This window comes from Salmonella sp. SSDFZ54 (assembly GCF_004010735.1).
Taxonomy (GTDB): Bacteria; Pseudomonadota; Gammaproteobacteria; order Enterobacterales; family Enterobacteriaceae; genus Salmonella; species Salmonella enterica.
This window is the reverse complement of the sequence record NZ_CP034819.1, coordinates 4657411-4714706: the sequence shown is the minus strand read 5'-3', so window position 1 is coordinate 4714706 and position 57296 is coordinate 4657411. Positions and strand designations below refer to the sequence as shown.

Genomic DNA, 57296 nt, shown 5'->3' with positions numbered 1-57296 from the left:
TGCGGAAACCGCATCATTATTCCACTGCTAACCTTGTTATAGCAAGATGACTTTTACCATTTATCACCCGCTTACTCACAGTTTTTTCACCAGCGTGAGCCAATCGCTTTAATAACCAGCAAAACCGCAGTGAAAAATGTTCATCCACTGGCGTAGACGTCTCTATAAGCATAGAAAAATGTGTGGCGCGAATCTCACAGGCTATTTAGAATCGCCCCCCATGAAAACAGAAACGCCATCCGTAAAAATTGTTGCTATCGCCGCTGACGAAGCGGGGCAACGCATTGATAACTTTTTGCGCACCCAACTGAAAGGGGTACCAAAAAGTATGATTTATCGCATCTTGCGTAAAGGCGAGGTGCGGGTGAACAAAAAACGCATTAAACCGGAATACAAACTGGAAGCGGGCGATGAAGTCCGCATTCCGCCGGTTCGCGTTGCTGAACGCGAAGAAGAGGCCGTGTCGCCGCATTTGCAAAAAGTGGCGGCGTTGGCGGACGTCATTTTGTATGAAGACGACCATATTCTGGTGCTGAATAAGCCTTCCGGCACCGCCGTACACGGCGGGAGCGGGTTAAGTTTTGGCGTCATCGAAGGGCTGCGGGCGTTGCGTCCGGAAGCGCGATTCCTGGAACTGGTGCATCGTCTTGACCGCGATACCTCCGGCGTGCTGTTGGTGGCGAAAAAACGCTCCGCGCTGCGTTCGCTGCATGAACAACTGCGCGAAAAGGGAATGCAGAAAGATTATCTGGCGCTGGTGCGCGGCCAGTGGCAATCGCACGTTAAAACCGTACAGGCGCCATTATTAAAGAACATTCTGCAAAGCGGCGAACGCATTGTTCGCGTGAGCCAGGAAGGCAAACCGTCAGAAACGCGCTTCAAGGTGGAAGAGCGCTATGCCTTCGCCACGCTGGTGCGCTGTAGCCCGGTCACGGGCCGTACGCATCAGATTCGCGTACATACCCAATATGCCGGTCACCCTATTGCGTTCGACGATCGCTACGGCGACCGTGAGTTTGATCAACAGCTTACCGAAGCGGGAACCGGTCTTAAACGTCTCTTTCTGCACGCCGCGGCGCTGAAGTTCACGCATCCGGGAACGGGCGATGTCATGCGCATTGAAGCGCCAATGGATAACGCCCTGAAGCGCAGTCTGCAGGTGCTGCGTAACGCAAAATAGTTCCTCTCTCGGGCAGGTTATCTGCCCGAATCTCACTTTTCTCATAATATTTTTGTTTTGCTGTATCCGACGCATTTTTACCGTTGTGCACTGTTTATTCTTGCGATCCGGATTTCGGCGCGTTTAAGGACGAACAGATGGCCAATACTAGCTGGATGCGCTCATTTACTCCGCGTTGGGGAAAATACGTTATCGTGCCGCTCGTGATCGCGATGTTGGCCGGTTGCGAAGGGAAGGGCGATAGTTCACGACGGGCTTTCGTTGAGTATTTGAATACGCAAATCATTACGTCTCCCGTGGTGGGCGTCTGTGAGTTGACGCCAGCCCAACGTCAGGCTTTTGGTCATTACGCCGATGACTACGATGTACTATTAGCTGCCTACGGGCAAATCTTTGCTGTGGTGTATGAGACCGGCCAGGAGGATAAGATCACCGGTGTTATTCAGTCTGAGCGTGATAATCTGGTTTTCCTGAACGAGCTACGTGTGGCTCGTGACGTAAACAATCGATTTATCCTTCGGTTGAAAAATGTGAGTAGTGAAAACAGAAAAAAATATTCTGCTTTAAAGCTCCCCTCTGATGTGAAGCCTGTTTTTGACGCTGCGTGGAATAAAACCGTAACACCGCTGGATGAGACGATGACTCGCTATTATTTTCTGCGCGGAAAGCGGCTCGACCAGCTGGTCGCAATGGGCGAGTTTCTGCAAAAACAGGGAAATAAAGTCCGCTTTGAAACGAATGGAAAAGCGGTTTTTGCCGACCTGGCAGCAAAAGAACACTTTCAGGATCAAAAATTTAATTTTTTCATTACGCAGAATGATATAAACCATCTTACTCAGCAGATGGTTGAATTTATAAATAGTCAACAAGATGCGGCGGATGCTGGCGGCGTTAATTAAAGGAATGTGTCGTGAGGTGAAGCAATGTTAGGGGGGGCGTAAACTCATCGCGAGATGGAATTTAACGAGTCGCAAAGGGAAGGTTTCAGGACAGTAAACGTCCTGAGAGTTGCTCGCGAGAATAAGTTTGTAAGCCGCTTTTGACGCCGTAGAGCGCGTCAGGCGAGTATTGAGAACATGTGTTTTTACAAAACTGAACTGAGGTGGGGAATTCATTAACGCGCACGTACACCGCTGTTGATACCCTATGGGATAAAACGCACCGTACATCGGTTCGTAATACCAATGCTTTTTTTCTGGTCGGTGAATGGATTGACCAGGAAACGGGCCCGCACGAAGAGAGTGAAGATCGGCAGGCGCTAAATTGTTCACAACAAGCGCTTTCCAGTTGGTTAGAACTGGAAGCGGTCGAAACTGCTCCCCAATAAACGGGAGATAACTACCAACACGTGCAGAAACGGCTTTTAGCGGTATTTGAAAAGCCTACAGAGTAAGCCGTTTACTGCTGTAGCGGGTTGAAGCCCTCCCGTCGCAGCATCTGGCACAGGGCAATAAGCGGCAAGCCGATCAGCGTGTTCGGATCACGACCCTCTAAGCGCTCAAATAATGCAATGCCTAAACCTTCGCTTTTAAAACTTCCCGCGCAGTGCAGCGGATGCTCTTTACGGACATAGTCGTCTATTTCCGCTTCGCTTAAATGGCGAAAATGAACGTCAAAAGGCTCCACTTCGGTTTGTAAGTGCCCGGAGGCGGAGTTATACAGTGCCAGTCCGGTATAAAACGTCACAATATTTCCGCTGGCTTTGGCTAATTGCTGACGCGCTTTTTCTTCCGTCAGCGGTTTGCCGGTGATTTCGCCGTCCAGAACACAAATTTGGTCGGAGCCAATAATCAAATGATTCGGGAAACGCGCGGCGAGCGATTGCGCCTTCGCCTGCGCCAGCCGCAGCACCAACTGACGCGGCGCTTCGCCCGGCATGGGGGTTTCATCAACATCCGGCGCGGCGCATTCGAAAGGAATCGTCAGCTTTTCCAGCAGCGCGCGACGCCAGGGAGAGGTAGACGCAAGGATGAGACGGGGCATATTTTTTCCCTCAGATATAGCGTAATGATGAGAGCCATCTTAAACTATGCTCTTCGGTCTTCAAGCCTGTCATACTGACTCGTCTTGAGCGAAAATAAGTCTGTAACCCGCAATGTGTGCGAATTATTGGCAAAAGGCAACCGCAGGCTGCCTTTTTCTTTGACTATATGACGTTACGAAGTTAATATGCGCGCCCTATGCAAAAGGTAAAATTACCCCTGACTCTTGATCCGGTTCGTACCGCTCAAAAACGCCTTGATTACCAGGGTATCTATACCCCCGATCAGGTTGAGCGCGTTGCCGAATCTGTAGTCAGTGTGGACAGTGATGTGGAATGCTCCATGTCGTTCGCTATCGATAACCAGCGTCTCGCCGTTTTAACCGGCGATGCGGTCGTTACGGTGTCGCTCGAATGCCAGCGTTGCGGGAAACCGTTTACCCATCAGGTTCACACAACGTATTGTTTTAGCCCTGTCCGTTCCGACGAGCAGGCTGAAGCACTGCCGGAAGCGTATGAGCCGATTGAGGTAAACGAATTCGGCGAAATCGATCTGCTGGCGACGGTTGAAGATGAAATCATCCTCGCCTTGCCGGTAGTTCCGGTGCATGATTCTGAACACTGTGAAGTGTCCGAGGCGGACATGGTCTTTGGCGAACTGCCTGATGAAGCGCAAAAGCCAAACCCATTTGCCGTATTAGCCAGCTTAAAGCGTAAGTAATAGGTCTTCCCCGCGGACGCAGGGATAAACCGTAATTGAGGAGTAAGGTCCATGGCCGTACAACAGAATAAACCAACCCGTTCCAAACGTGGCATGCGTCGTTCCCATGACGCTCTGACCGCAGTCACCAGCCTGTCTGTAGACAAAACTTCTGGTGAAAAACACCTGCGTCACCACATCACTGCCGACGGTTACTACCGCGGCCGTAAGGTCATCGCTAAGTAATCGCGCGATACTCGATGCCTTTTGCATCACAGGCGTGCCTGTGGTGTAAAAGCCGAGGAGTACAAGCGTGATAAAGCTTAGTGAGGATTTCTCCGCGTAAGCGGAGAACACCGAACCAGGCAGCGACGATACCTTGACACGTCTAACCCTGGCGTTAGATGTCATGGGGGGCGATTTTGGTCCTTCCGTGACGGTGCCTGCAGCATTGCAGGCACTGAACGCTAATTCGCAGCTCACTCTTCTTTTAGTCGGGAATCCCGATATTATCACGCCATTACTTGCCAAAGCTGACTTTGAACAACGTTCGCGTCTGCAGATTATCCCTGCACAGTCAGTTATTGCCAGTGATGCCCGGCCTTCGCAGGCGATCCGCGCCAGTCGCGGGACATCCATGCGTGTGGCCCTGGAGCTTGTGAAAGAAGGCCGAGCCGAAGCTTGCGTTAGCGCCGGTAATACCGGGGCGCTGATGGGGCTGGCGAAATTATTGCTCAAGCCTCTTGAGGGGATTGAGCGTCCGGCGTTGGTGACGGTATTACCGCACCAGCAAAAGGGCAAAACGGTAGTGCTTGATTTGGGTGCCAACGTCGACTGTGACAGTACCATGCTGGTGCAGTTTGCCGTGATGGGCGCCGTTTTGGCGGAAGAGGTCGTCGGGATCAAAAATCCCCGCGTGGCGCTACTCAATATCGGGGAAGAAGAAACCAAAGGCCTCGACAGTATTCGCGAAGCCTCTTTAATGTTAAAAACAGTCCCAACCATCAATTACATCGGCTACCTTGAGGCGAATGAGTTACTGACGGGAAAAACCGATGTACTGGTGTGTGACGGCTTTACAGGCAATGTCACACTTAAAACGATGGAGGGGGTTGTCAGAATGTTCCTTTCACTGCTGAAATCACAGGGCGAGGGGAAAAAACGGTCGTGGTGGCTGCTGTTATTAAAACGTTGGTTACAAAAAAGCCTGACGAGGCGATTCAGTCACCTCAACCCCGACCAGTATAATGGCGCCTGTCTGTTAGGATTGCGCGGCACGGTGATAAAAAGTCATGGTGCGGCCAATCAGCGAGCATTTGCAGTCGCGATTGAACAGGCAGTGCAGGCGGTGCAGCGACAAGTTCCTCAGCGAATTGCCGCTCGCCTGGAATCTGTATACCCAGCCGGATTTGAACCGCTGGACGATGGCAAAGGCGTAAACCTGCGGGCGCACAGATAATATCGCTGTCTCCCCGGCGCCGCCAGCGTGCCAGACGTTTACAGGTAACGGTATATAACCGAAAAGTGACTGAGCGTACATGTATACGAAGATTATTGGTACTGGCAGCTATCTGCCCGAACAAGTGCGGACTAACGCCGATCTGGAAAAAATGGTTGAGACCTCTGACGAGTGGATTGTCACTCGTACAGGTATTCGTGAACGCCATATCGCCGCGCCGAATGAAACTGTCGCGACGATGGGCTTTACCGCTGCGAATCGCGCGATTGAGATGGCGGGGATCGATAAAGACCAAATTGGCTTGATTGTGGTGGCTACCACATCAGCAACGCATGCATTTCCAAGCGCGGCATGTCAGATTCAAAGTATGCTCGGTATTAAAGGTTGCCCGGCGTTTGATGTCGCGGCAGCGTGCGCAGGTTTCACCTACGCGTTAAGCATCGCCGACCAGTACGTTAAATCCGGCGCGGTTAAACACGCGCTGGTGGTCGGTTCCGATGTATTAGCCCGCACTTGCGATCCTGGCGATCGCGGTACGATCATTATTTTCGGCGATGGCGCAGGCGCGGCCGTACTGAGCGCTTCTGAAGAACCGGGTATTATCTCCACTCATCTTCATGCCGATGGCCGTTACGGTGAATTACTGACCCTGCCGAATGCCGATCGCGTAAATCCGGATAACCCGATTTACCTGACAATGGCGGGCAATGAAGTCTTTAAAGTGGCGGTCACTGAACTGGCGCATATTGTCGATGAGACGCTGGCGGCTAATAACCTGGATCGCTCAGAACTCGATTGGCTGGTGCCGCATCAGGCTAACCTGCGTATCATTAGCGCGACAGCGAAAAAACTCGGCATGTCGATGGACAATGTCGTCGTCACGCTGGACAGGCACGGCAATACCTCCGCGGCTTCTGTGCCGTGCGCGCTGGATGAAGCCGTGCGTGACGGGCGAATTAAAGCCGGTCAGCTGGTATTGCTTGAAGCCTTCGGGGGTGGATTCACCTGGGGCTCCGCGCTGATTCGTTTCTAGTATAAGGATTTAAACATGACGCAATTTGCATTTGTGTTCCCCGGTCAGGGTTCTCAGAGCGTTGGGATGTTGGCCGAAATGGCGGCAAATTACCCTATCGTAGAAGAAACGTTTGCTGAAGCTTCTGCGGCTCTGGGATATGATCTGTGGGCGCTCACCCAGCAAGGTCCAGCGGAAGAACTGAATAAAACCTGGCAGACGCAGCCGGCGTTATTAACCGCTTCCGTCGCGCTTTGGCGCGTTTGGCAGCAGCAGGGCGGTAAAATGCCTGCGTTAATGGCAGGTCACAGCCTGGGCGAATATTCCGCGCTGGTTTGCGCTGGCGTCATCAACTTTGCTGATGCCGTTCGTCTGGTGGAAATGCGTGGTAAATTCATGCAGGAAGCGGTTCCGGAAGGTACTGGCGGCATGTCTGCGATCATCGGGCTGGATGATGCCTCTATTGCTAAAGCCTGTGAAGAATCTGCCGAAGGGCAGGTTGTTTCGCCGGTTAACTTTAACTCGCCGGGACAGGTGGTTATCGCCGGGCATAAAGAGGCGGTAGAACGCGCGGGCGCAGCCTGTAAAGCCGCTGGCGCGAAACGCGCGCTGCCGCTGCCGGTGAGCGTACCGTCGCACTGCGCGCTGATGAAACCAGCGGCAGATAAGCTGGCGGTTGAATTAGCCAAAATTACCTTTAGCGCGCCAACGGTGCCGGTAGTAAACAACGTTGACGTGAAATGTGAAACCGATGCCGCCGCTATCCGCGATGCGCTGGTTCGCCAGTTGTACAATCCGGTACAGTGGACGAAGAGCGTGGAATTTATCGCGGCGCAGGGCGTTGAACATCTTTATGAAGTGGGTCCAGGTAAAGTCCTCACTGGTCTGACGAAACGTATTGTCGACACCCTGACAGCGTCGGCGCTGAACGAGCCGGCGGCGCTGTCTGCGGCACTTACGCAATAAAAGAGGAAAACCATGAGCTTTGAAGGAAAGATTGCGCTGGTGACTGGTGCAAGCCGTGGCATAGGCCGCGCAATTGCAGAGACTCTCGTTGCCCACGGCGCGAAAGTTATCGGGACTGCGACCAGTGAAAATGGTGCGAAGAACATTAGCGACTATTTAGGTGCTAACGGGAAAGGTTTGATGTTGAATGTGACCGATCCTGCATCTATTGAATCTGTTCTGGAAAATATTCGCGCAGAATTTGGTGAAGTGGATATCCTGGTTAATAATGCCGGTATCACTCGTGATAATCTGTTGATGCGAATGAAAGATGATGAGTGGAACGATATTATCGAAACCAACTTATCATCCGTTTTCCGCCTGTCAAAAGCGGTAATGCGCGCTATGATGAAAAAGCGTTGTGGTCGCATTATCACTATTGGTTCTGTGGTTGGTACCATGGGAAATGCAGGTCAGGCAAACTACGCTGCGGCGAAAGCGGGCCTGATCGGTTTCAGTAAATCACTGGCGCGTGAAGTTGCGTCCCGTGGTATTACTGTCAATGTTGTGGCTCCGGGTTTTATTGAAACGGACATGACGCGTGCGCTGTCTGACGATCAGCGTGCGGGTATCCTGGCGCAGGTGCCTGCGGGTCGCCTCGGCGGCGCTCAGGAAATCGCCAGTGCGGTTGCATTTTTAGCCTCTGACGAAGCGAGTTACATCACTGGTGAGACTCTGCACGTCAACGGCGGAATGTACATGGTTTAATCACGATTGAAAAATATTTGCGTTATTAGGGCGAAAGGCCGCAAAATAACGTAAAATCGTGGTAAGACCTGCCGGGATTTAGTTGCAAATTTTTCAACATTTTATACACTACGAAAACCATCGCGAAAGCGAGTTTTGATAGGAAATTTAAGAGTATGAGCACTATCGAAGAACGCGTTAAGAAAATTATCGGCGAACAGCTGGGCGTTAAGCAGGAAGAAGTAACCAACAATGCTTCTTTCGTTGAAGACCTGGGCGCAGATTCTCTTGACACCGTTGAGCTGGTAATGGCTCTGGAAGAAGAGTTTGATACTGAGATTCCGGACGAAGAAGCTGAGAAAATCACCACCGTTCAGGCTGCCATTGATTACATCAACGGCCACCAGGCGTAAGTGAACATCTCCAGGCGGTCGTTCGACCGCCTGAGTTTTATCTTTTTGTCCCACTAGAATCATTTTCCCTCCCTGGAGGACAACCGTGTCTAAGCGTCGTGTAGTTGTGACCGGACTGGGCATGTTGTCTCCTGTCGGCAATACCGTAGAGTCTACCTGGAAAGCTCTCCTTGCCGGTCAGAGTGGCATCAGCCTGATCGACCATTTCGATACTAGCGCCTATGCAACGAAATTTGCTGGCTTAGTAAAGGATTTTAACTGTGATGACATTATCTCGCGCAAAGAACAGCGCAAGATGGATGCCTTCATTCAATATGGAATTGTCGCTGGCGTACAGGCCATGCAGGATTCTGGCCTTGAAGTGACGGAAGAGAACGCAAGCCGTATTGGCGCCGCTATCGGCTCCGGTATCGGTGGTCTCGGTCTGATCGAAGAAAACCACAGTTCGCTGGTAAAAGGCGGACCGCGTAAGATTAGCCCGTTCTTTGTCCCGTCGACGATTGTTAACATGGTAGCAGGCCATCTGACTATCATGTATGGCCTGCGTGGGCCAAGCATCTCTATTGCGACTGCCTGTACTTCAGGCGTGCATAACATCGGCCATGCCGCGCGTATCATCGCCTATGGCGATGCGGACGCGATGGTGGCAGGTGGCGCAGAAAAAGCCAGTACGCCGCTGGGCGTAGGCGGTTTTGGCGCAGCGCGCGCGCTGTCGACCCGCAACGATAACCCACAGGCGGCGAGCCGTCCGTGGGATAAAGAACGCGATGGTTTTGTACTGGGCGACGGTGCCGGTATGTTGGTGCTTGAAGAGTACGAACATGCAAAAGCGCGTGGTGCGAAAATCTATGCTGAAATCGTCGGCTTTGGTATGAGCAGCGATGCTTACCATATGACGTCGCCGCCGGAAAATGGCGCAGGCGCTGCGCTGGCGATGGTTAACGCGTTGCGTGATGCCGCGATTGAGCCTGCTCAGATTGGCTACGTCAACGCGCATGGCACGTCGACGCCTGCCGGCGACAAAGCTGAGACGCAGGCGGTTAAGTCAGTCTTTGGCGATGCCGCAAGCCGAGTGATGGTGAGCTCGACCAAATCGATGACCGGCCATCTGTTGGGCGCCGCAGGCGCAGTAGAGTCTATTTTCTCTATTCTGGCGCTACGCGATCAGGCCATTCCGCCAACCATTAATCTGGATAACCCGGATGAAGGTTGCGATCTGGACTTCGTGCCGCATGAAGCGCGCCAGGTCAGCGATCTGGAGTACGCTCTGTGTAACTCCTTTGGCTTTGGCGGAACTAACGGTTCCTTGATCTTTAAAAAGATCTAAGTTAAGCCAGAGACAGACATTAATAAAAAGGTCCGCTTGTCGGGCCTTTTTTATCAGGCATATCACCTCTTGTTCTGCGTTATTCATCCTGCCACACTAGCAGGCGACGGATAAGGAGCCACTATGTTTTTAATTAATGGCCATGCGCAGGATCAACTTGCTGTAAGCGACCGGGCGACGCAGTTCGGCGATGGCAGTTTTACGACCGCACGTATTGTTGATGGCAACATTTGCCATCTGGAAGCGCATCTTCAGCGCTTGCAGGTTGCCTGTGAAAAATTACGGATCGCTTTTAGCCATTGGGCGACCCTTCGGCAAGAGATGACAATGTTGGCCACAGGGCATGATTCAGGCGTGTTGAAAGTGATCATTAGCCGTGGCAGCGGCGGCCGGGGATACAGCGCCATGAATTGTCAGGCAGCTACCCGAATCCTCTCCGTTTCTGCTTATCCCGCTTATTATTCTCAGTGGCGTAAGCAAGGCATCACTCTTACCCTTAGTCCCATACCGCTTGGGCGCAATCCTTATCTTGCCGGATTAAAACATCTGAACCGCCTCGAACAGGTGTTGATTCGCTCTCATCTTGAGCAGACGGACGCCGATGAGGCGCTGGTTCTTGACAGCGAGGGATGGGTTACGGAATGCTGTGCGGCTAATTTGTTCTGGCGTACAGGCGACATTGTTTTTACGCCGCGTCTGGATCAGGCCGGGGTGAACGGCATTATGCGACAATTTTGTTTACGCCAACTGGCGCAATCTCCTTTCCAGGTTCTTGAAGTACAGGCGAGAGAGGAGGCAGTCAGGCAGGCGGATGAGATTATCATCTGCAACGCGCTAATGCCGATTATTCCCATACGCGCCTATCACGGGACGTCGTATTCTTCGCGAACACTGTTTCAATTTTTAGCCCCATTTTGTGAGCATCCGAATTAGTTATGAAAAAATTGTCAGGCGTTTTCCTTCTGCTGTTGGTTGTACTGGGTATTGCCGCGGGCGTGGGGATGTGGAAAGTTCGCCATCTGGCGAACAGCACGTTACTTATTAAAAACGAGACTATCTTTACGCTCAAGGCGGGAACGGGGCGGCTGGCGCTTGGCGACCAGCTTTATGATGAAAAAATCATTAATCGCCCCCGGGTATTTCAGTGGCTGCTGCGCGTGGAGCCTGAGTTATCGCACTTTAAAGCAGGAACTTACCGTTTTACGCCGGGGATGACCGTACGGGAGATGCTTGAGTTGCTGGAGAGCGGCAAAGAAGCGCAATTCCCGTTGCGGTTTGTGGAAGGGATGCGCCTTAGCGATTACCTGAAACAGTTACGAGAGGCGCCGTATATTCGCCATACATTGCCGGATGATGACTATGCCACTGTCGCTCAGGCATTAAAGCTTGCGCACCCGGAATGGGTAGAAGGGTGGTTCTGGCCTGATACCTGGATGTATACCGCCAACACCAGCGATGTCGCTATTCTCAAGCGAGCGCATCAAAAGATGGTGAAAGCTGTCGATACTGTCTGGAAAGGTCGGGCCGAGGGGCTGCCTTATAAAGATCAGAACCAACTGGTGACAATGGCCTCGATTATTGAAAAAGAGACGGCTGTCGCCAGCGAACGCGATCAGGTGGCCTCAGTCTTTATTAATCGCCTGAGAATCGGTATGCGCCTTCAGACCGATCCCACCGTGATTTACGGGATGGGGACGAGTTATAATGGTAACTTGTCGCGTGCGGATCTGGAAAAGCCGACGGCTTATAACACGTATACCATAACCGGGCTGCCGCCAGGACCGATTGCATCGCCCAGCGAAGCGTCATTGCAGGCGGCGGCGCATCCGGCGAAAACGCCGTATCTCTATTTTGTGGCCGACGGTAAAGGCGGTCACACATTTAACACCAATCTTGCCAGCCATAATCGGTCAGTGCAGGAGTACCTGAAAGTGCTTAAGGAAAAAAATGGGCAGTAATTATATCGTCATCGAGGGCCTGGAAGGCGCCGGAAAAACCACTGCGCGCGACGTGGTGGTGGAGACCCTTGAGCAACTGGGTATTCGTAATATGATTTTTACCCGTGAGCCGGGCGGTACGCAGCTTGCCGAAAAACTAAGAAGTCTGGTATTGGATATCCGATCGGTAGGCGACGAAGTGATTACCGATAAAGCGGAAGTGCTGATGTTTTATGCTGCTCGCGTACAGCTCGTCGAAACGGTAATCAAACCCGCGCTGGCGCAAGGCATATGGGTGATCGGCGATCGCCACGATCTCTCGACCCAGGCGTATCAGGGGGGAGGGCGCGGCATTGATCAAACCATGCTGGCGACACTACGCGATGCCGTGCTGGGCGATTTTCGCCCTGACCTGACGCTGTATCTGGATGTCACGCCGGAAGTCGGGCTAAAACGCGCCAGAGCGCGCGGCGATTTGGATCGCATTGAGCAGGAATCTTTTGATTTCTTTAACCGGACTCGCGCGCGCTATCTGGAACTGGCGGCGCAAGACTCGCGTATCCGCACCATTGACGCGACCCAGCCGCTGGATGCCGTCATGCGCGACATTCGCGCCACGGTGACGAAGTGGGTGCAGGAGCAAGCGGCATGAAATGGTATCCATGGTTACGGCCCGCCTATGAAAAACTGGTAGAAAGTTACCAGGCGGGACGTGGGCACCATGCGCTACTGATTCAGGCCTTACCTGGCATGGGCGACGAGGCGCTGTGCTATGCGCTGAGCCGTTATCTGTTATGCCAGCAGCCTGAGGGCCACAAAAGCTGTGGGCATTGCCGTGGCTGTCAGCTTATGCAGGCTGGCACGCATCCGGACTATTACACGCTGACGCCGGATAAAGGCAAAAGCAGCCTCGGCGTAGATGCGGTACGCGAGGTCAGCGAGAAATTGTACGAGCACTCCCGTCTGGGCGGCGCGAAGGTGGTGTGGATTGCGGATGCGGCGCTATTAACCGACGCCGCCGCCAATGCGTTGCTCAAAACGCTGGAAGAGCCGCCGGAGCAAACCTGGTTTTTCCTTGCCAGCCCGGAGCCTGCTCGTCTGTTGGCGACATTACGCAGCCGCTGCCGGCTGCATCATCTGGCGCCGCCGTCCGAATCGTATGCGATGTCATGGCTATCGCGAGAAGTGACGGCGTCACAAGAAGCATTGCTCACGGCGCTACGCCTGAACGCGGGGTCGCCCGGCGCCGCGCTGGCGCTGTTGCAGTCTGAACGTTGGGCGCAGCGTGAGGCGCTGTGTCAGGCGTTGATGGACAGTTTACATACGGGCGACTGGTATGCGGTATTAACGGCGCTCAATCATGAGCAAGCCCCGGCGCGCCTGCATTGGCTGGCGACGCTGCTGGTAGACGCGCTGAAACGTCAGCACGGCGCGTCGTACCTGACAAACGTTGATGCGGACGCGGTTGTTGCCGCGCTGGCGGGGCCGCTATCCCCGGCGCGTATTCAGGCAATCCTGAACGATGTTTGCCATTGTCGTGATCAATTACTTCATGTGACCGGATTAAACCGCGAACTGGTATTAACCGATCTCATTCTCCGCATCGAGCATTACCTGCAACCAGGCACCTTGTTGCCTGTTCCTCATCTTTGAGAGAGACATTATGTTTTTAGTCGACTCACACTGCCATCTTGATGGTCTGGATTATCAATCTTTGCATAAGGACGTGGACGATGTGCTGGCGAAAGCCGCCGCGCGCGATGTGAAGTTCTGTTTAGCGGTGGCGACGACGCTGCCGGGGTATCGCCATATGCGCAAGCTGGTGGGCAAGCGCGATAATGTGGTCTTTTCCTGCGGCGTGCATCCGTTAAATCAGGATGAAGCATATGACGTAGAAGAACTGCGCCTCCTTGCTGCAGAAGACGATGTGGTGGCGATGGGCGAGACCGGGCTTGATTACTTTTACACGCCTGAGACCAAAATCCGCCAGCAGGCGTCTTTTATTCATCATATCCAGATTGGCCGCGAATTGCATAAACCGGTGATTGTCCATACTCGCGACGCGCGTGCCGATACGCTGGCTATCCTGCGCGAAGAAAAAGTGACGGATTGCGGCGGCGTACTACACTGTTTTACAGAAGACAGAGAAACGGCCGGCAAATTGCTGGATCTGGGGTTTTATATCTCTTTTTCCGGCATCGTAACGTTCCGTAACGCTGAACAGTTGCGTGATGCGGCGCGCTATGTGCCGCTGGATCGGTTGTTAGTCGAGACCGATTCTCCTTATCTGGCGCCGGTGCCGCATCGCGGTAAAGAGAACCAGCCTGCGATGGTACGCGACGTCGCAGAATATATGGCGGTATTGAAAGGGGTTGCCGTTGAAGAACTGGCGCAGATCACCACCGATAACTTTGCTCGCCTGTTCCATATTGACGCGTCTCGCCTGTCATCAATCCGTTAAACGAGTTTTTTTAAAGCTCGTAATTAATAAGCAAAGCGCGTAAAGTTCACCGCCACAAAAGGGGCGGTGAGCGAGCTTATGGAAACATTCGGAAACTCATTTTGGCAGAATGTGATACTTTTTAGGCTATCTGGCGCTGAAACGTGATAGCCGTCAAACAAAATCAGACGTATTTATTTTACTCTGTGTAATAAATAAAAGGGCACTTAGATGTCCTGTCCACGGCGGGGTTCTCCCCCCTCGCCAATGCGTGAGAACGTAGAAAAGCACAAATACTCAGGAGCACTCTCAATTATGTTTAAGAATGCATTTGCTAACCTGCAAAAGGTCGGTAAATCGCTGATGCTGCCGGTATCCGTACTCCCTATCGCAGGTATCCTGCTGGGTGTCGGTTCCGCTAACTTCAGCTGGCTGCCAGCCGTTGTATCGCACGTTATGGCAGAAGCGGGCGGATCTGTTTTTGCCAATATGCCGCTGATTTTCGCTATCGGCGTGGCGTTGGGCTTTACCAACAACGACGGCGTTTCGGCTCTGGCGGCGGTAGTAGCGTATGGCATCATGGTGAAAACCATGGCTGTGGTTGCGCCGCTGGTTCTGCATTTACCTGCTGAAGAGATCGCCGCTAAACACCTTGCTGATACGGGTGTTCTCGGGGGGATTATCTCCGGTGCGATCGCAGCGTATATGTTTAACCGCTTCTACCGTATCAAACTGCCTGAGTATCTGGGCTTCTTTGCGGGCAAACGCTTCGTGCCGATCATTTCGGGTCTGGCCGCTATTTTTACCGGTGTGGTGCTGTCTTTCGTATGGCCGCCAATCGGTACGGCTATCCAGGCGTTCTCGCAGTGGGCGGCTTATCAGAACCCGGTTGTCGCGTTTGGTATTTACGGTTTTATCGAGCGTTGCCTGGTGCCGTTTGGTCTGCATCATATCTGGAACGTTCCTTTCCAGATGCAGATCGGCGAATACACCAACGCAGCGGGTCAGGTATTCCACGGCGACATTCCGCGCTATATGGCGGGCGACCCGACGGCAGGTATGTTGTCTGGCGGCTTCCTGTTCAAAATGTACGGTCTGCCGGCTGCGGCCATTGCTATCTGGCACTCTGCTAAACCGGAAAACCGCGCAAAAGTGGGCGGTATCATGATTTCCGCCGCGCTGACCTCGTTTTTGACGGGTATTACCGAGCCTATCGAGTTCTCCTTCATGTTCGTGGCGCCGATCCTGTACATCATTCACGCGATTCTGGCAGGTCTGGCATTCCCGATCTGTATCCTGCTGGGGATGCGTGACGGTACGTCGTTCTCCCACGGTCTGATCGACTTTATCGTGCTGTCCGGTAACAGCAGCAAATTGTGGCTGTTCCCGATTGTTGGCGCCGGTTATGCGATTGTGTACTACACCGTGTTCCGCGTGCTGATCAAAGCGCTGGATCTGAAAACGCCGGGTCGTGAAGACACTACTGATGACGCAAAAGCGGGCGCGACCAGCGAAATGGCGCCGGCTTTGGTTGCGGCGTTTGGCGGTAAAGAGAACATTACTAACCTGGATGCCTGTATCACGCGTCTGCGCGTGAGCGTAGCCGATGTAGCGAAAGTGGATCAGGCTGGCCTGAAGAAACTGGGCGCGGCAGGCGTTGTCGTCGCGGGTTCCGGCGTTCAGGCTATTTTCGGTACGAAATCCGATAACCTGAAAACGGAAATGGATGAGTACATCCGTAACAGCTAAGCAGTAATGATGTTGGGGAGAATTAAGGCAGCCATTCGGCTGCCTTTTTTTAATGGCGCTTTACATGCCGCTCTCCGACAGTCTGTCAGAACTGATAATTGGCGGTGAGGCTCACGTTACGCGGCGCGCCGTAAACAATGGAACCATCAATATTGGTGTCGTAGGTTTTATCGAACAGGTTGTTGATGTTTCCCTGTACGGAGAAATTTTTCGTCACCTGATAATGGGTAAACAGATCGACCAGCGCATAGCTGCCCTGTTCGGCGCGGAAAGTGCCGTACGGCGTCGTGGTATCTTTGTAAACCCGATTCTGCCAGTTCACACCGCCGCCGACCGTCAGATCCGGTATCGCCGGCAGACGATAGCGGGTGAATAACTTCACGCTGGTGCGCGGGAGATTGGGGTTCACGGCGTTACCTTCATTGTCCTCGGCAACATACCGGGTAGCCCCGAAAGTCATCTGCCAGTTATCGGTAATTGCGCCGTTCACTTCAAATTCGACGCCTTTGCTCACCGTTCCGTCAGTAGACTTCCAGGCAAATTCCCCATTACTGCCAGGGATGGGAATAGTGGTTGCCTGAGCGACGTTATCCTGCTCAATGCGGAACACGGACAACGTGGTGGTGAGGCGGCTGTTCATCCAGTCGGACTTCAGACCCGCTTCATAGTTATTACCGGTAATCGGAGCCAGATATTGACCCGCTTTGTCGCGTTTATTCTGCGGCTGAAAGATAGAGGTATAACTGGCATAAGCGGACCAGTTGTCGTTGATATCATAAATCAGCCCGGCATACGGCGTGGTATGGTTTTTCTCCATGCTGTAGGTCAGTGTATCAACACGCCAGTTGGTATAACGAGCGCCAAGAATCAGATGCAGCGGGTCGGCCAGCGAAATGCGCGTAGCGGCATACAGCGATTTCATATGCGTGGTATCGTCCTGCGCCAGATTTTGTGGCGCCCAGTGGGTTTGGGGGAAATTACCGTTAAAGGCGCTGAAGTTGCCAATGTCGTCCGGAAAGACGTTCGCCCAGGCGCTAAAATAGCGGTTATTCTGTTTACTATAACTGCCGCCAAACATCATATTGTGCTGACGGCCAAACAGCTCATAAGCGCCATCGGCAAAGAGATCTATGGCATCTACTTTGCGCTTGCCGCTGTTCCAGCCCGTACCGCCGACCACGGGGTAGCTTGCGCCATAAGGACTCACCAGCGTACCTGTCTCTTTATCGACTAAAGCATCGATATACATCATTTTACTGTCGAATTTGACCTCAGTATGGGTCGCATTCAGGGTCGCCTGCCAGCTTTCGGCAAAACGCTGCTTAAGCGTGACGAAGAATTTATTTATCTCTTTATTGTTATAAGCCCAGTCCGGGGCGGTACTACGCGCGCGGTCATAGCTATTTTTGCTGCCATCGGTGTTCCAGCGCGGCAGACCGCCCCAGGTTGGGCTGTTGACATCAATTTTTTGATATTCATAACCAGCTGAAAGGCTGGTGGTTGCACCCAGATCGGCATCGACAATTCCGGAAAAGAACGCTTTCTCACTGTTATAGCGGTCCAGCCAGGAATCATTATTCTGATAACCCGCCACGATGCGCCCACGGACATTGCCGTCTGCGGTGAGCGGACTTTGCAGATCCATGACGTAACGCTGCTTATTCCAGCTACCGTATTCTGTGGCGACGTTACCTTTGAACTCCCGACTGGTGGCGTGTTTACGGATCATATTAATTGAGGCAGAAGGATTGCCGGTTCCGGTCATCAGCCCATTCGCGCCGCGAACCACCTCCACGCGCTCATACAGCGCGGTATCCGTTAGCGCATCGCCCAGATTCCAGCGGGACTCAAAATACGTTGGAATACCGTCAACCATATAGTTGTCAATTTCAAACCCGCGCGAGTAATAGCTGATGCGATCGGAGTCAGCCTGGCTTCCGCTGATCCCCAGCGTATTGGTCATCACCTCGCCCAGGGTTTGCAACTGCTGGTCTTCCATACGCTGTTGGCTGACAATACTGACCGACTGCGGGATATCGCGCTGAGTCATCGGCATTTTGGTGCCCGCTGCGGTAGTTTTCACGCTGTAATCCTGTTCTTCACGGTTTACGGCGTCAGCGGTCGTCGCGCCTTCGACAATAACGGTATCCTCAGCCGCGAAGGCGGCAGGCATAAATGCCATCGCCATACCCATAGCTAACAGCGACGGTGCGGCGGTGGACGGAAGGTGTTTGTCCCGGCGGTATTGAATGAAAGACATCTGAAAATCCTTGCTTGTTATTGGGGTAAGTTCAGGACGTATGACGTTGAACCTTTTCATTCTTTGCTAGTTAATGCGCATAAAAATGCAAATGAGAAATATACGCATTTGTGTTAAATGTGTAAAACGGTATAACCAGGGAAACTAGAAATATTTTTTAAGCGTACAAAGGCGTCATGGCAGGGGGATATGGCGGTAAGTCCAGCATGTAGTCATTTTTCGCTTAATAAATCGTGGGTTAAAGTTGAAAGAGCGTCGGTAACTCGCTCATACTCTATACTCGCAGTATGGCTCGGCGTAGCATGTGCGCTGCAAGGGCTATTATGAAAAAGGAAAACGTCGTGGCAGAAGAAACTATATTCAGCAAAATTATTCGTCGTGAAATCCCTTCGGATATCGTTTATCAGGATGAGCTGGTCACCGCCTTTCGTGATATTTCACCGCAGGCGCCGACGCATATCTTGATTATTCCCAATATCCTGATCCCAACCGTCAATGACGTGACGGCGGAACATGAACAGGCGTTAGGTCGGATGATCACCGTGGCGGCGAAAATCGCCGAACAGGAAGGCATTGCCGAAGATGGGTATCGTTTAATCATGAATACCAACCGTCATGGGGGCCAGGAGGTTTATCATATCCATATGCACCTACTGGGCGGCCGCCCGCTAGGCCCGATGCTGGCGCATAAAGGCTTGTAAGTATGATCAAAGGATGCATCGCGGTTTCTCTGGGCTTGCTGCTGCTTACCGGCTGCCGGTCACACCCTGAAATTCCGGTAAGCGACGCGCAGTCGCTGGTGATGGAGTCCACGGTTCTGGCGGCGGGCGTCACCGCAGAGCCGCCTGAACTGACGGCGTCTGATATCCAGCCATCAGCCTCTTCCCGCGTCTATAACGAAAGGCAAGAGCCCATAACCGTTCATTATCGGTTTTACTGGTATGACGCGCGGGGGCTGGAGATGCATCCGCTGGAGGCGCCGCGTAGCGTAACCATACCCGCGCGTTCGTCGGTAACGCTATTTGGCAGCGCCAATTATCTGGGGGCGCATAAGGTCAGGCTTTATCTTTATTTGTGAGGAGTGAATTTTGATGACAAAAATGCATCGCTACGCTGCCATTGCTGCGCTGGCGATATTTCTCTCCGGGTGTATGGCGCAACGTCAACCTGCGCCAGTTGAAGAGGTAAAACCAGCGCCAGAACAACCCGCGCAGCCACCACAGCCTCCTGTTGTGCCGTCTGTGCCAACCATTCCACAGCAACCGGGGCCGATCGAACATGAAGATCAAACGGGCCAGCCAGCGCCTAAGGTGCGCCACTATGACTGGAACGGCGCGATGCAACCGCTGGTCAGCAAAATGTTGCAGGCTGATGGCGTGACGGCCGGAAGCGTATTGCTTGTCGACAGCGTGAATAACCGGACGAATGGGTCGTTAAATGCGAACGAGGCAACGGAAACGTTACGTAATGCGCTGGCGAACAACGGTAAATTTACGCTGGTCTCCGTACAGCAACTCTCGATGGCAAAACAGCAGTTAGGGTTGTCTCCGCAGGATAGTCTGGGAACGCGCAGTAAAGCTATTGGCATTGCGCGCAATGTCGGGGCGCAATATGTACTTTACTCCAGCGCATCCGGTAACGTTAACGCGCCTGCATTACAGATGCAGTTAATGCTGGTGCAAACTGGCGAGATAATCTGGTCAGGTAAAGGTGCGGTCCAACAACAATAATCCCTTAACGCGCGACGAGATCCTGTCGCGCTATTTTCCCCAGTATCGTCCCGCCGTCGCCGCATCGCAGGGGCTAAGCGGCGGGAGCTGTATTATTGCCCACGATACTCACCGTATCGTGCTGCGCCGTCATCACGACCCCGACGCTCCACCAGCCCATTTTTTACGTCATTACCGTGCCTTATCCCAATTGCCGGCCAGTCTTGCGCCGCGAGCGCTTTTTTATTCGCCGGGCTGGATGGCGGTAGAATATCTGCATGGTGTGGTAAATTCCGCTCTGCCAGATGCCGACGAACTGGCGGCCTTACTGTATCATTTGCATCAACAGCCGCGTTTTGGCTGGCGTATCGCGCTATCGCCACTATTGGCGCAGTACTGGTCGTGTTGCGATCCGGCAAGGCGTACGCCGTTTTGGTTGCGGCGGCTCAAACAGTTGCAAAAAAACGGTGAACCTCGCCCGCTGCGGCTCGCGCCTTTGCATATGGATGTCCATGGCGACAATATAGTATTAACGTCCGCCGGGTTGAGACTGATTGACTGGGAGTATGCCGGCGACGGCGATATTGCGTTGGAGCTGGCGGCAGTATGGGTTGAGGATGAACGCCAGCACCGACAACTGGCAGACGCTTATGCCGCGCGCGCGCGAATCGACGCCCGGCAGCTATGGCGACAGATACGATTATGGCACCCCTGGGTCATTATGCTAAAAGCAGGGTGGTTCGAATACCGCTGGCGACAAACCGGCGAGCAACAATTTATCAGGCTGGCCGATGAAACCTGGCGCCAGCTACGTATGAAAGGATAAGGAGAGCAGTGTGGGCCCAGTAATGTTGAATGTCGAAGGATGTGAGCTGGATGCGGAGGAGCGCGAGATACTGGCGCATCCGCTGGTTGGCGGGCTTATTCTGTTCACGCGTAATTACCATGACCCGGAACAGCTGCGCGAATTAGTGCGCCAGATTCGGGCGGCATCGCGTAACCATCTGGTGGTGGCCGTCGATCAGGAAGGCGGGCGCGTACAGCGTTTCCGTGAAGGGTTTACCCGCCTGCCCGCGGCGCAATCTTTTTTTGCGCTGCATGGGCTGGAAGAGGGGGGGCGACTGGCGCAGGAGGCAGGGTGGCTGATGGCCAGCGAAATGATCGCGATGGATATTGATATCAGTTTTGCGCCAGTGCTGGATGTCGGGCATATCAGCGCGGCAATTGGCGAGCGTTCTTATCATGCCGATCCCGCAAAAGCGTTGGCAATGGCAACGCGCTTTATTGACGGCATGCATGACGCCGGGATGAAAACGACCGGTAAGCATTTCCCCGGCCACGGCGCGGTCACGGCGGACTCCCACAAAGAGACGCCGTGCGATCCACGTCCTGAAACGGACATCCGTGGCAAAGATATGTCGGTGTTCCGCACGCTGATTAGCGAGAATAAACTGGATGCGATTATGCCTGCCCACGTGATCTACCGCGCTATCGATCCGCGTCCGGCAAGCGGTTCGCCGTACTGGCTGAAAACGGTGCTGCGTCAGGAGTTAGGCTTTGATGGCGTCATTTTCTCCGACGATCTGTCGATGGAGGGCGCGGCGATTATGGGCAGCTATGCTGAGCGCGCTCAGGCGTCGCTGGATGCGGGTTGCGATATGATTCTGGTCTGCAATAATCGTAAAGGCGCAGTCAGCGTGCTGGATAATCTGTCGCCGATCAAAGCAGAACGTGTTACACGTTTGTATCATAAAGGTTCATTTTCACGCCGGGAGCTCATGGACTCAGCACGCTGGAAAACAGCCAGCGCCCAGCTCAACCAGTTACATGAACGCTGGCAGGAAGAAAAAGCAGGTCATTAACTCGAGTTTTCGTGAGGGTGCCAGATGATTATTTATTTACACGGTTTTGATTCAAATAGTCCGGGCAACCATGAAAAAGTGTTGCAATTACAGTTTATCGACCCGGATGTTCGGCTGGTAAGCTACAGTACGCGGCATCCTAAGCACGATATGCAGCATCTGCTGAAAGAAGTGGACAAAATGTTGCAGTTGAATGTGGACGAGCGCCCTTTAATCTGTGGCGTGGGGCTGGGCGGTTACTGGGCGGAGCGGATTGGCTTTTTGTGCGATATCCGTCAGGTGGTTTTTAACCCGAACCTGTTCCCCTATGAAAACATGGAGGGGAAAATCGATCGCCCGGAAGAATATGCGGACATCGCTACAAAGTGCGTGACCAACTTTCGCGAAAAAAATCGCGATCGTTGTCTGGTGATCCTCTCGCGTCATGACGAAGCGCTGGACAGCCAACGCTCAGCGCAAGCGCTTCACCCGTATTATGAAATTGTGTGGGATGAGGAACAGACTCACAAATTCAAAAATATTTCGCCGCATTTGCAACGTATCAAAGCGTTTAAAACGCTGGGGTAACGCCATCCGGCAATATGGCGTTATCAGTGACCGGATAACCAGCCTTGCGGCTGGTTTTTTTATGCTCAATTCTCGCAAACTGTCTATCTTTTCAGCATGAAAACTTGATGCACATCAATTTTGGTATGACCAATGCACCGTTCATGCTATTCTCATATCAGAAGCTTATTCTCATTAACGTAACTTGTTGTTAATTAAAGGCTATGCTAATAACTTTTAATTAACAATTGGTTAATGAATTTAAGGGGGTCACGTTGACTACACCATTAAAAAAGATCGTGATTGTCGGCGGCGGCGCTGGCGGGCTGGAAATGGCGACGCAGTTAGGCCATAAACTGGGGCGCAAGAAAAAAGCGAAAATCACGCTGGTAGACAGAAATCACAGCCATCTGTGGAAACCATTGCTGCACGAAGTGGCGACTGGCTCTCTGGACGAAGGCGTGGATGCGCTGAGCTATCTGGCCCATGCGCGCAATCATGGTTTCCAGTTCCAGCTGGGGTCGGTGATGGATATCGATCGCGAAGCGAAAACCATCACTATTGCCGAGTTACGTGATGAAAAGGGCGAACTGCTGGTGCCGGAGCGCAAAATCGCGTATGACACGCTGGTGATGGCGCTGGGCAGCACCTCTAATGATTTCAACACGCCGGGCGTGAAAGAGCACTGTATCTTCCTCGATAACCCGCATCAAGCGCGCCGTTTTCACCAGGAGATGCTGAACCTGTTCCTCAAGTATTCGGCTAATCTGGGCGCGAACGGTAAGGTCAATATCGCCATCGTTGGCGGCGGTGCGACGGGGGTTGAGCTGTCGGCTGAACTGCATAATGCGGTAAAACAGCTGCATAGCTATGGTTATAAGGGGCTGACCAACGACGCGCTGAACGTGACGTTGGTTGAGGCTGGCGAGCGTATTCTGCCTGCGTTGCCGCCGCGTATCTCCAGCGCCGCGCATAATGAACTGACCAAACTGGGCGTTCGCGTGCTGACGCAAACTATGGTCACCAGCGCCGACGAAGGCGGTCTGCATACGAAAGAAGGTGAATATATTCAGGCCGATCTGATGGTGTGGGCGGCGGGTATCAAAGCGCCAGATTTTATGAAAGAGATTGGTGGTCTGGAAACGAACCGCATTAACCAACTGGTGGTGGAACCGACGCTGCAAACCACGCGCGATCCTGATATTTATGCGATTGGCGACTGCGCTTCCTGCGCACGTCCGGAGGGAGGTTTTGTGCCGCCTCGCGCTCAGGCGGCGCATCAGATGGCTACCTGCGCGATGAATAACATTCTGGCGCAGATGAATGGCAAACCGCTGAAAGCTTACCAGTATAAAGATCATGGATCGCTGGTCTCTCTGTCCAACTTCTCTACCGTGGGTAGTCTGATGGGGAACCTGACCCGCGGTTCAATGATGATTGAAGGACGTATCGCCCGCTTCGTGTATATCTCGCTATACCGTATGCACCAGATAGCGCTGCATGGATACTTTAAAACCGGCCTGATGATGCTGGTGGGCAGTATTAACCGCGTCATTCGTCCGCGCCTGAAACTGCATTAATTTCTCTGCGCCTCACCGGCTGCTCGCGCCGGTGAGCGCTTCTCCATCTCTTGCTTCGGAGTTGTCCGAATCCTTCAGCTTTACCGCCTCATCCCGCATTTTTCATCCTCATTCCGATTGGCTTTGTTCGCATACTGGTTGCAAAATTGTTACCAATAGCAACGAAGGAGGAACTCCCGTGAATAAATCAATGTTGGCGGGTATAGGGATTGGCGTAGCGGCTGCGCTGGGTGTGGCGGCAGTGGCCAGTCTCAACGTATTTGATCGTGGTCCGCAGTATGCGCAGGTGATATCGGCTAAACCGATTAAAGAGACGGTAAAAACGCCGCGTCAGGAGTGCCGTAATGTCACGGTCACGCATCGTAGACCGGTTCAGGACGAAAACCGTATTGCCGGCTCGGTGCTTGGCGCAGTAGCAGGCGGCGTGATTGGACATCAATTTGGCGGCGGTCGTGGTAAAGATGTGGCGACGGTCGTCGGGGCGCTGGGCGGCGGTTATGCTGGCAATCAAATCCAGGGATCAATGCAAGAAAGTGATACCTACACTACCACGCAGCAACGCTGTAAGACGGTGTATGACAAATCTGAAAAGATGCTTGGCTACGACGTGACCTACAAAATTGGCGATCAGCAGGGCAAAATCCGCATGGATAAAGACCCCGGAACGCAAATTCCCCTCGACGGCAATGGCCAACTGGTTCTGAATAACAAAGCATAAAAAAGCTGTACTCTGCAAGTTAGCCCCTCATTCGCTCAGGCTGAGGGGCTTTTTTTTATCCGAAGCCGCGTCGTTCAGGACTTGAGCAGTTCAGGCCAGATGCGCAGAGTCGTACGCGTAATTTGCATCAGTTGTTCGAAGGTGGCACCTTCACGGGCGCTGATCGACATTCCCTGTAAAATACAGTTTATATATTCTGCGAGCGCCTGCGGGTTACAGTGCGCCGGAATTTCACCGCGCTCCTGACGTTGGCGCAGAAACTGGATGAGCGTCTGTTCCTGCATGGCGTGGCGTGATTTTACCGTGCGGGCGATATCGCGCGAGGAGGCGGCGAGGGTGGCAGACGTATTAATCATAAAGCAGCCAGCCGGCGTGTCTGTACTGGTAAAGCAGGCGGCAATTTCTGTGAAGTAATCTTTCAGCGCCGATTCCACGCTTTTCTCTTCACAAAAGAGCTGGGCTTCGTGCTTTGAGGCAAAGCGAGTGATGTAGCGATCCAGGACAGCGCGAAATAATCCTTCTTTGTTAGTAAATTCCGCATAGAGAGTAGGCGCTTTCGCCCCGGTAGCCTCTACGAGATCGGCAAGCGAAGTTGCTTCATAGCCGTGCTGCCAGAAGAGAGTCATGGCCTTATCAAGCGCGGCTTCCCTGTCGAACACTTTTGGTCGGCCACGGCTTTTCTTCGCGCAACTCGTGGTATCCGTTGTCATGATGCCGTTGTACCTGTTTAAAGAGCGGTCTCTCTATTATAAAAACAAACCACTTCTGGCTCCAGAGTATTCATTAGAAAAATAAATCAATTCTATTCACATGAAAAATAACATCTTTATAAATTATATAACGATCATTATAAAAAGAAGTTGACGTGTGATGTAGATCACATCTATGATTAACTTATCGATCGTTAAGTTAATGCTTACGACACCCATTCATCTGCTAAAGGTCATCACTATGAAAAACGTAAAAACCCTCATCGCTGCTGCGGTACTGAGTTCGCTCTCATTCGCCAGCTTCGCCGCCGTTGAAGTTCAGGCAACGCCAGAAGGTCAACAGAAGTTCGGCACCATTTCCGCGAATGGCGGCACGAATCTGGGCTCGCTGGAAGATCAGCTGGCGCAAAAAGCGCAGGAGATGGGGGCGAAGTCTTTCCGTATTACCTCTGTTACCGGCCCGAATACCCTCCACGGTACGGCGGTAATCTATAAGTAAGCATTAACCCTCATTAATGCCGCTGCGATTGCCACAATAAAAAGAGAAAGCCTCGCGATGCATCGCGAGGCTTTTTTGTCGGTCAGCTATTCACGCTTACAGCGACTGCGGTTTCGCCTCTGCTTGACGGGTTACATCCACCGGCATTCCGGAGCGCACTTCCATAACATGTTCCATCACCGCGGCGTCGGTCTGCGGCGCGTCCTTAAAGGTCTGCATCGGGCCATTCAGCACAATCGGCAACACCTGCGGATCGTCGCCTATATTTTTAGACAGCGGCTGATGAACTTCCACCAGTCGCACGCCGCCTGGCTCCACCGAGGCTTTAATCGGCGTATTAATAATATTCACTTTGGTTCCCGGCGTGACCTGACGGAACAATGCCTCTATATCACCGTCGCGCAGACGGATACAGCCGGAACTGACGCGCATACCAATGCCAAAATCGGCATTCGTGCCATGTAACAGATAGACGCCGCCGTAGGCCGCTAAACGAATCGCGTGATGCCCCATTGGGTTATCGGGACCGGCAGGCACCACGGCGGGGAGATCGATGCCTTGCGCTTTATAACGGGCGCGAATATTGGCGGTCGGCGTCCAGGTTGGATTGGCGCGTTTATCCGAAATGGTCGTCACCATCGTTGGCGTCAGGGTATCGCCGCCTAGTTGGCCAATCCCGATAGGGTAGACCGTGACCGTATTTTTCCCCGGTTGATAATAGTAAAGCCGTAATTCCGCGAGGTTAATGACGATACCTTCACGTGGCGCGTCCGGTAGCAGCGTTTGCAGCGGAATCGTCAGCACGCTGCCTGCGCGTGGCACGTAAGGATCAATGCCGGGGTTGGCCTGTAACAGGGCTAAAAAGCCCACGTTATATTTTTTGGCGATCGCCTCCAGCGAGCCGCCGTCGTCTTCAACGACATGGAATTTATTTTCTCCCACCAGTCTACTGCCGGGGGGTGGAAGAGGCCACGTATTCGCCTGCGCGGGAAGGGCAAGCATGATGGTCGCGGTAAGCGCAAACAACGCCCACCAGCGAGAGAGTCGCGTATTGTTGAACATTATAATAAACCCATGATTATTATGTGGTTATTTTTATAAAAGAGGAAATAAGAATTATGGCGGCTGGCTGTGTCTGGAACTGCAGGGAAGTGCAAAGAATTTGTAAAGATTAGGCCGGACGCAGAGTAATGACGCCCGGCCTGACGCTTATGCAATAGCGTTTTCTTCCAGTTGCTGCATAAACTGGCGTACCCAGTCTATACGCGTTTTACGTTCGCTTAAATCCTGAATAAACTTGAGGCGCGTCGGACCATCCAGACGGAAATGCTGCGGCTGTTTTTGCAGCAACCCGATAAGCCAGGCGGGGTCAACGTGGTTTTTCTCGGCGAACTCAATCGTTCCGCCTTTCTCGTTACCCTCCAGTTTTCGGATGCCGAGCTTTTGCGCCTGTTGGCGCAGGCGGGCGATATCCAGCAGATTACGCGCCGGATCGGGCAGCAGGCCGAAGCGATCGATCAATTCCACTTTGATCTCCTCCAGCTCGTTTTCGTTCTTCGCGCTGGCAATGCGTTTATAGAATGACAGCCGGGTATTAACATCCGGAATAAAATCATCCGGCAGTAACGACGGCATTCGCAGCTCGACTTCCGTTTGCTGACTAGTGAGATCTTCCAGCGAGGGTTCGCGGCCTGCTTTCAGCGCATCAACGGCGTTTTCCAGCAGTTCCATGTAGAGTGAGAAGCCAATGGTTTCCATTGAGCCGCTTTGCTCTTCGCCAAGCAGTTCGCCCGCGCCGCGGATCTCCAGATCGTGGGTCGCCAGCGCAAACCCGGCGCCTAAATCCTCCAGCGACGCAATCGCCTCCAGCCGTTTTTGCGCATCGGTGGTCATGGCCTTAGGATGTGGCGTCAACAGCCAGGCGTAGGCCTGGTGGTGCGAGCGCCCTACGCGGCCACGCAGCTGGTGCAACTGCGCGAGGCCGAAATGATCCGCGCGTTCAATGATGATCGTGTTCGCGGTGGGGATATCAATCCCCGTTTCGATAATGGTAGTACACACCAGCACGTTAAAACGTTGATGGTGGAAATCGTTCATGACCCGTTCCAGCTCACGTTCGCGCATCTGCCCGTGGCCTATAGCGATTCGCGCTTCCGGCACCAGTTCCGCCAGCCGCTCTGCGGCTTTCTGAATATTTTCGACGTCATTGTACAAATAGTAAACCTGACCGCCGCGCAGGATTTCACGCAGAATCGCTTCCCTTACTACCAGGCTATCATACTCGCGGACAAAGGTTTTTACCGCCAGACGACGGGCAGGGGGAGTGGCGATAATGGAGAGATCGCGCATACCGCTCATCGCCATATTCAGCGTCCGCGGGATCGGCGTCGCCGTGAGCGTCAGAATATCGACATCGGCGCGCATCGCCTTAATTCGCTCTTTGTGGCGCACGCCGAAACGGTGCTCTTCATCGACAATCAGCAGGCCGAGGTCGCGCAGCTTCACATCGCTTTGTAGCAGTTTATGCGTACCGATCAGAATATCGATCTTACCCTCGGCGGCTTCCGCCAGGATTTGCGTCTGCTCTTTGGCACTGCGAAAGCGAGACAGCATCTCAATGCGTACCGGCCAGTTGGCGAAACGGTCGCGGAAGTTGTCATAGTGTTGCTGCGCCAGCAGCGTAGTCGGCACCAGTACCGCCACCTGTTTATGGTTTTCCACCGCCAGGAACGCGGCGCGCATCGCCACTTCGGTTTTGCCGAAGCCGACGTCGCCGCACACCAGCCTGTCCATCGCCAGCGGTTGGCACATATCGCTCAATACGGCGTTAATCGCCTGTGCCTGATCGGGCGTCGTTTCAAACGGGAAGCTGTCGCAGAATAACTGATACTGCTCACGATCATGCTTAAAGGCAAAACCCTCTTTTGCCGCCCGTTGCGCATAAATATCCAACAGTTCCGCTGCGACATCGCGCACTTTTTCCGCCGCTTTCTGCCGGGCGCGCGACCAGGCGTCGCCGCCCAGTTTATGCAGAGGCGCACTTTCTTCCGCGCCGCCGGCATAGCGGCTAATCAGATGCAATGAGGAGACCGGCACATACAGTTTGGCGTCATTGGCGTAAGTGAGCATCAGATATTCACCCTTGATGCCGCCAGCCTCCAGAGTGGTCATGCCGGCATAGCGTCCGACGCCGTGCTCCAGATGCACTACCGGTTGACCGACGTGGAGCTCCGCCAGGTTACGAATCAACGTATCCGGGTTGATCGTACGACGGGAATCCAGGCGGCGACGCGCGACCCGTTCACCCAGGAGATCGCTTTCACAAATCAGCGCCAGATTGCGTTGGGTGTCGATAAAGCCATGTTCTGCGGCGCCAATCATCAGATAGCGTCCCGCATCCTGCGTCTCGTCCAGGCGTAATATCCGCTTCGGCGCGATTTTTATGCGAGCCAGGAGCTCCCCCAGCGCTTCGCGGCGTCCTTCGCTTTCCACCGAAAAAATCACCGGACCGCTGAAAGATTCGAGGAATTTACGCAGCGCGTCCAGCGGCGCTTTCTGCTGCGCCTGGATAGCCAAATCCGGTAATTTCTGGAAACCAAGATTGGTATTGGCGGCTTTTTCCGGCAGATGGTCGGTTTTAAGCTGGAGACGAGGCCAGCGTTTAAGCTCGGAAAAGAGCTCATCTACCCGTAGCCAGAGGGCTTCCGGCGGCAAAAGCGGGCGCATAGGATCGACGCCGCGATTTTCAAAACGCGCCAGCGTATCGGCCTGAAAGCGTTCGGCGCTGGTTTCCAGCGAGCCAGTATTCACCACCAGAGTATTGGCGGGGAAATAGCTAAATAATGGCGGTAACGGTTCGCTGAAAAAGAGCGGCTGCCAGTATTCGATCCCGGCGGGCAGGGTGCCTTTGCTGACCTGCTGATAGATGTGCTCGGCGTCGCGTTTTACCTCAAAGGTATCGCGCCACTGGCTACGGAAAAGCTCAATAGCGGCTTTGTCGGTAGGAAATTCGTGCGCGGGCAACAAATTGATGGCCTCGACCTCCTCCAGCGTACGCTGGGTATCCGCGTCAAACAGACGCAGGCTGTCGATTTCATCATCAAAAAAGTCGAGGCGATAAGGCTGTTCGCTGCCCATCGGAAAGAGATCCAACAGCGCGCCGCGCGTCGCGTATTCGCCATGCTCCATCACCTGATCGACATGCCGATAACCGGCGCTGTCAAGCTGCGCGCGCAGAGCGTCGCGGGACAGCCGCTGGCCTTTTTTCATCACCAGCGCATGACCATGCAGATAGCTATGCGGACAAACGCGCTGCATCAGGGTGTTTACCGGTACAATCAAGACGCCGCGCTGCATCGACGGCAACTGGTAGAGCGTGGACAGACGCGAAGAGATAATTTCCTGATGCGGGGAGAAGCTGTCATACGGTAGCGTTTCCCAGTCCGCCAGGTTCATGACCATCTGATCGGTAAACTGGCGGATTTCATCATGCAATCGCAGAGCATTTTGCATGTCAGGCGCTATGAGTACCACCGGACCGGCATGGCGTTCGGCTATCTCCGCCACCAGCGTAGCGCAGGCGGCACCGGTAAGTTCGCCCAACTGGCGCTGATCGCCCGCTTTTGTCGGCAGCGTGTAACGTTGTTTTTCAGGCATAACGGTTGTCAGTATCTCTTTTTGTTTTACGCCGCACTCTACGCGTCACCCTTCAGGCTGCTTCATGGTTGGCTGCGCGCCGGGACAGCATGAAGGACTCAGGTATTCAGGGGCATATGACTGATAAGCAATGTTCTTTATTATCCGCGATCGTTGTTTATTAGCAAATTGAATCCGCCGGATAACACGTCGAACAGGTAAAGTATGAACATGTAAGTGACTTGATTTGTCGGCCTTTTTCAGAATAGCGCTGACGAACTCTTACGGTTCAGACATTTACGCATTCCGCTTTCGCTTATATACTCGGGACTTTGCTAACAGCAACCAGACGGATTACATGTATCAACCTGTCGCTCTATTCATCGGCCTGCGTTACATGCGCGGGCGTGCAGCAGATCGCTTCGGTCGCTTCGTTTCCTGGCTTTCCACTATCGGCATTACCCTGGGGGTGATGGCGCTGGTCACGGTATTGTCGGTGATGAACGGTTTTGAGCGCGAACTGCAAAATAACATTCTTGGTTTGATGCCTCAGGCCATCCTCTCTGCTGAACATGGTTCTCTTAACCCGAATCAGATGCCGGAAAAAGCGGTGAATCTGCAAGGCGTTAACCGTATTGCGCCGCTGACGACGGGCGATGTCGTACTGCAAAGCGCGCGTAGCGTTGCGGTTGGCGTGATGTTGGGTATCGATCCGGCGCAAAAAGATCCGTTAACGCCGTATCTGGTCAATGTGAAGCAAAGCGAATTACAGCCGGGTAAGTATAATGTCATCCTCGGCGAGCAGCTCGCCGGACAGTTAGGGGTCAACCGTGGCGATCAGATTCGGCTAATGGTGCCATCTGCCAGCCAGTTTACGCCAATGGGACGTCTGCCCAGCCAGCGTCTGTTTACGGTGATTGGCACATTTGCCGCCAATAGCGAGGTCGATGGCTATGAAATGCTGGTCAATATTCAGGACGCGTCGCGTTTAATGCGCTATCCGGCAGGCAATATTACCGGCTGGCGTCTATGGCTGGATGAACCGCTGCAAGTCGATACCCTCAGCCAACAGACGCTGCCGCAAGGCACTAAGTGGCAGGACTGGCGCGAACGCAAAGGCGAGTTGTTCCAGGCTGTGCGCATGGAAAAGAACATGATGGGATTGTTGCTGAGCCTCATCGTGGCGGTCGCGGCTTTTAACATTATTACTTCGTTGGGTCTGATGGTCATGGAGAAGCAGGGCGAAGTGGCGATTTTACAAACTCAAGGGCTGACGCCGCGACAAATTATGATGGTCTTTATGGTGCAGGGCGCCAGCGCCGGGATTATCGGCGCGCTGTTGGGCGCCGCGCTGGGCGCATTGCTTGCCAGCCAACTGAATAACCTGATGCCGATCATCGGCGCGTTTCTGGATGGCGCTGCGTTGCCCGTGGCGATAGAGCCGTTACAGGTGATCGTTATCGCTCTGGTGGCAATGGCCATCGCGCTGCTTTCTACGCTTTATCCTTCCTGGCGCGCTGCCGCCACTCAACCCGCTGAGGCTTTACGTTATGAATAAGATCCTGTTGCAATGCGACAACCTGTGCAAACGCTATCAGGAAGGCACTGTACAAACCGACGTGTTGCACGATGTCAGCTTCAGTATCGGCGAAGGCGAAATGATGGCGATCGTCGGCAGTTCCGGTTCGGGTAAAAGTACGTTGCTGCATCTGTTAGGCGGGCTGGATACGCCTACCTCTGGCGATGTGATTTTTAGCGGCCAGCCGATGAGCAAACTCTCTTCTGCGGCAAAAGCGGAATTACGTAACCAGAAACTGGGGTTTATCTATCAGTTTCATCATCTCCTGCCGGATTTTACGGCGCTGGAAAACGTGGCGATGCCATTATTGATTGGCAAAAAGAAACCGGCGGAGATTGACGCTCGGGCGCGAGAAATGCTGCACGCCGTAGGGCTGGAGCATCGCGCAACCCATCGACCTTCGGAACTTTCCGGCGGTGAGCGCCAGCGTGTCGCGATTGCGCGCGCGTTGGTGAATAACCCGCGTCTGGTACTGGCGGATGAGCCGACCGGTAATCTGGATGCGCGTAATGCCGACAGTATTTTTGAGCTTCTGGGCGAGTTAAATCGTCTGCAGGGAACCGCGTTTCTGGTGGTGACTCACGATTTGCAACTGGCGAAACGTATGAGCCGCCAGCTTGAGATGCGCGATGGCCGCCTGACGGCGGAACTGAGCCTGATGGGGGCGGAGTAATGGCGTCGCCTTTATCATTGTTAATTGGCTTGCGTTTCAGCCGTGGACGGCGGCGCGGCGGTATGGTTTCGCTCATTTCCGTCATTTCTACCATCGGTATCGCGCTGGGCGTGGCGGTATTGATTGTCGGTTTAAGCGCGATGAACGGTTTCGAACGCGAGTTGAATAACCGTATTCTGGCGGTGGTTCCGCACGGGGAGATTGAAGCGGTCAATCAGCCGTGGACCAACTGGCGTGAAGCGCTGGCAAAAGTGCAGAAGGTGCCGGGCATTGCCGCCGCCGCGCCGTATATCAATTTTACCGGCCTGGTAGAGAGCGGGGCGAATTTGCGCGCCATTCAGGTTAAAGGCGTCGACCCTAAGCAAGAGCAGCAGCTTAGCGCGTTACCGTCATTTGTGCAAAATCACGCCTGGGATCATTTCAAAGCGGGCGAGCAGCAGATCATTATCGGTAAAGGCGTCGCCGATGCGCTGAACGTGAAACAGGGCGACTGGGTGTCCATCATGATCCCCAATGCGAATGCCGACCATAAGCTGCTCCAGCCCAAACGCGTGCGTTTGCATGTCATCGGGATTCTGCAACTGAGCGGCCAGCTCGATCACAGCTTCGCCATGATCCCGCTTGAGGATGCGCAGCAGTATCTGGATATGGGGTCCAGCGTTTCCGGTATCGCGCTTAAAGTCCACGACGTGTTTAATGCGAACAAACTGGTGCGTGATGCGGGTGAAGTGACTAACAGCTATGTCTACATTAAGAGCTGGATCGGCACCTACGGCTATATGTATCGCGATATCCAGATGATTCGCGCCATTATGTATCTGGCGATGATTCTGGTGATCGGCGTGGCCTGTTTTAATATCGTTTCCACCTTAGTGATGGCGGTAAAAGACAAAAGCGGCGACATTGCGGTATTAAGAACGCTGGGGGCGAAAGATGGTTTGATTCGTGCCATTTTCGTCTGGTACGGACTACTGGCGGGCTTGCTGGGCAGCTTGATTGGCGTGGCGATCGGCGTTGTCGTTTCGCTTCAGCTTACCGCCATTATTAATGGGATTGAAAAGGAGATCGGGCATCAGTTTTTGTCCGGCGATATCTATTTTATCGACTTCCTGCCATCCGAATTACATTGGCTGGACGTTGTTTACGTACTGGTCACGGCGTTGTTGTTAAGCTTACTGGCGAGCTGGTATCCGGCGCGGCGGGCGAGCAACATTGACCCTGCGCGAGTATTGAGCGGCCAGTAATCGCGGAATATAAAAACAAGGAGCGGTGATGTATTACGGGTTTGACATTGGCGGAACAAAGATTGCGTTAGGCGTATTTGACTCAACGCGGCGGCTACAGTGGGAAAAACGGGTTCCCACGCCTCATGCCAGCTATGGTGCCTTTTTAGACGCTGTGTGCGAACTGGTCGCGGAAGCCGACCAGCGATTTGGCGTAAAAGGGTCGGTAGGGATTGGCATACCCGGTATGCCGGAAACCGAAGACGGCACGCTGTACGCCGCGAATGTCCCGGCAGCCAGCGGTAAGCCGTTGCGCGCCGATCTCAGCGCCCGACTGGATCGCGATGTGCGTCTGGACAATGACGCTAACTGTTTTGCCTTGTCCGAAGCCTGGGATGATGAATTCACGCAATATCCTTTGGTTATGGGGCTTATCCTCGGCACCGGCGTCGGCGGCGGCCTGGTGCTAAACGGGAAGCCGATTACCGGTCAGAGCTATATCACCGGCGAGTTTGGTCATATGCGTTTGCCGATTGACGCGCTAACGTTGATGGGGTTTGATTTTCCTCTCCGCCGTTGTGGATGCGGTCAGATGGGCTGCATTGAGAATTATCTGTCCGGGCGCGGGTTTGCGTGGCTATATCAGCATTATTATGATCAATCGCTGCAGGCGCCGGAGATTATCGCGTTGTGGGAGCAAGGCGATGAGCGGGCACACGCGCATGTTGAGCGCTATCTGGATTTACTGGCGGTTTGTCTGGGGAATATACTGACGATTGTCGATCCCGATTTATTGGTGATCGGCGGCGGACTATCGAACTTTACGGCAATAACAACGCAACTGGCGGAAAGACTGCCGCGCCATCTCCTCCCTGTTGCCCGCGCGCCGCGCATTGAGCGTGCGCGGCATGGGGATGCAGGTGGGATGCGCGGTGCTGCTTTTTTACATCTTACCGACTAATCAAAAAAAGAGGTTGTTATGCAGTCGCGTCGGTTTCATCGATTAAGCCGCTTTCGTAAAAATAAACGTCTGTTGCGTGAACGTCTGCGCCAGCGGATCTTTTTCAGAGACAGAGTGGTGCCGGAAATGATGGAAAACCCAAGAGTATTAGTCCTTACAGGTGCAGGAATTTCTGCAGAGTCTGGTATTCGTACGTTTCGCGCGGCGGATGGCCTTTGGGAAGAGCATCGGGTTGAAGATGTGGCAACGCCGGAAGGATTCGCCCGTAATCCGGGGCTGGTGCAGACATTTTATAATGCCCGCCGTCAGCAGCTTCAACAGCCTGAAATACAACCCAATGCGGCGCATCTGGCGTTAGCGAAGCTTGAAGAAGCGCTTGGCGATCGCTTTTTGCTGGTGACGCAAAACATCGACAATTTGCATGAACGCGCGGGCAATCGCAACATCATTCATATGCATGGCGAGCTGTTGAAGGTGCGCTGTTCGCAAAGCGGCCAAATTCTGGAATGGAACGGCGATGTGATGCCGGAAGATAAATGTCACTGCTGCCAGTTCCCGGCGCCGCTACGTCCGCACGTGGTGTGGTTTGGCGAGATGCCGCTTGGCATGGATGAAATTTATATGGCGCTGTCGATGGCGGATATTTTTATCGCCATTGGCACATCCGGTCATGTCTATCCGGCTGCGGGTTTTGTGCATGAAGCAAAACTGCACGGCGCACATACGGTGGAACTAAATCTTGAGCCAAGCCAGGTCGGCAGCGAGTTTGAAGAGAAGCACTACGGCCCGGCAAGCCAGGTTGTGCCGGAATTTGTTGATAAATTCCTGAAAGGGCTGTAGTGCTGTTTGCCCGGTAACGCCTTATCCGGCCTACATTTCACGTTACGTTCATCTGTAGGCCCGACAGGCGCTTTGGCTGAATTAGCGTCCTGCTTTTAGCTTCTGATAATACTCTTCATAAATGGCGCTGGCGTCGCCGACATCGTTTTGCCACTCGCCTTTGCTGATGGTTTGCGCATCCGGATAGAGCGACTTATCATTGGCGACCTCCGGGCTTAACAGCTTACGCGCCGCCAGGTTGGGGGTAGGGTAGCCGATGGTTTCTGCCACCTCTTTCGCGACGTCAGGACGCAGCAGGAAGTTGATTAGCTTCAGCGCGCCCTCTTTATTTTTCGCGTTCGCCGGAATAGCCAGGCTATCCATCCAGAAAATACCGCCTTCCTTCGGCCAGACGACCTCCAGCGGCGTGCCAGCCTGACGAGCAACGAAGGCCGAACCGTTCCACACCATCCCCAGGTTGACTTCCCCTTCCATATACGGATTCGCCGGATTATCGGAGTTGAAGGCCGCTACGTTCGGCATCAGTTTTTTCAACTCTTCATATGCCGCTTCGATCTCTTTCGGATCGGTAGTGTTACCGGAATAACCTAGCTTGCGCAGCGCCATCTGGAAAACTTCTCGCGCATCGTCGGTTAAAAGCAGGCTGTTTTTATATTCCGGTTTCCACAAGTCAGCCCAGCTGGTAATGGTTTTTGGATCGATAGCATCGCTGTTCACGCCAATCGCCGTTGCGCCCCAGATATACGGAACAGAATAATCGTTGTTGGGGTCAAACGGTTTGTTGAGCATTTCCGGATCGAGGTTGTGGAAATTGGTTAATTTCGACTTATCGATCTTCTGAATCATGCCTTCTTTGCGCATTTTGTCGACATAGTATGTAGAAGGAACAACCAGGTCATACGCGCCATCTTTATAGGTTTTGAGTTTGGCATACATGGTTTCGTTCGACTCGTAGGTCGAATAAATCACCTTAATGCCGGTCTCTTTAGTGAACTGTTCCAGCAGGCCCGGCGGCACATACTCAGTCCAGTTATAGAAATAGAGCGTGTCGTTGTCGGAGGCATGAGCGGTACTCATACCCAGCGCCAGGGCGCCCGCCGCGAGCAGGTGGCGTGACCATTTTTTCATTTAACGTCCCCTGAATTACGGGCCTTATCGGCCCTTGGTTTTATCACGAGCAATAAGCTGGCTGGCAATGACCATTACCAGAGACAGCACCAATAAAACGGTCGCCAGCGCGTTCACTTCTGGTGAAACGCCGACTTTTACCATGGAATAAATCTTTAAGGGTAAAATTTCATAGCCCGGCCCGGTGACAAACGACGAGACTACTACATCGTCCATCGACAACGTAAAGCTCAGCAACCAGCCCGCCGCCACCGCCGGCATCGCCAGTGGCAGAATGATTTTGCGTAAAATCGTTACCTCACTGGCCCCCAGGTCTTTTGCGGCTTCCAGCATTCTGACATCAAAGCCTTTCAGGCGCGAATAGACCGTGACGACCACAAACGGCAGGCTAAAGGTGATGTGCGAGAACAGCAACGACCAAAAGCCCAGTTGAATGCCGAGTAACATAAACAGCACCAGCAGGGAGATCGCCATCACGATATCCGGCGACATCATCACCACAAACAGCATCCCGCTGACGAATGGCTTCCCGCGAAAGCGGTAGCGATAAAGCGCCACCGCGGTTAACGAGCCAATCAACGTGGCGAAGGTCGCTGAAAAAATCGCCATCGTCAGTGAATGTTGAGCGGCCTGCAACAGACTGTCGTTATTGACCAGGAGTTCGTACCATTTAGTGGTAAAGCCCTGCCAGTTAATGCCGAACCGCGAACTGTTGAAGGAGTTCACGATCAGAATAATGATGGGAATATACAGATACGCATAGATGGCAGTCATGAAACCGCCACGGAGCAGCCGACCGATCATTCAAGTTCCACCTTCTTATTCAGAGGATGGGGTGCTTTTAGAGTATTGAAAATGATCAATTTTTTCTCTTCTCCAAAATCTCTCCAAAACGTCTCGCGGTTATCAGCAGCAAGGAAGAAGCAAGCTGCCGCTTGAAGCCGCGAATTTTACAACAAATTGCCAGACGAGCGGGAAAAAAAGGCCATTTAAATGACTATTCTCATCCGATCCGGTCATATGCGGCATTATTGCGCCAGGCAAGAGGTTACTCTGTAGGCAAACAGGAAGTACGTGAGTAAACCCTGAACGTGACGTCTGAGAAAGCGTCGTCTGATTTTATAAAAAACAACATAAGCAGCCGCTTTGTTGTTCTGAGCGAACGTGTAGCGTGGTTAACTGTTCTTCCGCCATTTTTTGTATAGCCTGGGGGTCTATTCTAAAAATGGCGTGAAAAACCTTATCAGAGATGGCTTCGATTATCTCAGCTAACATACTTTGGCTGGTGCTGGGATCCGTTACGAGGAACGCCTGAAACGTCTTATCCGCCAGTAAAACCTCTTTTACCATTTTTTCAATAGGTATGTGGGTATGCGGTGGTGGTATTTCAAGCTGTTTTAATCCACACATCGCCATTGTTTCTAAAAATGCGTTTTGCTGAGTACTTTCGGATATATTCGCATGCTGTAAAATGCGCGTTGTCTTTTCAATCCCAGACTGAATTTTCGCTGCCAAGTAGGTTACCTTTTCTTGCGTTTTCCACTCATCTAAATTTCCTTTTCTCCATTCAGAATATAGATACCCCTCTATGTTGTCTAATGGAACCGATAATGTCGGCGCGCCAGCAGGGTTGAGACATAATGTCGAAGGGAGGGGGTAATCTACGATTTCGCTATATCTTGTATTAATCATGGCCGTCATTTGTGGATGCGGTTTTAAAATATCGGGGCGATCTTTTATTAAAAAATAAGCATTCCCCATGACTTCACAGGTAAAGGCATCGGTATTTTGAGTGATACGTAACAATTCGTTCTCTTCGTTTTGATCCATGATGCAAAGAATAATAGTGTCATCATTTTCATTAGGATTATGAACCTGAAATCTATCTCTTTGCGATGCGCAGGCTAATGCCTTCAACTCAAAAAAAATCTCTGTAAGCCGCTCTCGTGTGGGGGTACAATCGGCAAACAACATCTCATGTAGACAACGGTCCGCTTTTGCTTTGCCAGTAGAAAAAAAGAAGTCTTTAATTTTTTCCCATAAAACTTTGCAACATGTTTCTTTCGTATTCCCTGGGGGATTGATAAGGATTTCACTTTTTAAAAGACCATTCCCTATAGTAATCGGCATATTAATCTCACTTATACTGGAGTAAAAATGACTACATAATTGATTAAATCGACCCTTTTTATCTCAACTGCGGGCGCATCGGATGTAATATAATTTTTAAAAGAGACTGGCAATCAGTATAAAACCTGAGAGCTTCGCGTATAAACGCATTACTGTCTGTGATAGCGTCGCTACAGGTAAAAATAAAAGAAGGCCTGGCGCGGATGATGCTGTAGATTTGCAATACTGGCGGCAACTGCTTTCATGCGTTTTTTATGCCGGAGGCATGAAGTTTACCCTTGAATAAACTTCATGCCTGGATGCGTGTGGATTTGTTAGCGTTGCGCAATTAATCGCTTATATCACTCACCTTCTTATTCAATAAGCGGGAAGCCCGCCAGTAAATCAACAGCATGAGTCCCATCACAATGGTCAGCGTAATGCTGGTCGCCGCGCCAAACGGCCAGTCGCGAATATTCAGGAACTGTACCTTAATGACGTTACCAATCAGCAGGTTTTTCGCGCCACCCATTAAATCGGAGACGTAGAACAGGCCCATTGCCGGTAGCATCACGAGCAGGCAACCGGCGACAATGCCCGGCATGGTTAATGGAATAATGATGCGGATGAACGTTTGCATTTTACTGGCGCCGAGATCGCGTGCGGCCTCCAGTAGCGGTTTGTCGAGCTTCTCAATGCTGGAGTAGAGCGGCATGACCATAAACGGCAGCAAAATGTAAACCAGGCCGATAATAACGGCGCTCGGGGTGAACATGATGCGAATCGGCGTATCAATCACGCCCAGCCACAGCAGGAATTCATTGAGATAGCCTTTAGTGCTCAGGAATATTTTTAGCCCATAGATGCGGATCAGTGAGTTGGTCCAGAAAGGAACAATCAGCAAAAACAGCAATAACGGACGTATCTTTTCCGGTAACTTCGCCAGGAACCAGGCAAAAGGATAGCCCAGCACCAGGCAGGAGAGGGTGGCGATCAGCGCCATATTCAGAGAGTGCAGGAGCACTTCAAAATAGAGCGGATCGAGCAGGCGTGCGTAGTTATCCAGCGTAAAGACCATCTTGACGAAACTGGCGTCGTCACGGGTCAGAAAGCTGGTGCCAATGATCATCAGGTTGGGCAGAAAAACAAACAACACAAGCCAACCGACGATAGTGACAATCACTACATTCTGGAATTTACTTGTGTTCTTCATCAGCCAGTACGACCTCCCAGCTTTCTACCCAACTAATGGCCATTTTTTGGTCAAGTGAATGGTCGAAGTCAGGATCGTCTTCGTTGAAGAATTCGCTGACCATCACCATTTTGCCATTTTCCAGTTCAACCACCGACTCCAGCGTCATACCTTTATAATTGCGCTCGCGCACGTAGCCGATAAGCCCTTCGATGTGGTTATCATCGTTGATCTCTTCGACGCGTAGATCTTCCGGTCGCAGCAGGACGTTCAGTTTTTGGCCCGGTTCGACAGCGAAATTGACGTATATATTGCACTCCCGACCTTCTACGCTGGCGCGGACGCGCTGTTCATCAAGCCGTTCAATGACGGTCGCGTCAAAGCGGTTAATTTCGCCGATAAAACCGGCGACAAACAGGTTTTTTGGCTCTTCATAGATTTCACGCGGCGTGCCGTCTTGCTCAATCACGCCATTACGCATTACCACGATACGATCGGACATGGTGAGCGCTTCTTCCTGATCGTGAGTGACAAAAACAAACGTGATACCGAGTTTACGCTGTAATGCTTTAAGCTCGTTCTGCATTTGTTTGCGCAATTTATAGTCCAGCGCGGAAAGCGATTCATCCAGTAATAACAGGCGAGGTTTATTCACCACCGCGCGAGCGATAGCCACACGCTGCTGCTGTCCGCCGGAAAGCTGGTGCGGTTTACGTTGTGCAAACTCTTCAAGCTGCACCATACGCAGCGCATCGGTCACGCGAGGCGCTATCTCGGCGGCTGGCGTTTTTTGCATTCGTAAGCCAAACGCGACATTTTCAAACACCGTCATATGCGGAAATAAAGCGTAGCTTTGAAATACGGTATTTACATAACGATTTTCGGCGGGAACGTGGGTGATATCCTGGTTATCCAACATGATATGCCCGGCATCAACGGTTTCCAGGCCGGCAATCAGGCGAAGAACGGTTGTTTTACCACAGCCGGAAGGGCCAAGCAGTGTGAGGAATTCGCCATTGTTAATGGTCAAATCCAGTTGCGAAATGACCTCTTTGCCATCGAAACTTTTGCTAATTCCAGACAAAAGCACCAGCGGTGAAAGCGAACGCGGTTGATTATTCAATTTCTTACTCTGTCCCATGTAAACGCAACGGATGGCTGACCGCTGCGGGGTTTGTGGTTAACCACCTTAATCACTCTTAATGAGGGCGGTCATTCTACGGCAAACCACTGTGATCGCCAATCCTTGTTGCGAATTACTGACTTAGCTTTATAGTCAGAAAGCGTGTCAAAGTGAAATATTCTTGTTTGCAGGGATAAAAGTGACCTGACGCAATATTTGTCTTTTCTTGCTTATTAATAATGTTGTCACGAAAAGTGAGGGTGACTGCATGGATAAACTACTTGAGCGTTTTTTACACTACGTATCGCTGGATACCCAATCAAAGTCGGGTGTTCGGCAGGTTCCCAGCACTGAGGGGCAGTGGAAGTTACTACGTTTGCTCAAACAGCAGCTCGAAGAGATGGGGCTGGTTAACATTACATTAAGTGAAAAAGGGACGTTGATGGCGACGCTCCCGGCCAATGTTGAGGGGGATATTCCCGCCATTGGTTTTATCTCCCATGTGGATACCTCTCCGGATTTCAGCGGTAAAAACGTTAATCCGCAGATTGTCGAGAATTATCGCGGCGGCGATATAGCATTAGGGATTGGCGATGAGGTGTTGTCACCCGTGATGTTCCCGGTACTGCATCAATTACTGGGACAGACGCTGATTACTACCGATGGTAAGACATTGCTGGGCGCGGACGATAAAGCCGGTGTTGCGGAGATCATGACCGCGCTGGCGGTGCTGAAAGGTAATCCTATTCCCCACGGCGACATTAAAGTGGCGTTTACGCCTGACGAAGAGGTAGGGAAAGGCGCGAAGCACTTCGATGTCGAGGAATTTGGCGCGCAGTGGGCCTATACGGTCGACGGCGGCGGCGTGGGCGAACTGGAGTTTGAAAACTTCAATGCCGCCTCGGTGAATATCAAAATCGTCGGCAATAACGTGCATCCTGGTACGGCGAAAGGTGTGATGGTCAATGCGCTGTCGTTGGCGGCGAGGATTCACGCGGAAGTGCCGGCGGATGAAGCGCCTGAAACCACTGAAGGTTACGAAGGGTTTTATCATCTGGCCAGCATGAAAGGCACCGTTGACCGGGCCGAAATGCACTACATCATTCGCGATTTCGACCGTAAGCAGTTTGAAGCGCGTAAACGCAAAATGATGGAGATTGCCAAAAAAGTCGGCAAGGGGCTGCATCCGGACTGCTATATCGAACTGGTGATTGAAGACAGTTATTACAATATGCGCGAAAAAGTGGTTGAGCATCCGCATATTCTCGATATCGCCCAGCAGGCCATGCGCGACTGTCATATTACGCCGGAGATGAAACCGATTCGCGGCGGTACAGACGGGGCGCAACTGTCGTTTATGGGCTTGCCGTGTCCTAATCTCTTTACCGGCGGATATAACTATCATGGTAAACATGAGTTTGTGACGCTGGAGGGGATGGAAAAAGCGGTACAGGTGATTGTACGTATCGCGGAGCTGACGGCGAAGCGCGGCCAGTAGCGAATGTTACGCATTGTGGTGAAGCGTTTTATTATTTATGGCGGGATATTTTCCGCCATCAATTTTTCTGCCTGGAGCGCCGAATATCCGCCTTCCTGGTCCCAGCGCCAGCAACAATCTGCAGCATGTTTTATGACCGGCGATGAAACCTGCATGACGTTTATTGATGATGCGGTGAGGCTGGCCTCGCGGCAATATGGCAAACGCTCAATACAGCTTGTTCGTAGCCTGCTATTACAAAGCGATATTTATCAATGGCTGGGTAAACCTGAATTAACGCCGCAAATGCTGCTGCGAGCGCGGGCAATCATGAAAACATTTCCGGCGGGCACTTATCCGGGCGATCGGGCCGATATGTTTGAACACCTTGCGGCCTTTAATGTTTACAGTGACGATCGCCATATAGAGTATTCATCTACAGAGCAGTGGCGATACGAGATCAAGGTTGATTACCGTCAGCGGATAGCCTGGCAAGAGCAGGCATTAACGTGGCGTCTTAAAGACAAAAAGGCATCGACGGAGGCATTGGTTTATACCTTAAACAGGATGCGCGACGCTTATTCTGATGCGCTGGAAGAGCGGGATGTCGAATGTGATAGTGCGCGTAAAGCCTATTATTTGGCGAAGATAGACGCAACGGAGCGGCAGTGGCTGAACGTTATTTTACGGGATAAAACCTGGGATAATCGTGAGCGCGTCGCCTCTTTTTTGCAGCAGAAAGCGGATATTGCTTATAATGCAGGGCATATTAGCGAGGCGATTAATGCGCTAAGTCAGGCGCTAAAAATTAAGCAAACGCTTTATGGCGCCGAATTCGGCGAAATGACGGTTGACAGCAATAATCTTGCTGGCTTTTATGCACAGGGCCATCATTATAAGGAAGCGAAAGATCTCTACCTTAAACTTATCGCGTATTACCAGAGCCGTTTAACGCCAATGGCGACGGTAATATCACGATTACGCTTTTATTTGCCCGAAAACATCGACCTGGACAGTACTTCCCTCTATCTCCCATTGCTGGAAGAATATAAACGTCGGCAGTCTGACGTATCAATGGTGTTGTATGGTATTTCGCTGCTTTATAAGAATAATCAACAGCTTGAACAAGCAAAAGACTTTGCGGAACGCGCCTTTACGCTTGATGCCGTAGCTTATCCAGCAAAGATGCAGTATGAACGATTACAGCAACTGGCTAATATTGCCGAAGGTCTTGGAGATAACGTACTGGCGCGGCGCTATCGGCAAATGTCATTTCGCCATCGAATGGCCCACTCGATTTATCCGGGCGATCCGCAATATAACGATTTCGCCAAACCTGGCGGCGATCGTTGTGGATAGTTTGCGTCAGCCCGGCGGTCGCCGGGCATTGCGATGTTCTTATCCTTCGAAGAACCAGTACCCGCTATTCACCAGTGCCGCCAGCATCGCGAGGAAGGACGGGTCTTCCAGCGCATCGCCGAAGTTTTCAGCGGTCAGTGCAATATGACTGGCGAGCGCCTCCAGAGCGGGGCGATGCGGAGAGTCTATTTTTTCGCCATTCGCATAGACCTCATCGCCGATACGCAATACGCGAAGCCCGCCGAGACGTACTAATACCTCGCCTTGCTTTAAGGCATCGTAAATTTCATCAGGCTGATACGGCGGCTCCGGCGGCGCAATATCCAGTTCGTGGCGTGACTGAGAGAGAAACTCGCCAAGCCACTGTTGGAAATGCGCGGGTTGATTGATCAAATCGAGCATCATATTACGCAGTTTATCCATCTCCTGCGGCAGGATATCCGCCGGATGCTTGCGGGACGGCATATCCGGATCGCTGTAGTATGTATTGCCCAACTCCCGTTGCAGGACGTAATCGGCAAAACCGCTGATCAACTCACGGCTATTGGGCGCGCGAAAACCGACCGAATAGTTCATGGCGTTTTCCAGCGCATAGCCTTCATGCGGGAATCCTGGCGGAATATACAGAATGTCGCCCGGCTCCAGCTCTTCATCAATAATGGCCTCGAACGGTTCGACTTGTAACAGGTCGGGATGTGGGCAGTGCTGACGCATTTGCAGCTTTTCACCCACGCGCCAGCGACGGCGACCGGTTCCCTGGATAATAAACACATCATACTGATCCAGATGCGGGCCAACGCCGCCGCCGGGAACGGAAAAGGAGATCATCAGATCGTCGATACGCCAGTCCGGCAGAGCGCGGAACGGGCGCATCAAGGCGGCGGTGGGTTCGTGCCAGTGGTTTACCGCCTGTACCAGCAGCGACCAGTTGCTCTCACCCAGATGATCGTAGCTTTCGAAAGGGCCATGGCTGACCTGCCATTTGCCATCCTGATGGCTAACGAGACGGCTGTCGATTTCGCTTTCCATCGCCAGCCCCGCCAGCTCATCCGGCGAGAGCGGATCGATAAAGTTGCTAAACCCACGTTTTAAGACCACCGGGCGTTTTTGCCAGTGGCGTTCAAGAAAGTCGGGCCAGTTAAGAGTTAATTGGTATTCCATGTTAAGTATCCGCAGGCTGGTATCTGACACCGATTATAACGGATGCTTAACGAGATGCGTGGAAGAACGCGCAGAAATGTTTATTCCTCTTTCTGTGTGGGATGCTGTCGGCCAAAAACGACCTCCATACGGACGCCGCCGAGCAGACTGTCGCTGGCAATGATCTGCCCGGCGTATTGTTCCGTAATCTCGCGCGCGACAGCCAGCCCCACGCCTTGTCCTGGTCGTAGGGTATCGGCGCGCTGACCGCGATCAAACACCAGGGAACGTTTGCTGTGGGGAATGCCTGGGCCGTCATCTTCGACGAAAATATGCAAATGATCGTCGGTCTGGCGAGCCGAAATCTCGACAAACTCCAGGCAATATTTACAAGCGTTGTCCAGTACGTTGCCCATTACTTCGACAAAGTCGTTTTGCTCGCCGACAAAACTGATCTCTGGTGAAATATCCATACTGATATTCACCCCTTTACGCTGATAAACTTTATTGAGCGCGGAGATCAGGTTATCTAACAACGGCGCGACGGGATGCAGTTCGCGGCTTAACAATACGCCGCTACCGCGCATACTGGCGCGATGCAGATAATAGCCGATCTGCTGGGAAATCCGGCTGATCTGTTCCAGCATCACCGGTTCAGCTTTGCTGACGCTCATCTTTTCGTTGCGTAAAGAGCGTAACGTACTCTGCAAAACCGCGAGCGGCGTTTTTAAACTGTGCGTCAGGTCGGTCAGGGTCGTGCGGTATTTGTTATAACGTTCACGCTCGCTTTTGAGCAGTTGATTAAGGTTGCGCACAAGGCTGGTCAGCTCACGCGTCGTCTCCGGATTGAGCATTTCGCGGTGATGATCTTCAAGCTCGCGGACCTCCCGCGCCAGCGCCTCGATAGGGCGTAAGCTCCACCAGGCGGCGATCCACAGTAAAGGAATGACTAACAGTAAATTGGCGGCCAGCACGTATACGAACCAGCTCCACACCATATAGGAGCGTTTTAGCTCTATCGGAATGGTATCGACCACCACGATGGTTAACTGCGGCATCCGCGCCGTGGCAGGATAAATATTTACCGCTACCGAGTGGGTCATCTCCGCATCATCGTCATCTTCACGTACTTCTTTGAGTTTTTCCTGCGCGGAATGGTCTTCGCTCAACAGCGTGCTGGTGGCGTCTACGTTGGTTTCAATTTCATGGAAGCCGTTCGTTTTTAACCATTCCGGTTGAATGCTTTTAATCAGCCAGGGAATGTTGCGCTGCGTCCATAATAATTTGCCCGTTTCATCGTAAATCAGCGTCATGGTCGGGCTTTGCATGTCCAGATTTTCAGGCAGCTCAACGCTGATTTTATTATTTTCCCATTTGGCGAGGGTATAAAACAGATTGCTTTCGCCGCGCAGCAGACGAAAGGTGGTTTTATCAAAACTTACGCTATAGCCGACCAGCGCCACTATGCCATATGCCAAAGAAAGCACCAGCACGACGCCGGCTGTCGCCAGCAAAAAACGAACCCGCAGCGACAGCGGCAGAAAATGGCGAGCAAATTTATTCATTAGCGCAATTCAAAAAGATATCCTTGTCCGCGTACGGTGGTAATGACATCGTGCGGATACTGGGCCTGTATTTTTTTCCGCAGACGCCCCATGAGAACATCAATGGTATGACTTTCCCGCAGTTCCGCATCCGGATACAGTTGAAGCATCAGCGAATCCTTGCTGACCACTTTACCGTTGTTACGGATAAGCGTTTCCATAATGGTGTATTCGAACGCCGTGAGTTTGATGACCTCTTCATTGACGGATAATTCCCGACGTGAGAGATCCACCTGGAAAGGCGGGATGTTGATCACCTGGGAGGCCAGACCGCTATTACGGCGCATTAACGCCTGCATACGCGCCATTACCTCTTCGATGTGGAATGGCTTCGTTACGTAGTCATCGGCCCCGGAGCTGAGAACCTCGACTTTATCCTGCCAGCCTTCGCGCGCGGTTAACACCAGAACCGGCAGTGAAACATCACTGCTGCGCCAGCGGCGTATCAAGGAAAGGCCGTCTTCATCCGGCAGACCTAAATCGACAATAGCGATATCCGGAAGGTGTTCATTAAGGTAGTAATCAGCTTCCCTGGCATCTTCTGCGGCATCGACCTGGTGACCTGAATCCTGGAGCTGAACCTTCAGGTGGTGGCGTAATAATGCATTATCCTCTACAACCAGTACGCGCATCATCTCTTCTCCCTTGTGTTAACAATAAGAACAGTCTAGCGTTGATTATGGTGCTTTGGGGATAAACAGTTAATAAACCAGACAAATAGTCACCCTCTTTCTGAAGAAAAGAGGGTGAGGCACGCATTATTTAAGTTCGTCGACCAGAGTCACAGCGCGACCGATATAATTTGCCGGCGTCATGGCTTTAAGGCGCGTTTTTTCTGCTTCCGGCAGGGCCAGACTATCAATAAACTGTTTCATTCCTTCGGCATCAACACGCTTGCCACGGGTCAACTCTTTCAGTTTTTCATAGGGTTTTTCAATACCATAGCGGCGCATGACGGTCTGGATCGGCTCGGCTAATACTTCCCAGTTGTGATCCAGTTCGTCAAGCAGATGATCGCGGTTTACTTCCAGCTTGCTGACGCCCTTCAGGGTGGACTGATAAGCGATAAGCGCATAGCCGATGCCGACACCCAGGTTACGCAGAACGGTTGAGTCGGTCAGATCGCGCTGCCAGCGGGAAACCGGCAGTTTGTTTGCCAGATGGTGCAACACTGCATTAGACAGACCGAGGTTGCCTTCTGAGTTTTCAAAGTCAATGGGGTTAACTTTATGCGGCATGGTAGAAGAACCGATCTCCCCGGCGATGGTTTTCTGTTTGAAATGGTTCAACGCAATATAGCCCCAGACATCGCGATCGAAATCGATCAGGATGGTGTTAAAGCGCGCGATACAGTCAAACAGTTCCGCAATATAATCATGCGGTTCAATCTGGGTGGTGTAAGGATTCCACTGGATGCCCAGCGAGGTGACGAACTCTTCGCTGAACTGATGCCAGTCAACTTCCGGATAGGCGGCGATATGCGCGTTATAGTTGCCTACGGCGCCGTTAATTTTACCGAGGATCTCCACCTGGTTGAGCTGGCGGAACTGACGCTCCATCCGATACGCCACGTTCGCCATCTCTTTACCCAGAGTGGAAGGTGTTGCCGGCTGGCCGTGGGTGCGGGAGAGCAGAGGGATATCGCGATACTGTACGGACAGATCTTTCACTGCGTCGATAAGCTTACGCCAGTATGGCAGGACTACTTCGTCGCGAGCGGTTTTCAACATCAGCGCGTGAGACAGGTTGTTGATGTCTTCTGACGTACACGCGAAGTGGATAAACTCGGAAACGGCATGCAGTTCCGGGATATCAGCCACTTTTTCTTTCAGGAAATACTCAACTGCCTTCACATCATGGTTAGTCGTACGCTCAATGGTTTTAATGCGCGCGGCATCTTCTTCGTTGAAGTTTGCAACAAGCGTATCCAGGTAACCGTTTGCGTCGGCAGCAAAAGCAGGAACTTCCTTGATCGCTGCGTGCGCGGCTAATTTCTGCAGCCAACGTACTTCGACTTGTACACGAAATTTCAGCAAACCGTATTCGCTAAAAATTCCGCGCAGCGCGCTGACTTTATCGCCGTAGCGTCCATCGACAGGGGAAACGGCGGTCAGTGAGGATAATTCCATAGATCATAACTCCGGGGTTAAATGAGCAAGAATTTGTTTTGCCTGAGTCGTCAGGCGATGACGAGAAAACATAAGCTGTAGGCGACCACCGCCTACCTGATGCCAGAGCACGGCTGCACGGATGCCTGCCAGTAGCGAGGCGCGGACTTTGGCCTGCACCTGCGGACTTTGCAGAACGGCCGGGGAGCCCGTCACCTGAATGCGCGGGCCCAATGGGCTAATCACATCCACGTAGATGCCCGCCATGGCGCTCATTAACGTGTCTGACTGTAAATCAAAATGATCAAGCTGGCGCTGCAGGCCGTTAATGCGATCGCCTAACGTATTCAATGCGCCTTTGGCGGATGACAGCTTGCGCTCCAGCACCATCAGGCTAAGCGTATAACGCGTCAGTTCGGCGTTAAGTCCTTGTCGGCTGCTGGCATTCAGCACGCCGAGCAGTGTTTCCAGACCAAGACGCAGGTTAGCTTCGCTGCCGCCGAACACGCCCAGAGTAGAACTGGGATTCATATCAATGACACTGTTGAGTGAAACGTGCAACGCGTCGGCATCACAGTGCCCCTGGTGCGCCAGTTGTTGCACCAGGCGTGCCGACTGGCAAATGCCAGACAGCGCGAGGGTGATGTCATAATAATTCTTTGCCACAATCACTGCTTCCTTGTATCAAATAAAATACACTTCATCTTTTAAGCCGCTTTGAGGCGACTTGAATGGTGTTGTGTATTGAATAATCAGACCGTCAGCGGCAGTCGCTGCTCGATAATGCCGCCACCCAGGCAGACTTCGCCGCTGTAAAAGACAGCGGACTGGCCCGGCGTAACGGCGGCAACCGGCTCGTCAAAAATGACCTCGATACGATCGTCATCCAGCGCGTTAATCGTGCACGGAATATCGGTCTGGCGGTAGCGGGTTTTTACCGTACAGCGCAGGGTGCCGGTGAACGGTTCGCGATCGACCCAATGTAGCTGCTGGGCGATGAGGCCTACCGACATCAGGCGTGGGTGCTCATGCCCCTGGGCGACAATTAACACATTGTTTTCAACGTCTTTATCCACCACATACCAGGGGTCTTCGCTACCGTCTTTGGTGCCGCCGATTCCCAGCCCTTTACGCTGACCGAGCGTATGATACATCAGACCCTGATGCTCGCCGATTTCATCGCCGTCAACGGTAATGATTTTCCCCGGCTGCGCAGGCAGATAGCGCCCTAAAAAGTCGCGGAATTTGCGCTCGCCGATAAAGCAGATACCGGTAGAATCTTTTTTCTTTGCGGTTACCAGCCCCAGATCTTCGGCGATTTTACGCACCTGCGGTTTTTCCAGCTCGCCAACCGGGAACAGACTTTGCGCAATCTGCTCATGGCCAAGTGTGTAGAGGAAGTAGCTCTGATCTTTGTTGCCGTCGAGCCCGCGCAACAACCGGCTTTTGCCGTTTACATCCGCGCGGCGAACGTAGTGACCGGTGGCGATATAGTCGGCGCCTAAATCTTCTGCGGCAAATTCAAGGAAGGCTTTAAATTTGATCTCTTTATTGCACAGAATATCCGGGTTCGGCGTACGGCCCGCTTTGTACTCTTCAAGGAACAGTTCAAAGACGTTATCCCAATATTCTGCGGCAAAATTAACGGTATGCAGTTCAATGCCAAGCTTGTCGCACACGGCCTGCGCGTCAGCCAGATCGGCTGCTGCGGTACAGTATTCCTCACCATCGTCCTCTTCCCAGTTCTTCATGAACAGGCCTTCTACCTGATAACCCTGTTGTTGCAACAGCCAGGCGGAAACGGAGGAATCGACACCGCCGGACATGCCGACGATCACTTTTTTTGGGCTTTCTGACATTGGAATACTCGCGACATTGAACTTCAAGGCGGCGTATTCTACCACGCAGCCCTTTACTTGACACCCTCTGTAAACGGCCAGTTAAATTCGCCCACTATAGATAAGGGGTAACGTTGTCCCGTTTGATAACTGCGAATGCTTTCAGCCACCAGCGGAGAACGTAAATTCGGCGCGTTCAGAATCTCGTCGGCGCTCACCCAACGGCAGCAATCGATGTCATTGTCATGGGGTTCGGTCGCGCAAATATGATCAAGCTTGATAGCGAATAAAAAGCGCAGGAACGGGGTCTTATCCGGCGCAATCCACTGATGCATACGGATAAAATACTGTGGTTGCGCCGTGATGCCAGTCTCTTCCCACAGTTCACGCGCGGCGGCCTGCGCCAGCGTTTCATCTGCCTCCAGGTGTCCGGCAGGTTGATTCCATAACGATTTACCGTTGATGGTCTCTTCCACCACCAGAAATTTATCTTCGGCATGTACGATGCAGGCAACGGTCACGTGCGGCTTGAACATAGACATCCTTATTAAAGCGGTTTATCAATGTGGTCATAGATCGCGTCAAGCTGTTTCAGACGCTCGTTATAAGCTTTTGTCAGGCAGGTGACGTCGGCCTTGCACTGCTGACGCTGTTTAAGCCAGCTCTGCTGGGCGTCCTGCAGCGCGCCGCGACTGCCCATCGCGAACAACCCTTTCAGAAACTGATATTTGGTGTGCATTTCCACGTCTTTATCATTCAGCGTCAGGTGCGCGCAGATAGCCTTTTCATCCGCAGCCTGCGCTTTCTGGCAGTCGAAGCTGGCCGCATTAACGGATAACGGTGTTAATAAAGCAAAAGCAATGAGAAGCCGTTTCATCTGTCTTTCTCCTGTGCGATCTCGCGCCACTGTCCATTATCGAGGCCGTTGAGCGTGTAGTCGCCCATGCTGTAACGAATTAATCGTAGAGTGGGATGACCGACATGCGCTGTCATGCGTCTTACCTGGCGGTTGCGGCCTTCATATAAGGTGACTTTTAGCCAACTGGTGGGAATATTCTTCCGTTCGCGAATCGGCGGGGTGCGCGGCCACAGCCAGTCAGGCTCCGCGACAATCTCAATACCGGCGGGCAGGGTAGGGCCATCGTTGAGCGTGACGCCAGTACGAAGCGCCTGCAGCGCTGCATTATCCGGGATACCTTCTACCTGAACATAGTAAATCTTGCCGGTGCGTTTGCCCGGTTGCGTGAGGCGCGCCTGCAGCGCGCCGTCATTAGTCAGCACCAAAAGCCCTTCGCTGTCGCGGTCCAGGCGGCCTGCGGCATAAACGCCTTGCACAGGAATAAAATCTTTTAACGTGCGGCGACCTGCTTCATCCGTGAACTGCGGCAACACATCGTAAGGTTTATTGAACAAAACCACGTGTTTTGGCTGGTTTTCTTTCCGTGATTTAGATGCTTGTCGTGAGCTGAATCGCTTAACGTAGTGATTTCTAAAAGAAGTTTTTTGCATGGTGTTTTCAGAACTTATTAATTGCCGCATTATAGCGCAATAATGAGTGTCTTTCATGGCGGCAAACAATAGGGTAGTATTGACATGCTCATTACAAAACATTAACAAAAAATTGCTCTAACGCAGTCGTGCAGCAGGACGCCATTGCACATGCAGCGCGATGACAGACGAGCAAACCAGAAGCGCTCGAAGGAGAGGTGAATGGAAAGCAAAGTAGTTGTTCCGGTGGAAGGTAAGAAGATCACCCTGCAAAACGGCAAACTCAACGTTCCTGAGAATCCGATTATCCCGTTTATTGAAGGCGATGGTATCGGTGTTGATGTCACTCCAGCCATGCTTAAAGTGGTCGATGCCGCCGTCGAGAAAGCCTATAAAGGCGAGCGTAAAATTTCCTGGATGGAAATTTACACCGGAGAAAAATCCACACAGGTTTACGGCCAGGATGTCTGGCTTCCCGCTGAAACCCTTGATTTAATTCGTGATTACCGCGTAGCGATTAAAGGTCCGTTGACCACGCCGGTTGGCGGCGGTATCCGCTCTCTGAACGTTGCCCTGCGTCAGGAGCTTGACCTGTACGTTTGTCTGCGTCCCGTTCGTTACTATCAGGGCACGCCAAGTCCGGTGAAACATCCGGAGCTGACCGATATGGTCATCTTCCGTGAAAACTCTGAAGACATCTACGCCGGAATTGAATGGAAAGCTGACTCTGCAGACGCTGAGAAAGTGATCAAGTTCCTGCGCGAAGAGATGGGCGTGAAGAAAATTCGCTTCCCGGAGCACTGCGGTATCGGTATCAAACCGTGTTCTGAAGAAGGCACTAAACGTCTGGTTCGCGCGGCGATTGAATACGCTATTACCAACGATCGCGATTCCGTTACGCTGGTACATAAAGGCAATATCATGAAGTTCACCGAAGGTGCGTTTAAAGACTGGGGCTACCAGTTGGCGCGCGACGAGTTCGGCGGTGAGCTTATTGACGGCGGTCCGTGGCTGAAAATTAAGAACCCGAACACGGGTAAAGAGATCGTGGTTAAAGACGTTATCGCCGATGCGTTCCTGCAACAGATCCTGTTGCGTCCGGCGGAATACGACGTTATCGCCTGTATGAACCTGAACGGTGACTATATTTCCGATGCCCTGGCGGCTCAGGTTGGCGGTATCGGTATTGCACCGGGTGCGAATATCGGCGACGAATGCGCGTTGTTTGAAGCCACTCACGGCACTGCGCCGAAATATGCGGGCCAGGATAAAGTCAACCCAGGCTCCATTATTCTGTCTGCGGAGATGATGCTGCGCCACATGCAGTGGTTCGAAGCGGCGGATCTGATTGTTAAAGGTATGGAAGGCGCGATTGCCGCGAAGACCGTGACCTATGACTTTGAACGCCTGATGGAAGGCGCTAAGCTGCTGAAATGTAGTGAGTTTGGCGACGCGATTATCGCGAATATGTAATAACGATAATTGTTAAAAACAAAAACGGGGACTTAACGTCCCCGTTTTTATTATTAGCATTCGAACGGTTTTCAAAAATTTATCAAAACTCCCTCAATTCTGACCGCAATAGTAATCCATCCTTTACGCCGATCGTCATGATAACCTGAGACCCCCTGAAAGCTGATAGTTACCGATTTTGATTGTGGTGGTTTTCTTTATGATGTGTGGTTTGGCTATTTTTTGAAAGTGCCTTACCAGATTTATTGTTATTATCAGGGGATTATTTCAATAAAAGGTGATGATTTATTGCCTGCAATAGTGGGTAGATTAAGCATTTTATGAAATTATTAGTGTCTTTATTTGCACTTCTACAAGGCTGTTAAGAGGTGTTGAAATATCAGCCTGGTAAAGAATACGTCAGCGAAAGTGAATGCTATATTAGTCATAAAAATTCAGGAGACATATGCTCAAACCTATCTTCTACAGTGGAAGTGTGAAGGTTCCGGAATATCTGGAAACAGATAAGGAAAAAAATGTCGGACGTACTCCTCTGTCTTCAGACATTCAGCAAATTAAAAATTTTGTTGAAGATGTTCCGCCATTTCCAGAAAGCAGAGCGGTGAGCGGTTCTGTAAGCGCAGCGTACAGGCTTTCTTTTGACGAAGTGTTTTGCGGTCTCAGCAATGAAGAGCGTAAAAAGGTGTATGGTCGCCTTTTTGGAAAACAAGTACTTGCGCATATTCATTCCAGGTGTCAGCGCGACGCTGACATAATAAGAGAAAAAGCGCTCAGGCGGATAAGCCGTGAGTGTGGTGCCGAAATAGATTGCGCTCTCTTGCTAAATAAGATGGTGGATATTTTACAAAATGCCCGGCTGACAATAAATTTTAATGCAGCAAAAATTGACTTTGTCTCTCTCTTAAAAAATAAAGAATATCTGAACTCTTATGCATTAGGTTGCAGACCAGGAGATTTACCCGCTTATAATGTCGGACGTGATTCAGTTGAAACTAAAGCATTTGAACTGGAGAAGCTTGCAGATTCACCTTATGCCCCATATGGTCAGACAGACGGTTTTTCCGTAGCATATACTCCCAACAGTAAAACTTTTAGCCCTACAAGCAGACCAATTTATGCTGCACTGGACTTTCTGAACGGTGAAAATGGCGGTGCCAGCGCCTATGGGAAATCATTTTTTGAATTAAATGATAATGTAAAAACAAATTGTACATTCTCACCTTTTGATATCTACGGCCACAGATTTGGCCTGGATACTAGTAAATTATCTACATTTTGGCATATGGAGAACCTGATTGCATCCTGTCAAAATGATTTTTTTGGTTATAATTGCTTTAAGAGTTTGGTTAAAATGGCTAAGGGCGAAAAATTTTTAGCTCATTCTAATTATGGTAAAGGCTATGAAGGGAATTATATAGAGGCTCATATCCATGGTGATGTGTGCTTATTCAGAGATATAAAACATGTTTATTTGTCTTTGCAAGAAAACTCTTACTCGGAAAGTCAACTATATGATTATGCAAAACAAATAAACCAGGCGCTTAATAGAGACTGCATAATATTATATTGACAAGCTTATTATCAGGCTCTTTAAAAGAGCTTTAAATGATCATGAGTGCATACTCCTTGAGGTAGGCAGTAGCTGCTATCTGTTTATATTTATTAGCTTAGGAACAATCTGGCAGATACCTGGGTGGCGCTCCAGTATGGCCTGGCAAAATAGAGGAATATGGACCAGCAGAAGCGCCTGCTGGCTACTTTTCACTTAAATCGCTGAACTTCACCGGCGCTACAGATGAAGCGACCTTCACAGTCATCAGATGTCCTGCATTACCACAGGAGTGATTTGCTGGCTATCGATATTCCTGCTCATCAGGTTTTTACGCCATCTACGCACATTTATTCTGCTATAAGTTGAAATACTGCAAAAAATATTAAGGCTTATTATTTTTTTCTTTAAGTAAATTTTCGTTCAACAAACTTAATTGTTTATTCAATGATGATGAAGCATGAGTTATGCTGAAAATGAGGGAAGTTAACAGCAAGGATAATCTTAATATTTACGGGTGATATTATGAGACATCGTGTATTTTTCCCATTGCTTCTGGTGTTGTCGGCTACAGCCTTTTCGGCATCGGCGATGGCTGCCAGTGATTCAAAACCCCCACCAGATAATACAAAACACGCCTTCGGTGGCTGGTCAAACCCCGAAGCATTTATTCGCCCAGGCTGGTGTGACCATTATCCAGCAGGTGAGGTGACGCCACCGGGGTGGTGTCTGGTTTGTGGTTGTTAGTTTTTTACAGAAAATTATATCAACCATATCAGGATTGAGGGTATATCAGGCTATTATGTTTCATCAGCTCATCCTGAACTGAATATTACCTCAGGCTGGTGTGTTTTATTAACGCCAGCCTGATTTTTCACAACGTTATATTGCTGGCTTACAGGCCTGTCAGGCCAGTCAGGTTTTGATGTGTCCACACGGTTTACCAACACCCTGTATTTTTCCATTCGTCGCTCATCATCTGTTGCCATCAATGACAGTATTGCGCTCTTTCCCGTACGTTCCTCTCCCGACCTGTCGCATGGTCCAGTACATGGCAGTCCTCTTCCACCTCGCTACATCTAATTTTTTGTTTTTAAGTTGCTCTGTTTTATTGCGCTGAATTTGTAGTTCAAAACAGTAATTTTAAATACTTATTTGAATATTTTTTTTATGATTTTTTCACGAAATGAGTAAAAAATAAAATGAAGAATGATATACATAATTAATGCAATAAAAAATGATATCACACCAATTGATGGTCCTGTTTTGTATACGAATAGCAGGCATAAAAATATAGCAAATAGATCAAGGGAAATATTCGCGATGAAATCAGTGATTATTTTGAAAAAATTCTTCATATTACCTCTTTAAAATATCTATCTTATTCGCCATTTTTAGGTCGGGCAGTGATCGAAATTCTCACGTACAACGTGTACGCTTCGGTTTCTGCGCGCTGCCCGGCTTCACACTGGCTCCAACAAGTACGCCCGCTGGACCAGGTTCCTGGCGTCACATAACTTCACCTGTTTATCCACAAAAGGCTCAATAAATAAACATTTTGAGTACGAAAAATTACAGTGTCAGAGAATGAAATGGCGATTCGCTGTCTTCAGGCAGTGCTTTAGTACCTGGCACGTGTTCTTTCGCGCTATAATTTTTATCAATGTTTGTATCGCCTACTATTTTTTAAATGCCTGCTGTATTTCGTTCATCTTTTCAGCTGCTTTTTTACGCTGACTTTCAATGTCTTTTCTCGATTGTTCAACAAGTTGCTGTGCTTTTTCGGCTTCTTTTTTGGGGTCGAAAGGTTCTTTGGTCTCATATCCGGCAATAGAACCATCCTTATTTAAGGTCATTACCGCACGTCCTGTATTTTTAGCAGTAATGGTAATGTCATAGACGAATTCGCCATTATGAGCTATCTCTGCTCGTACAACGATATCGCTATCTTCCGTAACGGAAATGATGCCACTGGCGTTAGCGCGTTTAATTGTTTCCTGAATACGCTCTGGTATAATGCTGA

The 57296-nt window shown here is 51.6% G+C and carries 57 protein-coding genes and 2 pseudogenes (1 of these 59 running past the window's edge); 36 read left to right on the top strand and 23 right to left on the bottom strand.

All coding sequences use genetic code 11. The annotated features are described in order from the left end of the window. Window positions 1-220: 220 nt before the first annotated feature. The 3 genes from rluC to EOS97_RS23525 all read left to right on the top strand — a co-directional run bounded on the left by rluC (window position 221) and on the right by EOS97_RS23525 (window position 2507). Window positions 221-1180, top strand: a complete 960-nt coding sequence (gene rluC, locus EOS97_RS23535; RefSeq protein ID WP_000846315.1) for a 23S rRNA pseudouridine(955/2504/2580) synthase RluC — start codon at window positions 221-223, stop codon at window positions 1178-1180. A 155-nt stretch (window positions 1181-1335) separates the two neighbouring features. Further along, window positions 1336-2079 (top strand): DUF3053 domain-containing protein, encoded by a 744-nt coding sequence (locus EOS97_RS23530; protein ID WP_077906519.1) that lies wholly within the window; start codon window positions 1336-1338, stop codon window positions 2077-2079. A 203-nt stretch (window positions 2080-2282) separates the two neighbouring features. Further along, the gene (locus tag EOS97_RS23525; protein ID WP_000528430.1) at window positions 2283-2507 is read left to right on the top strand and encodes a hypothetical protein; all 225 of its coding nucleotides are present in this window, start codon (window positions 2283-2285) and stop codon (window positions 2505-2507) included. Between the two features lie 71 nt (window positions 2508-2578). Here the strand turns inward: EOS97_RS23525 and EOS97_RS23520 are convergent, their stop codons facing one another. After that, complete coding sequence (locus EOS97_RS23520; RefSeq protein WP_001137605.1) at window positions 2579-3163, bottom strand: nucleoside triphosphate pyrophosphatase; 585 nt, start codon at window positions 3161-3163, stop codon at window positions 2579-2581. 197 nt (window positions 3164-3360) lie between these two features. Here EOS97_RS23520 and yceD point away from each other — a divergent pair, with 197 nt between their 5' ends. The 14 genes from yceD (at window position 3361) to ptsG (ending at window position 15890) form a co-directional block, all read left to right on the top strand. After that, on the top strand, window positions 3361-3882 hold the full coding sequence (yceD, locus tag EOS97_RS23515) for a 23S rRNA accumulation protein YceD (protein WP_001174492.1): 522 nt from the start codon (window positions 3361-3363) through the stop codon (window positions 3880-3882). Window positions 3883-3933: 51 nt separating this feature from the next. Then, the gene (gene rpmF / locus EOS97_RS23510; RefSeq protein ID WP_000290727.1) at window positions 3934-4107 is read left to right on the top strand and encodes a 50S ribosomal protein L32; all 174 of its coding nucleotides are present in this window, start codon (window positions 3934-3936) and stop codon (window positions 4105-4107) included. A 133-nt stretch (window positions 4108-4240) separates the two neighbouring features. Beyond that, window positions 4241-5320, top strand: a complete 1080-nt coding sequence (gene plsX / locus EOS97_RS23505; RefSeq protein ID WP_001518286.1) for a phosphate acyltransferase PlsX — start codon at window positions 4241-4243, stop codon at window positions 5318-5320. A gap of 79 nt (window positions 5321-5399) precedes the next feature. Next, window positions 5400-6353, top strand: coding sequence for a beta-ketoacyl-ACP synthase III (gene fabH / locus EOS97_RS23500; protein ID WP_000288148.1), 954 nt, complete (start codon window positions 5400-5402; stop codon window positions 6351-6353). 15 nt (window positions 6354-6368) lie between these two features. Next, complete coding sequence (fabD, locus tag EOS97_RS23495; protein WP_000191343.1) at window positions 6369-7298, top strand: ACP S-malonyltransferase; 930 nt, start codon at window positions 6369-6371, stop codon at window positions 7296-7298. Between the two features lie 12 nt (window positions 7299-7310). Further along, window positions 7311-8045: a 3-oxoacyl-ACP reductase FabG gene (fabG, locus tag EOS97_RS23490; RefSeq protein ID WP_000007234.1), complete on the top strand. Its 735-nt coding sequence runs from the start codon at window positions 7311-7313 to the stop codon at window positions 8043-8045. A 155-nt stretch (window positions 8046-8200) separates the two neighbouring features. Further along, window positions 8201-8437, top strand: coding sequence for an acyl carrier protein (gene acpP, locus EOS97_RS23485; RefSeq protein WP_000103754.1), 237 nt, complete (start codon window positions 8201-8203; stop codon window positions 8435-8437). Window positions 8438-8522: 85 nt separating this feature from the next. Continuing rightward, window positions 8523-9764, top strand: coding sequence for a beta-ketoacyl-ACP synthase II (fabF, locus tag EOS97_RS23480; protein WP_000044664.1), 1242 nt, complete (start codon window positions 8523-8525; stop codon window positions 9762-9764). A gap of 123 nt (window positions 9765-9887) precedes the next feature. Next, window positions 9888-10697, top strand: a complete 810-nt coding sequence (gene pabC, locus EOS97_RS23475; RefSeq protein WP_000478653.1) for an aminodeoxychorismate lyase — start codon at window positions 9888-9890, stop codon at window positions 10695-10697. 2 nt (window positions 10698-10699) lie between these two features. Beyond that, window positions 10700-11722, top strand: coding sequence for a cell division protein YceG (yceG, locus tag EOS97_RS23470; protein ID WP_000736459.1), 1023 nt, complete (start codon window positions 10700-10702; stop codon window positions 11720-11722). Further along, window positions 11712-12353 carry a dTMP kinase gene (tmk, locus tag EOS97_RS23465; RefSeq protein ID WP_000535396.1) on the top strand — a complete coding sequence of 214 codons (642 nt, stop codon included), beginning with the start codon at window positions 11712-11714 and terminating at the stop codon, window positions 12351-12353. The genes yceG and tmk overlap by 11 nt, the downstream gene beginning before the upstream one ends. Then, window positions 12350-13354, top strand: coding sequence for a DNA polymerase III subunit delta' (gene holB, locus EOS97_RS23460; RefSeq protein ID WP_000872453.1), 1005 nt, complete (start codon window positions 12350-12352; stop codon window positions 13352-13354). The genes tmk and holB overlap by 4 nt, the downstream gene beginning before the upstream one ends. Window positions 13355-13364: 10 nt before the next feature. After that, the gene (locus EOS97_RS23455; RefSeq protein ID WP_000480277.1) at window positions 13365-14162 is read left to right on the top strand and encodes a metal-dependent hydrolase; all 798 of its coding nucleotides are present in this window, start codon (window positions 13365-13367) and stop codon (window positions 14160-14162) included. Window positions 14163-14456: 294 nt separating this feature from the next. Continuing rightward, window positions 14457-15890 (top strand): PTS glucose transporter subunit IIBC, encoded by a 1434-nt coding sequence (ptsG, locus tag EOS97_RS23450; protein ID WP_000475705.1) that lies wholly within the window; start codon window positions 14457-14459, stop codon window positions 15888-15890. Between the two features lie 85 nt (window positions 15891-15975). Here ptsG and fhuE read toward each other — a convergent pair whose 3' ends face one another. Further along, complete coding sequence (gene fhuE / locus EOS97_RS23445) at window positions 15976-18150, bottom strand: ferric-rhodotorulic acid/ferric-coprogen receptor FhuE (protein WP_000008397.1); 2175 nt, start codon at window positions 18148-18150, stop codon at window positions 15976-15978. Between the two features lie 341 nt (window positions 18151-18491). Between fhuE and hinT the strand changes: the two genes are divergently transcribed. The 8 genes from hinT to EOS97_RS23405 all read left to right on the top strand — a co-directional run bounded on the left by hinT (window position 18492) and on the right by EOS97_RS23405 (window position 24565). After that, complete coding sequence (gene hinT, locus EOS97_RS23440) at window positions 18492-18851, top strand: purine nucleoside phosphoramidase (protein WP_001532068.1); 360 nt, start codon at window positions 18492-18494, stop codon at window positions 18849-18851. A 2-nt stretch (window positions 18852-18853) separates the two neighbouring features. Next, on the top strand, window positions 18854-19228 hold the full coding sequence (locus tag EOS97_RS23435; RefSeq protein ID WP_000589563.1) for a YcfL family protein: 375 nt from the start codon (window positions 18854-18856) through the stop codon (window positions 19226-19228). 13 nt (window positions 19229-19241) lie between these two features. Then, window positions 19242-19880, top strand: coding sequence for a penicillin-binding protein activator LpoB (lpoB, locus tag EOS97_RS23430; RefSeq protein WP_000164359.1), 639 nt, complete (start codon window positions 19242-19244; stop codon window positions 19878-19880). Further along, window positions 19861-20685 (top strand): thiamine kinase, encoded by an 825-nt coding sequence (gene thiK, locus EOS97_RS23425; protein WP_001257324.1) that lies wholly within the window; start codon window positions 19861-19863, stop codon window positions 20683-20685. The genes lpoB and thiK overlap by 20 nt, the downstream gene beginning before the upstream one ends. A 10-nt stretch (window positions 20686-20695) precedes the next feature. Further along, a complete protein-coding gene (nagZ, locus tag EOS97_RS23420; protein ID WP_000529340.1) occupies window positions 20696-21721 on the top strand; it encodes a beta-N-acetylhexosaminidase in 1026 nt (341 codons plus the stop codon). Window positions 21722-21745: 24 nt separating this feature from the next. Then, window positions 21746-22288: an alpha/beta hydrolase YcfP gene (gene ycfP / locus EOS97_RS23415; RefSeq protein ID WP_000587945.1), complete on the top strand. Its 543-nt coding sequence runs from the start codon at window positions 21746-21748 to the stop codon at window positions 22286-22288. A 254-nt stretch (window positions 22289-22542) separates the two neighbouring features. Beyond that, window positions 22543-23847: an NADH-quinone dehydrogenase gene (gene ndh, locus EOS97_RS23410; RefSeq protein WP_000211053.1), complete on the top strand. Its 1305-nt coding sequence runs from the start codon at window positions 22543-22545 to the stop codon at window positions 23845-23847. A gap of 178 nt (window positions 23848-24025) precedes the next feature. Next, window positions 24026-24565, top strand: coding sequence for a glycine zipper 2TM domain-containing protein (locus tag EOS97_RS23405; RefSeq protein ID WP_001043449.1), 540 nt, complete (start codon window positions 24026-24028; stop codon window positions 24563-24565). A 74-nt stretch (window positions 24566-24639) separates the two neighbouring features. Here EOS97_RS23405 and comR read toward each other — a convergent pair whose 3' ends face one another. Next, window positions 24640-25275, bottom strand: a complete 636-nt coding sequence (gene comR, locus EOS97_RS23400) for a TetR family copper-responsive transcriptional repressor ComR (RefSeq protein WP_000205989.1) — start codon at window positions 25273-25275, stop codon at window positions 24640-24642. Window positions 25276-25516: 241 nt separating this feature from the next. Here comR and bhsA point away from each other — a divergent pair, with 241 nt between their 5' ends. After that, complete coding sequence (gene bhsA, locus EOS97_RS23395) at window positions 25517-25774, top strand: multiple stress resistance protein BhsA (protein WP_000800159.1); 258 nt, start codon at window positions 25517-25519, stop codon at window positions 25772-25774. A gap of 96 nt (window positions 25775-25870) precedes the next feature. Here the strand turns inward: bhsA and EOS97_RS23390 are convergent, their stop codons facing one another. Continuing rightward, window positions 25871-26836 carry a L,D-transpeptidase family protein gene (locus EOS97_RS23390; protein WP_000482958.1) on the bottom strand — a complete coding sequence of 322 codons (966 nt, stop codon included), beginning with the start codon at window positions 26834-26836 and terminating at the stop codon, window positions 25871-25873. A gap of 147 nt (window positions 26837-26983) precedes the next feature. After that, window positions 26984-30430: a transcription-repair coupling factor gene (gene mfd, locus EOS97_RS23385; RefSeq protein ID WP_001114328.1), complete on the bottom strand. Its 3447-nt coding sequence runs from the start codon at window positions 30428-30430 to the stop codon at window positions 26984-26986. A gap of 337 nt (window positions 30431-30767) precedes the next feature. On the opposite strand from mfd, the gene lolC reads away from it, so the two are divergent. The 5 genes from lolC to cobB are packed head-to-tail and all read left to right on the top strand — an operon-like array spanning window position 30768 to window position 35685. Beyond that, window positions 30768-31967 carry a lipoprotein-releasing ABC transporter permease subunit LolC gene (gene lolC / locus EOS97_RS23380; protein ID WP_001518787.1) on the top strand — a complete coding sequence of 400 codons (1200 nt, stop codon included), beginning with the start codon at window positions 30768-30770 and terminating at the stop codon, window positions 31965-31967. After that, complete coding sequence (gene lolD / locus EOS97_RS23375; RefSeq protein WP_001033714.1) at window positions 31960-32661, top strand: lipoprotein-releasing ABC transporter ATP-binding protein LolD; 702 nt, start codon at window positions 31960-31962, stop codon at window positions 32659-32661. Before lolC ends, lolD begins: the two co-directional genes overlap by 8 nt. Then, complete coding sequence (gene lolE, locus EOS97_RS23370) at window positions 32661-33905, top strand: lipoprotein-releasing ABC transporter permease subunit LolE (protein WP_000168092.1); 1245 nt, start codon at window positions 32661-32663, stop codon at window positions 33903-33905. The genes lolD and lolE overlap by 1 nt, the downstream gene beginning before the upstream one ends. A gap of 28 nt (window positions 33906-33933) precedes the next feature. Beyond that, window positions 33934-34845 (top strand): N-acetylglucosamine kinase, encoded by a 912-nt coding sequence (nagK, locus tag EOS97_RS23365; protein ID WP_000291318.1) that lies wholly within the window; start codon window positions 33934-33936, stop codon window positions 34843-34845. Between the two features lie 18 nt (window positions 34846-34863). Continuing rightward, window positions 34864-35685, top strand: coding sequence for a Sir2 family NAD+-dependent deacetylase (gene cobB / locus EOS97_RS23360; protein ID WP_001191856.1), 822 nt, complete (start codon window positions 34864-34866; stop codon window positions 35683-35685). A gap of 81 nt (window positions 35686-35766) precedes the next feature. Here the strand turns inward: cobB and potD are convergent, their stop codons facing one another. From potD to potA, 5 genes are all read right to left on the bottom strand, one after another. Further along, the gene (potD, locus tag EOS97_RS23355; protein WP_000759335.1) at window positions 35767-36813 is read right to left on the bottom strand and encodes a spermidine/putrescine ABC transporter substrate-binding protein PotD; all 1047 of its coding nucleotides are present in this window, start codon (window positions 36811-36813) and stop codon (window positions 35767-35769) included. A 24-nt stretch (window positions 36814-36837) separates the two neighbouring features. Continuing rightward, entirely contained in the window at window positions 36838-37617 is a 780-nt protein-coding gene (gene potC, locus EOS97_RS23350) for a spermidine/putrescine ABC transporter permease PotC (protein ID WP_000580299.1), read from the bottom strand. 315 nt (window positions 37618-37932) lie between these two features. Next, window positions 37933-38943 (bottom strand): SPI-2 type III secretion system effector SifA, encoded by a 1011-nt coding sequence (gene sifA / locus EOS97_RS23345; protein ID WP_001805122.1) that lies wholly within the window; start codon window positions 38941-38943, stop codon window positions 37933-37935. Between the two features lie 328 nt (window positions 38944-39271). Continuing rightward, window positions 39272-40135, bottom strand: coding sequence for a spermidine/putrescine ABC transporter permease PotB (potB, locus tag EOS97_RS23340; RefSeq protein WP_000799391.1), 864 nt, complete (start codon window positions 40133-40135; stop codon window positions 39272-39274). Next, window positions 40119-41255, bottom strand: a complete 1137-nt coding sequence (gene potA, locus EOS97_RS23335; RefSeq protein ID WP_000531607.1) for a spermidine/putrescine ABC transporter ATP-binding protein PotA — start codon at window positions 41253-41255, stop codon at window positions 40119-40121. The genes potB and potA overlap by 17 nt, the downstream gene beginning before the upstream one ends. A 250-nt stretch (window positions 41256-41505) precedes the next feature. Here potA and pepT point away from each other — a divergent pair, with 250 nt between their 5' ends. Next, window positions 41506-42735: a peptidase T gene (pepT, locus tag EOS97_RS23330; protein ID WP_000359412.1), complete on the top strand. Its 1230-nt coding sequence runs from the start codon at window positions 41506-41508 to the stop codon at window positions 42733-42735. Between the two features lie 3 nt (window positions 42736-42738). Further along, complete coding sequence (locus tag EOS97_RS23325) at window positions 42739-44073, top strand: hypothetical protein (RefSeq protein WP_000944534.1); 1335 nt, start codon at window positions 42739-42741, stop codon at window positions 44071-44073. Window positions 44074-44112: 39 nt separating this feature from the next. On the opposite strand, the gene EOS97_RS23320 is transcribed toward EOS97_RS23325, so the two are convergent. From EOS97_RS23320 to rluE, 9 genes are all read right to left on the bottom strand, one after another. Further along, window positions 44113-45234, bottom strand: a complete 1122-nt coding sequence (locus EOS97_RS23320) for a cupin domain-containing protein (RefSeq protein WP_000456516.1) — start codon at window positions 45232-45234, stop codon at window positions 44113-44115. Window positions 45235-45314: 80 nt separating this feature from the next. Continuing rightward, entirely contained in the window at window positions 45315-46778 is a 1464-nt protein-coding gene (gene phoQ, locus EOS97_RS23315; protein ID WP_079987743.1) for a two-component system sensor histidine kinase PhoQ, read from the bottom strand. Beyond that, complete coding sequence (phoP, locus tag EOS97_RS23310) at window positions 46778-47449, bottom strand: two-component system response regulator PhoP (RefSeq protein ID WP_001537766.1); 672 nt, start codon at window positions 47447-47449, stop codon at window positions 46778-46780. Before phoP ends, phoQ begins: the two co-directional genes overlap by 1 nt. A 126-nt stretch (window positions 47450-47575) precedes the next feature. Then, the gene (gene purB / locus EOS97_RS23305) at window positions 47576-48946 is read right to left on the bottom strand and encodes an adenylosuccinate lyase (protein WP_000423766.1); all 1371 of its coding nucleotides are present in this window, start codon (window positions 48944-48946) and stop codon (window positions 47576-47578) included. A 3-nt stretch (window positions 48947-48949) separates the two neighbouring features. Continuing rightward, on the bottom strand, window positions 48950-49591 hold the full coding sequence (hflD, locus tag EOS97_RS23300) for a high frequency lysogenization protein HflD (protein ID WP_001519653.1): 642 nt from the start codon (window positions 49589-49591) through the stop codon (window positions 48950-48952). 86 nt (window positions 49592-49677) lie between these two features. Next, a complete protein-coding gene (mnmA, locus tag EOS97_RS23295) occupies window positions 49678-50784 on the bottom strand; it encodes a tRNA 2-thiouridine(34) synthase MnmA (RefSeq protein WP_000004540.1) in 1107 nt (368 codons plus the stop codon). 53 nt (window positions 50785-50837) lie between these two features. Next, window positions 50838-51299: an NUDIX hydrolase gene (locus EOS97_RS23290; RefSeq protein WP_000476070.1), complete on the bottom strand. Its 462-nt coding sequence runs from the start codon at window positions 51297-51299 to the stop codon at window positions 50838-50840. 11 nt (window positions 51300-51310) lie between these two features. Further along, a complete protein-coding gene (locus tag EOS97_RS23285) occupies window positions 51311-51640 on the bottom strand; it encodes a lysozyme inhibitor LprI family protein (RefSeq protein WP_000825956.1) in 330 nt (109 codons plus the stop codon). Next, on the bottom strand, window positions 51637-52302 hold the full coding sequence (gene rluE, locus EOS97_RS23280; protein ID WP_127836208.1) for a 23S rRNA pseudouridine(2457) synthase RluE: 666 nt from the start codon (window positions 52300-52302) through the stop codon (window positions 51637-51639). Before rluE ends, EOS97_RS23285 begins: the two co-directional genes overlap by 4 nt. A gap of 171 nt (window positions 52303-52473) precedes the next feature. Between rluE and icd the strand changes: the two genes are divergently transcribed. Together icd and sopF are read left to right on the top strand one after the other, a co-directional pair. After that, on the top strand, window positions 52474-53724 hold the full coding sequence (icd, locus tag EOS97_RS23275) for an NADP-dependent isocitrate dehydrogenase (RefSeq protein WP_000444508.1): 1251 nt from the start codon (window positions 52474-52476) through the stop codon (window positions 53722-53724). A 445-nt stretch (window positions 53725-54169) separates the two neighbouring features. After that, on the top strand, window positions 54170-55294 hold the full coding sequence (gene sopF, locus EOS97_RS23270) for a type III secretion system effector SopF (protein ID WP_000917283.1): 1125 nt from the start codon (window positions 54170-54172) through the stop codon (window positions 55292-55294). Window positions 55295-55585: 291 nt separating this feature from the next. Here the strand turns inward: sopF and EOS97_RS23260 are convergent. Next, window positions 55586-55769 (bottom strand): annotated as a pseudogene (locus EOS97_RS23260) (hypothetical protein); the annotation flags it as partial. A gap of 29 nt (window positions 55770-55798) precedes the next feature. Here EOS97_RS23260 and EOS97_RS27530 point away from each other — a divergent pair. After that, window positions 55799-56020, top strand: a complete 222-nt coding sequence (locus tag EOS97_RS27530) for a PagK family vesicle-borne virulence factor (RefSeq protein ID WP_260799320.1) — start codon at window positions 55799-55801, stop codon at window positions 56018-56020. 143 nt (window positions 56021-56163) lie between these two features. Here EOS97_RS27530 and EOS97_RS26805 read toward each other — a convergent pair. The 3 genes and pseudogenes from EOS97_RS26805 to EOS97_RS23245 form a co-directional block, all read right to left on the bottom strand. Beyond that, window positions 56164-56262, bottom strand: a pseudogene (locus EOS97_RS26805) (tail fiber assembly protein); the annotation flags it as partial. Between the two features lie 162 nt (window positions 56263-56424). Further along, the gene (locus tag EOS97_RS27525; RefSeq protein ID WP_000787628.1) at window positions 56425-56631 is read right to left on the bottom strand and encodes a hypothetical protein; all 207 of its coding nucleotides are present in this window, start codon (window positions 56629-56631) and stop codon (window positions 56425-56427) included. A gap of 321 nt (window positions 56632-56952) precedes the next feature. Beyond that, window positions 56953-57296 carry the final stretch of a hypothetical protein gene (locus EOS97_RS23245; protein WP_001033393.1) on the bottom strand. Its footprint extends 445 nt past the window's final position, so 344 of the gene's 789 nt are visible here — the last part of the coding sequence; the start codon falls outside the window, past its right edge; the stop codon is at window positions 56953-56955.

What these genes read in the sequence shown, in the direction of transcription:
- EOS97_RS23320 (WP_000456516.1), bottom strand. Translation starts at nt 45,234, where the DNA reads ATGGAATACCAATTAACTCTTAACTGGCCCGACTTTCTTGAACGCCAC.
- phoQ (WP_079987743.1), bottom strand. Translation starts at nt 46,778, where the DNA reads ATGAATAAATTTGCTCGCCATTTTCTGCCGCTGTCGCTGCGGGTTCGT.
- sopF (WP_000917283.1), top strand. Translation starts at nt 54,170, where the DNA reads ATGCTCAAACCTATCTTCTACAGTGGAAGTGTGAAGGTTCCGGAATAT.
- lpoB (WP_000164359.1), top strand. Translation starts at nt 19,242, where the DNA reads ATGACAAAAATGCATCGCTACGCTGCCATTGCTGCGCTGGCGATATTT.
- EOS97_RS23285 (WP_000825956.1), bottom strand. Translation starts at nt 51,640, where the DNA reads ATGAAACGGCTTCTCATTGCTTTTGCTTTATTAACACCGTTATCCGTT.
- EOS97_RS23455 (WP_000480277.1), top strand. Translation starts at nt 13,365, where the DNA reads ATGTTTTTAGTCGACTCACACTGCCATCTTGATGGTCTGGATTATCAA.
- cobB (WP_001191856.1), top strand. Translation starts at nt 34,864, where the DNA reads ATGCAGTCGCGTCGGTTTCATCGATTAAGCCGCTTTCGTAAAAATAAA.
- ycfP (WP_000587945.1), top strand. Translation starts at nt 21,746, where the DNA reads ATGATTATTTATTTACACGGTTTTGATTCAAATAGTCCGGGCAACCAT.
- potA (WP_000531607.1), bottom strand. Translation starts at nt 41,255, where the DNA reads ATGGGACAGAGTAAGAAATTGAATAATCAACCGCGTTCGCTTTCACCG.
- rpmF (WP_000290727.1), top strand. Translation starts at nt 3,934, where the DNA reads ATGGCCGTACAACAGAATAAACCAACCCGTTCCAAACGTGGCATGCGT.
- lolC (WP_001518787.1), top strand. Translation starts at nt 30,768, where the DNA reads ATGTATCAACCTGTCGCTCTATTCATCGGCCTGCGTTACATGCGCGGG.
- EOS97_RS27525 (WP_000787628.1), bottom strand. Translation starts at nt 56,631, where the DNA reads ATGAAGAATTTTTTCAAAATAATCACTGATTTCATCGCGAATATTTCC.
- fabD (WP_000191343.1), top strand. Translation starts at nt 6,369, where the DNA reads ATGACGCAATTTGCATTTGTGTTCCCCGGTCAGGGTTCTCAGAGCGTT.
- yceD (WP_001174492.1), top strand. Translation starts at nt 3,361, where the DNA reads ATGCAAAAGGTAAAATTACCCCTGACTCTTGATCCGGTTCGTACCGCT.
- sifA (WP_001805122.1), bottom strand. Translation starts at nt 38,943, where the DNA reads ATGCCGATTACTATAGGGAATGGTCTTTTAAAAAGTGAAATCCTTATC.
- fhuE (WP_000008397.1), bottom strand. Translation starts at nt 18,150, where the DNA reads ATGTCTTTCATTCAATACCGCCGGGACAAACACCTTCCGTCCACCGCC.
- pepT (WP_000359412.1), top strand. Translation starts at nt 41,506, where the DNA reads ATGGATAAACTACTTGAGCGTTTTTTACACTACGTATCGCTGGATACC.
- ptsG (WP_000475705.1), top strand. Translation starts at nt 14,457, where the DNA reads ATGTTTAAGAATGCATTTGCTAACCTGCAAAAGGTCGGTAAATCGCTG.
- EOS97_RS23435 (WP_000589563.1), top strand. Translation starts at nt 18,854, where the DNA reads ATGATCAAAGGATGCATCGCGGTTTCTCTGGGCTTGCTGCTGCTTACC.
- bhsA (WP_000800159.1), top strand. Translation starts at nt 25,517, where the DNA reads ATGAAAAACGTAAAAACCCTCATCGCTGCTGCGGTACTGAGTTCGCTC.
- pabC (WP_000478653.1), top strand. Translation starts at nt 9,888, where the DNA reads ATGTTTTTAATTAATGGCCATGCGCAGGATCAACTTGCTGTAAGCGAC.
- tmk (WP_000535396.1), top strand. Translation starts at nt 11,712, where the DNA reads ATGGGCAGTAATTATATCGTCATCGAGGGCCTGGAAGGCGCCGGAAAA.
- phoP (WP_001537766.1), bottom strand. Translation starts at nt 47,449, where the DNA reads ATGCGCGTACTGGTTGTAGAGGATAATGCATTATTACGCCACCACCTG.
- EOS97_RS27530 (WP_260799320.1), top strand. Translation starts at nt 55,799, where the DNA reads ATGAGACATCGTGTATTTTTCCCATTGCTTCTGGTGTTGTCGGCTACA.
- mfd (WP_001114328.1), bottom strand. Translation starts at nt 30,430, where the DNA reads ATGCCTGAAAAACAACGTTACACGCTGCCGACAAAAGCGGGCGATCAG.
- lolD (WP_001033714.1), top strand. Translation starts at nt 31,960, where the DNA reads ATGAATAAGATCCTGTTGCAATGCGACAACCTGTGCAAACGCTATCAG.
- rluE (WP_127836208.1), bottom strand. Translation starts at nt 52,302, where the DNA reads ATGCGGCAATTAATAAGTTCTGAAAACACCATGCAAAAAACTTCTTTT.
- fabH (WP_000288148.1), top strand. Translation starts at nt 5,400, where the DNA reads ATGTATACGAAGATTATTGGTACTGGCAGCTATCTGCCCGAACAAGTG.
- lolE (WP_000168092.1), top strand. Translation starts at nt 32,661, where the DNA reads ATGGCGTCGCCTTTATCATTGTTAATTGGCTTGCGTTTCAGCCGTGGA.
- acpP (WP_000103754.1), top strand. Translation starts at nt 8,201, where the DNA reads ATGAGCACTATCGAAGAACGCGTTAAGAAAATTATCGGCGAACAGCTG.
- holB (WP_000872453.1), top strand. Translation starts at nt 12,350, where the DNA reads ATGAAATGGTATCCATGGTTACGGCCCGCCTATGAAAAACTGGTAGAA.
- fabG (WP_000007234.1), top strand. Translation starts at nt 7,311, where the DNA reads ATGAGCTTTGAAGGAAAGATTGCGCTGGTGACTGGTGCAAGCCGTGGC.
- potD (WP_000759335.1), bottom strand. Translation starts at nt 36,813, where the DNA reads ATGAAAAAATGGTCACGCCACCTGCTCGCGGCGGGCGCCCTGGCGCTG.
- icd (WP_000444508.1), top strand. Translation starts at nt 52,474, where the DNA reads ATGGAAAGCAAAGTAGTTGTTCCGGTGGAAGGTAAGAAGATCACCCTG.
- EOS97_RS23530 (WP_077906519.1), top strand. Translation starts at nt 1,336, where the DNA reads ATGCGCTCATTTACTCCGCGTTGGGGAAAATACGTTATCGTGCCGCTC.
- rluC (WP_000846315.1), top strand. Translation starts at nt 221, where the DNA reads ATGAAAACAGAAACGCCATCCGTAAAAATTGTTGCTATCGCCGCTGAC.
- comR (WP_000205989.1), bottom strand. Translation starts at nt 25,275, where the DNA reads ATGACAACGGATACCACGAGTTGCGCGAAGAAAAGCCGTGGCCGACCA.
- EOS97_RS23520 (WP_001137605.1), bottom strand. Translation starts at nt 3,163, where the DNA reads ATGCCCCGTCTCATCCTTGCGTCTACCTCTCCCTGGCGTCGCGCGCTG.
- yceG (WP_000736459.1), top strand. Translation starts at nt 10,700, where the DNA reads ATGAAAAAATTGTCAGGCGTTTTCCTTCTGCTGTTGGTTGTACTGGGT.
- EOS97_RS23290 (WP_000476070.1), bottom strand. Translation starts at nt 51,299, where the DNA reads ATGTTCAAGCCGCACGTGACCGTTGCCTGCATCGTACATGCCGAAGAT.
- potB (WP_000799391.1), bottom strand. Translation starts at nt 40,135, where the DNA reads ATGAAGAACACAAGTAAATTCCAGAATGTAGTGATTGTCACTATCGTC.
- potC (WP_000580299.1), bottom strand. Translation starts at nt 37,617, where the DNA reads ATGATCGGTCGGCTGCTCCGTGGCGGTTTCATGACTGCCATCTATGCG.
- EOS97_RS23390 (WP_000482958.1), bottom strand. Translation starts at nt 26,836, where the DNA reads ATGTTCAACAATACGCGACTCTCTCGCTGGTGGGCGTTGTTTGCGCTT.
- purB (WP_000423766.1), bottom strand. Translation starts at nt 48,946, where the DNA reads ATGGAATTATCCTCACTGACCGCCGTTTCCCCTGTCGATGGACGCTAC.
- mnmA (WP_000004540.1), bottom strand. Translation starts at nt 50,784, where the DNA reads ATGTCAGAAAGCCCAAAAAAAGTGATCGTCGGCATGTCCGGCGGTGTC.
- EOS97_RS23325 (WP_000944534.1), top strand. Translation starts at nt 42,739, where the DNA reads ATGTTACGCATTGTGGTGAAGCGTTTTATTATTTATGGCGGGATATTT.
- nagK (WP_000291318.1), top strand. Translation starts at nt 33,934, where the DNA reads ATGTATTACGGGTTTGACATTGGCGGAACAAAGATTGCGTTAGGCGTA.